The sequence below is a fragment of the Enorma sp. genome (genome assembly GCF_982429025.1).
This window is the reverse complement of sequence record NZ_CEWCAA010000005.1, coordinates 1-57671: the sequence shown is the minus strand read 5'-3', so window position 1 is coordinate 57671 and position 57671 is coordinate 1. Positions and strand designations below refer to the sequence as shown.

At 62.4% G+C, this 57671-nt stretch carries 41 protein-coding genes, 1 tRNA gene and 1 pseudogene; 31 read left to right on the top strand and 12 right to left on the bottom strand.

All coding sequences use genetic code 11. The annotated features are described in order from the left end of the window. The first annotated feature begins 75 nt into the window (after positions 1–75). The 11 genes from AC1VS5_RS01955 (at position 76) to AC1VS5_RS01905 (ending at position 12171) form a co-directional block, all read left to right on the top strand. Positions 76–1302 carry a sortase domain-containing protein gene (locus AC1VS5_RS01955; RefSeq protein WP_481217522.1) on the top strand — a complete coding sequence of 409 codons (1227 nt, stop codon included), beginning with the start codon at positions 76–78 and terminating at the stop codon, positions 1300–1302. A gap of 300 nt (positions 1303–1602) precedes the next feature. After that, entirely contained in the window at positions 1603–2727 is a 1125-nt protein-coding gene (gene purM, locus AC1VS5_RS01950) for a phosphoribosylformylglycinamidine cyclo-ligase (protein ID WP_481217521.1), read from the top strand. Positions 2728–3037: 310 nt separating this feature from the next. Beyond that, positions 3038–3697, top strand: a complete 660-nt coding sequence (purN, locus tag AC1VS5_RS01945; protein WP_239458578.1) for a phosphoribosylglycinamide formyltransferase — start codon at positions 3038–3040, stop codon at positions 3695–3697. 232 nt (positions 3698–3929) lie between these two features. Continuing rightward, the gene (locus tag AC1VS5_RS01940) at positions 3930–5225 is read left to right on the top strand and encodes a peptidylprolyl isomerase (RefSeq protein ID WP_481217520.1); all 1296 of its coding nucleotides are present in this window, start codon (positions 3930–3932) and stop codon (positions 5223–5225) included. A gap of 85 nt (positions 5226–5310) precedes the next feature. Further along, a complete protein-coding gene (locus AC1VS5_RS01935) occupies positions 5311–5754 on the top strand; it encodes a GatB/YqeY domain-containing protein (RefSeq protein WP_019127465.1) in 444 nt (147 codons plus the stop codon). 670 nt (positions 5755–6424) lie between these two features. Next, positions 6425–7156, top strand: coding sequence for an amino acid ABC transporter ATP-binding protein (locus tag AC1VS5_RS01930; RefSeq protein ID WP_481217519.1), 732 nt, complete (start codon positions 6425–6427; stop codon positions 7154–7156). Positions 7157–7269: 113 nt separating this feature from the next. Continuing rightward, on the top strand, positions 7270–8127 hold the full coding sequence (locus AC1VS5_RS01925) for a substrate-binding domain-containing protein (protein WP_204627400.1): 858 nt from the start codon (positions 7270–7272) through the stop codon (positions 8125–8127). A gap of 165 nt (positions 8128–8292) precedes the next feature. After that, the gene (locus AC1VS5_RS01920) at positions 8293–9039 is read left to right on the top strand and encodes an amino acid ABC transporter permease (RefSeq protein ID WP_144687425.1); all 747 of its coding nucleotides are present in this window, start codon (positions 8293–8295) and stop codon (positions 9037–9039) included. A gap of 3 nt (positions 9040–9042) precedes the next feature. Then, positions 9043–9690 carry an amino acid ABC transporter permease gene (locus AC1VS5_RS01915; RefSeq protein ID WP_019127469.1) on the top strand — a complete coding sequence of 216 codons (648 nt, stop codon included), beginning with the start codon at positions 9043–9045 and terminating at the stop codon, positions 9688–9690. 51 nt (positions 9691–9741) lie between these two features. Further along, positions 9742–10491, top strand: a complete 750-nt coding sequence (locus AC1VS5_RS01910; protein WP_022349595.1) for a cytidylate kinase-like family protein — start codon at positions 9742–9744, stop codon at positions 10489–10491. A gap of 336 nt (positions 10492–10827) precedes the next feature. Then, positions 10828–12171, top strand: a complete 1344-nt coding sequence (locus tag AC1VS5_RS01905) for a lipase family protein (RefSeq protein ID WP_481217518.1) — start codon at positions 10828–10830, stop codon at positions 12169–12171. Between the two features lie 108 nt (positions 12172–12279). On the opposite strand, the gene gltA is transcribed toward AC1VS5_RS01905, so the two are convergent. From gltA to pth, 3 genes are all read right to left on the bottom strand, one after another. Continuing rightward, positions 12280–13689, bottom strand: coding sequence for an NADPH-dependent glutamate synthase (gene gltA, locus AC1VS5_RS01900; RefSeq protein ID WP_287747371.1), 1410 nt, complete (start codon positions 13687–13689; stop codon positions 12280–12282). Continuing rightward, a complete protein-coding gene (locus tag AC1VS5_RS01895) occupies positions 13677–14513 on the bottom strand; it encodes a sulfide/dihydroorotate dehydrogenase-like FAD/NAD-binding protein (RefSeq protein WP_019127473.1) in 837 nt (278 codons plus the stop codon). The genes gltA and AC1VS5_RS01895 overlap by 13 nt, the downstream gene beginning before the upstream one ends. A 217-nt stretch (positions 14514–14730) precedes the next feature. Then, positions 14731–15360, bottom strand: coding sequence for an aminoacyl-tRNA hydrolase (gene pth, locus AC1VS5_RS01890; RefSeq protein ID WP_481217517.1), 630 nt, complete (start codon positions 15358–15360; stop codon positions 14731–14733). Positions 15361–15757: 397 nt separating this feature from the next. Between pth and AC1VS5_RS01885 the strand changes: the two genes are divergently transcribed. Further along, positions 15758–16738, top strand: a complete 981-nt coding sequence (locus tag AC1VS5_RS01885; protein WP_481217516.1) for a hypothetical protein — start codon at positions 15758–15760, stop codon at positions 16736–16738. Positions 16739–17045: 307 nt separating this feature from the next. On the opposite strand, the gene AC1VS5_RS01880 is transcribed toward AC1VS5_RS01885, so the two are convergent. Continuing rightward, on the bottom strand, positions 17046–18029 hold the full coding sequence (locus tag AC1VS5_RS01880) for a ribose-phosphate diphosphokinase (RefSeq protein ID WP_019127476.1): 984 nt from the start codon (positions 18027–18029) through the stop codon (positions 17046–17048). Between the two features lie 54 nt (positions 18030–18083). Further along, on the bottom strand, positions 18084–19475 hold the full coding sequence (gene glmU, locus AC1VS5_RS01875) for a bifunctional UDP-N-acetylglucosamine diphosphorylase/glucosamine-1-phosphate N-acetyltransferase GlmU (protein ID WP_481217515.1): 1392 nt from the start codon (positions 19473–19475) through the stop codon (positions 18084–18086). Positions 19476–20018: 543 nt separating this feature from the next. On the opposite strand from glmU, the gene AC1VS5_RS01870 reads away from it, so the two are divergent. Together AC1VS5_RS01870 and AC1VS5_RS01865 are read left to right on the top strand one after the other, a co-directional pair. After that, positions 20019–22022 (top strand): monovalent cation:proton antiporter family protein, encoded by a 2004-nt coding sequence (locus AC1VS5_RS01870; RefSeq protein WP_481217514.1) that lies wholly within the window; start codon positions 20019–20021, stop codon positions 22020–22022. Between the two features lie 434 nt (positions 22023–22456). Next, entirely contained in the window at positions 22457–24295 is a 1839-nt protein-coding gene (locus tag AC1VS5_RS01865; protein WP_481217513.1) for a carbon starvation CstA family protein, read from the top strand. Between the two features lie 150 nt (positions 24296–24445). On the opposite strand, the gene AC1VS5_RS01860 is transcribed toward AC1VS5_RS01865, so the two are convergent. Together AC1VS5_RS01860 and AC1VS5_RS01855 are read right to left on the bottom strand one after the other, a co-directional pair. After that, positions 24446–25804, bottom strand: coding sequence for a DUF2252 domain-containing protein (locus tag AC1VS5_RS01860; protein ID WP_481217512.1), 1359 nt, complete (start codon positions 25802–25804; stop codon positions 24446–24448). After that, entirely contained in the window at positions 25801–27075 is a 1275-nt protein-coding gene (locus AC1VS5_RS01855) for an SLC13 family permease (protein ID WP_481217511.1), read from the bottom strand. Before AC1VS5_RS01855 ends, AC1VS5_RS01860 begins: the two co-directional genes overlap by 4 nt. Positions 27076–27262: 187 nt before the next feature. Between AC1VS5_RS01855 and AC1VS5_RS01850 the strand changes: the two genes are divergently transcribed. From AC1VS5_RS01850 to AC1VS5_RS01815, 8 genes and pseudogenes are all read left to right on the top strand, one after another. Then, positions 27263–28402 (top strand): BspA family leucine-rich repeat surface protein, encoded by a 1140-nt coding sequence (locus tag AC1VS5_RS01850; RefSeq protein ID WP_481217510.1) that lies wholly within the window; start codon positions 27263–27265, stop codon positions 28400–28402. A 248-nt stretch (positions 28403–28650) separates the two neighbouring features. After that, complete coding sequence (locus AC1VS5_RS01845) at positions 28651–30351, top strand: DUF3825 domain-containing protein (RefSeq protein ID WP_481217509.1); 1701 nt, start codon at positions 28651–28653, stop codon at positions 30349–30351. Between the two features lie 36 nt (positions 30352–30387). Beyond that, positions 30388–32955, top strand: a complete 2568-nt coding sequence (locus tag AC1VS5_RS01840; protein ID WP_481217508.1) for a BspA family leucine-rich repeat surface protein — start codon at positions 30388–30390, stop codon at positions 32953–32955. 76 nt (positions 32956–33031) lie between these two features. Then, positions 33032–34138, top strand: coding sequence for an FHA domain-containing protein (locus tag AC1VS5_RS01835; protein ID WP_481217507.1), 1107 nt, complete (start codon positions 33032–33034; stop codon positions 34136–34138). An 84-nt stretch (positions 34139–34222) separates the two neighbouring features. Further along, positions 34223–35158, top strand: a complete 936-nt coding sequence (locus AC1VS5_RS01830) for a PP2C family protein-serine/threonine phosphatase (protein ID WP_481217506.1) — start codon at positions 34223–34225, stop codon at positions 35156–35158. A gap of 114 nt (positions 35159–35272) precedes the next feature. Continuing rightward, a complete protein-coding gene (locus AC1VS5_RS01825) occupies positions 35273–36349 on the top strand; it encodes an FHA domain-containing protein (RefSeq protein WP_481217505.1) in 1077 nt (358 codons plus the stop codon). A 78-nt stretch (positions 36350–36427) separates the two neighbouring features. Then, complete coding sequence (locus AC1VS5_RS01820) at positions 36428–36853, top strand: hypothetical protein (protein ID WP_481217504.1); 426 nt, start codon at positions 36428–36430, stop codon at positions 36851–36853. A gap of 3 nt (positions 36854–36856) precedes the next feature. Then, positions 36857–37462, top strand: a pseudogene (locus AC1VS5_RS01815) (BspA family leucine-rich repeat surface protein); the annotation flags it as partial. 122 nt (positions 37463–37584) lie between these two features. On the opposite strand, the gene AC1VS5_RS01810 reads toward AC1VS5_RS01815, so the two are convergent. Continuing rightward, positions 37585–37661, bottom strand: a tRNA-Met gene (locus AC1VS5_RS01810). An 815-nt stretch (positions 37662–38476) separates the two neighbouring features. On the opposite strand from AC1VS5_RS01810, the gene glmS reads away from it, so the two are divergent. Further along, positions 38477–40363, top strand: a complete 1887-nt coding sequence (gene glmS / locus AC1VS5_RS01805; protein WP_481217503.1) for a glutamine--fructose-6-phosphate transaminase (isomerizing) — start codon at positions 38477–38479, stop codon at positions 40361–40363. A gap of 116 nt (positions 40364–40479) precedes the next feature. Here the strand turns inward: glmS and AC1VS5_RS01800 are convergent, their stop codons facing one another. Then, a complete protein-coding gene (locus AC1VS5_RS01800) occupies positions 40480–41364 on the bottom strand; it encodes a LysR family transcriptional regulator (protein WP_481217502.1) in 885 nt (294 codons plus the stop codon). Between the two features lie 117 nt (positions 41365–41481). Between AC1VS5_RS01800 and AC1VS5_RS01795 the strand changes: the two genes are divergently transcribed. The 6 genes from AC1VS5_RS01795 (at position 41482) to AC1VS5_RS01770 (ending at position 49297) form a co-directional block, all read left to right on the top strand. Beyond that, positions 41482–42537, top strand: a complete 1056-nt coding sequence (locus tag AC1VS5_RS01795; protein ID WP_481217501.1) for a YeiH family protein — start codon at positions 41482–41484, stop codon at positions 42535–42537. A gap of 238 nt (positions 42538–42775) precedes the next feature. Beyond that, a complete protein-coding gene (locus tag AC1VS5_RS01790) occupies positions 42776–43825 on the top strand; it encodes a helix-turn-helix transcriptional regulator (protein ID WP_481217500.1) in 1050 nt (349 codons plus the stop codon). 198 nt (positions 43826–44023) lie between these two features. Further along, positions 44024–44329, top strand: coding sequence for a hypothetical protein (locus AC1VS5_RS01785; protein WP_019127511.1), 306 nt, complete (start codon positions 44024–44026; stop codon positions 44327–44329). A gap of 600 nt (positions 44330–44929) precedes the next feature. Then, a complete protein-coding gene (locus AC1VS5_RS01780; protein WP_481217499.1) occupies positions 44930–45439 on the top strand; it encodes a MarR family winged helix-turn-helix transcriptional regulator in 510 nt (169 codons plus the stop codon). A 103-nt stretch (positions 45440–45542) separates the two neighbouring features. Next, entirely contained in the window at positions 45543–47435 is a 1893-nt protein-coding gene (locus AC1VS5_RS01775; protein ID WP_481217498.1) for an ABC transporter ATP-binding protein, read from the top strand. A gap of 2 nt (positions 47436–47437) precedes the next feature. Continuing rightward, positions 47438–49297 carry an ABC transporter ATP-binding protein gene (locus tag AC1VS5_RS01770; RefSeq protein WP_481217497.1) on the top strand — a complete coding sequence of 620 codons (1860 nt, stop codon included), beginning with the start codon at positions 47438–47440 and terminating at the stop codon, positions 49295–49297. Between the two features lie 387 nt (positions 49298–49684). Here AC1VS5_RS01770 and AC1VS5_RS01765 read toward each other — a convergent pair whose 3' ends face one another. The 3 genes from AC1VS5_RS01765 to AC1VS5_RS01755 form a co-directional block, all read right to left on the bottom strand. Next, on the bottom strand, positions 49685–50581 hold the full coding sequence (locus AC1VS5_RS01765) for an alpha/beta hydrolase (RefSeq protein WP_022348839.1): 897 nt from the start codon (positions 50579–50581) through the stop codon (positions 49685–49687). A gap of 29 nt (positions 50582–50610) precedes the next feature. Further along, complete coding sequence (locus AC1VS5_RS01760; protein WP_019127516.1) at positions 50611–51447, bottom strand: alpha/beta hydrolase; 837 nt, start codon at positions 51445–51447, stop codon at positions 50611–50613. 232 nt (positions 51448–51679) lie between these two features. Further along, complete coding sequence (locus tag AC1VS5_RS01755; RefSeq protein WP_481217496.1) at positions 51680–52891, bottom strand: hypothetical protein; 1212 nt, start codon at positions 52889–52891, stop codon at positions 51680–51682. Positions 52892–53254: 363 nt separating this feature from the next. On the opposite strand from AC1VS5_RS01755, the gene clpB reads away from it, so the two are divergent. Further along, entirely contained in the window at positions 53255–55879 is a 2625-nt protein-coding gene (gene clpB / locus AC1VS5_RS01750) for an ATP-dependent chaperone ClpB (protein WP_481217495.1), read from the top strand. Between the two features lie 763 nt (positions 55880–56642). Continuing rightward, positions 56643–57431 carry a hypothetical protein gene (locus tag AC1VS5_RS01745; RefSeq protein ID WP_481217494.1) on the top strand — a complete coding sequence of 263 codons (789 nt, stop codon included), beginning with the start codon at positions 56643–56645 and terminating at the stop codon, positions 57429–57431. Positions 57432–57671: the final 240 nt, after the last annotated feature.

Here is a 57671-nt window from a genome sequence, read left to right as displayed (position 1 = left end):
GCGGCGCCTCGATGCTGGTGGCTGGGCTGTATGCGAACGCCGGGGCGCGGGCCTCGGCTTTACGAGGGAGATCCCATGGCGTCATACGAGGGAAAGCGTTTTCGCGGTGACGGCGAGAGGCCGTCGTCCATGGGAGGGGCTGCCGGCGGCACCCGGCCGGGAAGCCATTTTTCGGGTGCATCTTCGAGGGGCGACGGTGCGGGCTGCGCGGGTGCGTCCGCCCGCCATGCCGCGCAGCCCGGTTCAGCCTCCCACGCTGCGGATCCGTCCGGTGCTTCGCGCCCCGCTGTTCAGCCCCCTGCGCGCATTCAGACTTCACGCTCCCAGCGAACAAATCGCGCTCATGCTTCGTACCAGCCGGAGGGCGCGCCGCAGAGCTATGCCTCCTCTGCCGCTCCGCGTGGGCGAGCTGCTTCCCGCGGTGCAGCGTCCGCCTATGCTCGGGGTGGTTCCTCGGGTGGCCGTCGCGGGCCGGGCAGCGGGCACGAATCGGGGCGTGACGATCGCGGGAGAACGGGCGGCGGGCGCAGCAAGCGCAACATCGTCTCGTACATGCTCATCGGCATCGGCGTTGTGTTGTTGCTCGTTGCCGCCGGCATCTTCATTTGGGCGCAGTTGGGCTATCGTCAGGCCGCCGAGACCTACTCGAACCTCACCCAGTACGTCACGGTAGACTCCGAGGGCGACGGCATTCCCGTTGTGGACTGGGACGCGCTCAAGGCGCAGAACGAAGACATTGTCGCGTGGATCTACGTGCCCGGTACCGATATCAGCTATCCCGTGGTGCAGGGCGAGACCAACGATGAATACCTGCGCACGCTGCCCGATGGCACGTGGAACAACAACGGCAGCATCATGCTCGATTGCGACCAGACGGCGCCCGGCATGGTAGACCAGCAGACCACGGTTTACGGCCACCATATGAACGACGGCTCCATGTTCCAGCCCATCGAGCAAACGCTCGACCAGGCAAGTTTCGATGCCATGGACACCGTGTATTACCTCACGCCCGACGCCACCTACAAGCTCACGCCGCTGTTCACCGCGCGCGTGGAGGAAAGCTATGTGGAGGCGCGGCAGGCCAATTTCGGAGACACGGCCGCGCTGCAGCAGTACCTGATGGACCTCCGCTCCTATGCCCAGGCGGAGGCGTCCGACGTTGACGAGCGCCTTTCCCAGACCGAACAGGTGCTGTCGCTCGTTACCTGCAGCGGCATGGCTCCCGCAGATCACCGTGCGGTCATGGTGTGCACCATCGCTGAGGAAACACCGGCTGCTGGCGCCTCGTCAACTGCAGAATAGGCGGTTTTCTTGTGCGCGAGCCCGCTCGAAAGGCCCGTCAACGGCCCCCGGGGCAATGTCGTTGCAAGTTTTGGGCACTTGAATGCGGGACCACGAAGTAGACCCCGTTCGGCCACCTCTGTAACCTGCGGTTTTCTTGCGCTTGATGCGCGGTCTACTCGGGCTCTCTCAGATGAAGTGCCCAAAACTTGAAAGAAGGCAACCACGTGGCTTGCGTGCATCCTCACGACTCCTGCGAGCTCCCGCATCGAGCTGGTATGATGGCAGGAAGAAACGTTCCTCCACGGAAAGGATTCGCGTATGAGCGAGACAGCTAGGCACATCACGTATGAAGATGCCGGCGTAGATACTGCCGAAGGGGGCCGTGCCGTCGACGCCATCAAGCAGATGGTTGCCGAGACGTCTCGCCCTGAGGTCATCGGCGGCATCGGCGGGTTTGGTGGCTTGTTCTCCGCTGCGGCCCTCAAAGACATGGAGGATCCCATCCTCATCAGCGGCACCGACGGCGTGGGCACCAAGCTCGTGTTGGCGCAGGTGCTCGATCGCCACGAGACCGTGGGCCAGGATCTTGTTGCCATGTGCGTGAACGACATCCTTGCGAGCGGCGCCGAGCCCCTCTTCTTCTTGGACTATGTTGCCATCGGTCATATCGAGGCCGAGCACATGGCCAAGGTCGTAAAGGGCGTGGCCGATGGCTGCAAGCTTGCGGGCTGTGCGCTCGTGGGCGGCGAGATGGCCGAGCACCCAGGCGTTATGCGCCCGGACGATTACGATATGGCGGGCTTCACGGTGGGCGTGGTCGATCGGCCCAAGATGCTCGATCCCGCCAACGTTCGCCCCGGCGATGTGATCATCGGGTTGCCCAGCTCTGGCATCCATTCCAACGGCTATTCGCTCGTGCGCCGCGTGATTGGCGTTGATAGCCTGGTGCCGGGAACGCCCGAGGCCGAGACCAAGCGCGCCGAACTCGAACAGCCTGTGCCCGAGCTTGGTGGAGAGAACCTGGCCGACGCCCTGCTCGCTCCCACGCGCATCTACGTCAAGCCCGTTCTCGGGCTTCTGCGTTCCGAGGCGGGCGCTCGCGTCCACGCAATTGCGCACATCACGGGCGGTGGCATCACCGAAAACCTCAATCGCGCGCTCGCGCCGGATGTGGACGCCGTGGTAGAGCGCACCGTGTCGCCGACGGGCTTCTCGATGGGCTGGGATGTGCCGCCCGTCATCTCCTATATCTCCCGCGCCGCGGGCCTCACGCCCAACGAGGCGTGCAAGACGTTCAACATGGGCGCCGGCCTTATGGTCATCTGCCCGGCCGATGCCGAGGACGCAATCGTAGCCGAGCTTGAGGCTCAGGGCGAGCGTCCGTTCCGCGTGGGCACGTGCGTTGCCGGCTCCGGCAAGGTGGTGTACAGCGATGAGCGATAACGAGAATCGCTCCACCTGCCAGGAGGCTACGGCTTTCGCAGGTGCGGACGAGGCATATCGCGCCGCTGTCGAGGAGGCCGGGCTCCCGCCCGAGGCACTCCCGAGCGATTCGTTCTTCGCGCCCTCCGTTGAGCGCGAGGTCGATCGCGCCCGCGCCGAGGCGGTTTCCGCTGCCCGCTCTGCTGCTGTGGGTTCCTCCGAGCCATCGGAAACGCTTGCGGCAAGCCCTGTCTACCAGGCCGCGTTTGCCGAGGCGCGCCGACGCATCGAGCAGCTTGAGGCGGCTTTCGACGTGGAGGCCGGAAACGCGCTGCAGGCTCGTCGTGCCGCCGCGCGTGCGGCGGGCGAAGACCTTCCGCCGCTTAAGATTGGCGTGCTCATCTCGGGGTCGGGCACCAACTTGCAGGCGCTTATCGACGAGATTGCCTCCGGCAACCTCAATGCCGAGATCGTGCTCGTGGTCTCGAGCCGGCCGAGTGCGGCGGGGCTCAAGCGTGCCGCGGCGGCAGGAATCCAGACCCTTGCGCTCTCCAAAGAGATATACGCCGATCCCTGGGACGCCGATGAGGTCATCGCCACCGAGCTCAAGCGCGCCGGAGCCGAGTACATCGTCATGGCGGGCTATATGCGCAAGGTGCACGAGCCGCTGCTTATGCTTTGGCCCAACCGCGTGGTGAATCTGCATCCCGCGCTGCTGCCGAGCTTCCAGGGCGCGCACGGCATCCAAGATGCCTACGATCGCGGCGTCAAGGTCACCGGCGTGACGGTGCATTTCGCTAACGCCGTCTACGACCAGGGGCCCATCATCGCGCAGGAGCCCGTGCGCGTCGAAGAGGGCTGGTCGGTCGACGAACTCGAAGCGGCTATCCATGCTGTCGAGCATCGCCTGTATCCGCAGGTTGTCGAGCTTCTCGCCGAGGGACGCGTTCAGGTGCGCGAGGACCTTACCGTTTCCGTCGATCGGTCGTAGCCGATCGCTCTCATACAACCCTTGCTCGCGGTTTGAATCAGCGGGCCCTTTCCGGAATGAGCCGTCTCCCACTCACGGGCTTTTGTCTAAGGGGGGCAGTTCAGAATCGGGGAGGGCCCGTACCTTTAGCATGGTGCTTCGGCTGAGTCTTTCTTGCACCTTGCATGCGGGTGCGAGCAGCGTAGTATCATAGGCCCTAGCAATTTCCGCTTGAACGGCAAGGAATGTCCTCATGTCTATGAACAAAGCCAACACGCCGGGCGCGCAGAAGGCCACGAGTCGCAAGCGCTCGGGCAAGAACGCTCACCCGCGCACCGCGTCCCAGCAGGTCAAACAGCCCACGAAGGCAGATTTCAAGCGTGAGAATCGCAAGAAGATGGGCACGGGCGTCAAGTACGTGCTCGTAGCGATCGGAGTGCTCGCCATGGTGCTGTCGGTCACAAGCGTTGCGTGCTCGGGCATCCTTAACCAGGTGTCCAACGGCAATGGCTACGAGCTTACCGGTGGCGTGGCGGCAACGGTGAACGGCGTCAAGATTACGGAAGACACCGTAACCGAGCAGATCATGAGCACGCGCTCTTCGTTGGGCTACGACAGCGATGAGGACTGGGCCAACTATCTTGCGAGCAGCGGCATGACGCCCGAAAGCTATCGCGAGAGCGTTATCGATAGCATCGCCGACCAGCTGCTCGTGAGCCAGGCCGAGCGCGACAACAACATTACGGTAAGCGACGAGGAGGTCGACGAGGCGTGGCAGGAGGCCGTTGCCAACTACGACTCCGAGGACGCCTTCATCGAGCTCCTGTCGCAGATTGGGTATACCGAGGAGACGTACCGGGAGAGCCTGAGCCAGAACCTCATGACCCAGAAGCTCTACGATGCGGTCGCGCCGGTCGATGACCCCACGGACGACGAGATCATCGCCTACGCGAATGAGAACCTCGACACCTATAACGGCGCCAAGCGCTCGTCCCACATTCTGATCAAGGTCGATTCCGAGGCCGACGACGCCACCAAGGAGGAAGCCAAGCAGAAGGCGCAGGACATCCTCGACCAGATTAACGCGGGCGAGATCTCGTTCGAAGACGCTGCGAAGGAATACTCCGAGGACAGCTCTGCTAGCAACGGCGGCGACGTGGGCTGGGATAAGCTCTCCTCGTTTGTCGAGGCGTACCAGACGGCGCTCGACGGGCTTGAGAAGGGGCAGATCAGCGGCGTGGTGGAATCCGACTACGGGTACCACATCATTCAGTGCACCGATGTCTTTAGCGTAGACGGCGAGGTGACGTCGATCGATCAGATCCCCGAGGACCTGCGCGACACGTTCTCGAGCAGCGTTAAGTCGACCAACCAGCGCACCGCGTACAACGATTGGCTTACGGCCACGCGCGAGGAGGCCGACATCCAGATCAACGATATGCCGGAAAACGTGCCGTATAACGTTGATATGAGCTCGGCGAGCTCGAGTGATGCGAGCACCGACGAGGCTTCTACCGGCGAGGACGCGCAGGGTTCGTCAAGCGAATAGGCCCGGGGTCGGTAGGTTAATACCGTCTAGGCACGACAGGCAAGCAGCGCCCGGGCACAGCCCGCAGGCGAGTGAGGAGATACCGATGACCAACGAAGAGCTGCATAACGAGATGGTTGCCGCGATGAAGGCGAAGGACAAGGTGCGCCTCTCCATCGTGCGCCAGGTGATGGGCGAGGTGAAGAACCTCGAGGTGAACGAGCGTCGCGACGCAACCGAAGAAGACGTTAACACCATGATCAAGCGCCTGATCAAGCAGACGACCGAGACGCTCGAGATGTCGCGCAAGGCTGGGAACAACCAGGAGCGCACCGACACCCTGACCCAGCAGGTTGAGATTTTGGAGAGCCTGCTGCCCGAGCAGCTCTCTGGCGATGCGCTGGTTGAGCTTATCGAGAAGACCATCGCCGAGGTTGGGGCTGCGACGCGCAAGGATATGGGGCGCGTGATGGGTGCGCTCAACAAGGCGACGGGCGGAAACTTCGACAAGGCGGCTGCTGCCAAGGAGGTCGGCGCCCGCCTCGCGTAAGGAATCGGCTCGCACGTGGGTTTCAGCGCGGACGACATGCCTCCGCGCTGTTGAAACGGGTCCGTTGGGGCGGTGCGTCCGCTTCATCGGGCCCGTATTTTGTGGAAAACTGGAACGAACAATGCGAAGACCCCACGGCGCTTGGTTTCCAATGCAAGAAAAGGGTCGAACGGAGGCGTAAATCTACCCGCCCTGTTCTGACGAGCTCCTGTTTTGCATTGCCAGCGAGATTGCCGGTCCTAGATGAGGCGATTTCGCACCGTTAACCTTGCTTCGCTCTGCCCCCCACCTGTACGTGTGCCCCTGGGGCAATGGGCATGCTGCTCCTTGTAGGTTTCACGCTAGCAAGGAGACTTCATGAGCGGCGCCACTGGTGCAGCCTCCCCTTAGGGATGCAGCAGTCCACATCGGGGCGGGTCCAGAGGGCTCGCCCCGTTGCTGTATGTATCAAAGTGACAGAATGAAACCAAATTGGGTATACTTGATTCCATTACTGCAGATGTACGACGTGTTGCTGCTCGGTTTCATGTTTATTGCGAGCTAACGGTATATGGTGAGTGATAGGGCGCGCACCCGTACAATAGGGCGTATTCAAATCGCATAGCTGTGCGTTTTGAGGCTCGGGCTTCGGGCTTGGGCGCGCGTATCGTGAAAGGAAGGGACCTCGTCCATGGCAAATATGATCGAGATCCGCGGTCTCAATAAGTACTTCGGCGATCTTCACGTGCTGAAGGATATCAACCTGACCGTCGAGGCGGGCGAGAAGCTCGTGGTCATCGGACCGTCTGGCTCCGGCAAGTCCACGCTCATCCGCTGCATCGATTGGCTCGAGGAGCCCACCACAGGCGAGGTGCTCATCGACGGGCAGCTCGTGACGAAGAAAAACCATCTTGAGATGGCGCGCAAGTATTCGTCGATGGTGTTCCAGCAGTTCAATCTCTACCCGAACATGACGGTGCTCGGCAACCTCACCCTGGCTCCCATCAAGCTCCAGAAGAAGAGCAAGGAAGAGGCCACGAAGACCGCCATGGCTGCGCTCGAGCGCGTTGGCCTCGCGCAGAAGGCGGGAGAATACCCGCAGAATCTTTCCGGTGGCCAGCAGCAGCGCGTTGCCATCGCGCGCGCCATGTGCACCAAGCAGCCCATCATCTTGTTCGACGAGCCCACATCGGCCCTCGACCCGGAGATGATCCAGGAGGTGCTCGACGTTATGATCGAGCTCGCCCACGAGAACATCACCATGGTCTGCGTTACGCATGAGATGAACTTCGCCAAGCAGGTTGCCGACCGCGTGATCTTCATGGATGACGGCCAGATTCTGGAGGAGGGCACTCCGGAGCACTTCTTCACCAACCCGCAGAACCCGCGTTGCCGGGACTTCCTCAATAAGATCCTGCATTAGCGAATGCGATTATCTCTCGGCTTCGTGATGTCTCGGCGCCGATAGATATACGCCCGGCCGGTGCACGTTATCGCCGGCTTGGCACCCGATTCCGAACGAAAGGGGTATCAATCATGGCTATGACTCGTCGCAACTTCATCAAGGCGTTCGGCGCAGCGGCAACGGTGGCGGGCCTCGGGCTCGCTGGTTGCAGCGGCGGCGACAGCGGCTCGGGCTCCGCTTCGGGCGATGGCGCTTCCAAGCTGCAGACCATCAAGGACCGTGGCGTGCTCAACTGCGGCGTTAAGGCCGACGTTCTTGGCTATGGTTACCTGAACACCGAGACCAACGAGTACGAGGGCCTCGAGATCGACCTGTGCTACCAGATCGCGGCCGCCGTGCTCGAGACCACGTACGAGGAGGCCAAGGAGCAGGGGCTGTGCGAGTTCACCACGGTGACGCCTTCCACCCGCGGCACGCTCATCGACTCCGGCCAGCTCGACATCGTGGCTGCCACCTACACCATCACGCCCGAGCGCGAGGAGGACTGGGACTTCTCCACGCCGTATCGCACCGACTCCGTGGGCATCATGGTCAAGTCGGCCAACGGCTGGACTTCGATGGAAGACCTGGACGGCCAGACCATCGGCGTGTCCACCGGCTCCACCACGCAGCAGCTCGTTGAGCAGATGATCGAGGACAACGGCTTCAACTGCACGCCCAACTTCACCGAGTACCAGTCGTACCCTGAGATCAAGGACGCGCTCGACGCCGGCATGGTCCAGGCCTTCGCTATGGATCGCTCCACCCTCAACACCTATATGGACGACACCGTCGAGCTGCTTCAGCCCGAGATTGAGTTCGGTACGCAGGACTACGGCGTTGCCACCCAGAAGGGCTGCGACCTTTCTAAGGTTGTGGACGACACCGTGAACGAGCTGCTCGAGAGCGGCTGGATTGACGAGGAAATCGAGACCTGGGGCCTCGTCTAACGATTACAGGGTAATGGACGGCGGGCTCTCGGCTTTTGGCCGCGGGCCCGCTCCGTGTCCCAAAAGGAGGCCGGCGCGCGGGCCCATACGATTGCGCCCGCCGCGCCGCACTGGATATGCCGCTACGCGCCGGTCCCCTTTTGGAACATGCGGGAAAGGAACGTCATGCTAGAAAGCCTACTTGATCCCCGGCGCTGGCAGATCACCTTTGATTCGATCGATGCGTTTTGGGACGGGTTCTTTGTTACGCTGCAGGTGGTTGTCTGGGGCCTGATCTTGGCTCTCGCACTCGGCACGATCCTGGGCGTGTTCTCGACCACGCGCTCGCGCGTGCTGCGCGCCATCAGCCGCGTGTATGTCGAGTTCTACCAGAACACGCCGCTGCCGGTGCAGGTCATCTTCATGTACCTCATGGGGCCGCAGCTTCTGCAGATTGCCACGGGCTCGGCCGCGCCGGTGCCCATTCCGTCTGTAGTGCTCGGTTTCGTGGGCGTTGGCCTGTATCACGCCGCGTATGTGGCCGAGGTTATCCGCACCGGCATCGAGGCGGTTCCGCGCGGGCAGATGGAGGCTGCGCTCTCTCAGGGCTTTACGCGCGTGCAGGCGTATATCTACATCATCCTGCCCCAGACGTTCAAGGTGATTCTCCCGCCGCTGTGCAACCAGGCGCTCAACCTGGTGAAGAACAGCTCGGTGCTCGCGCTCGTGGCGGGCGGCGACCTTATGTATCGCTCCAACAGCTTCGTGGGCACCTATGGCTACCTGCAGGGCTATATCCTTGCGTGCGTGATGTACTTCATCATCTGCTTCCCGCTCTCGATGCTCGTGCAGTATCTCGAGAAGCGCTCAAAGCGCGTTCCCAAGGCAAAGAAGCTGCGCGATATCGCGCCCGAGCTCACCAAGGAGGCGTAACCGATGGATGCTTTCAATGCAGCGAACCTCACCTTTATCCTTAACGGTTTCTGGTTGACCATTCGCATTTCGGCGCTGGCGATCGTATTCTCGATCATCTTCGGTACGGTGCTCGCCATGATCAAGCAGTACTGCCGCGGCAAGCTGTCTATCTTCCGTTGGATCGTGACGGCCTATATCGAACTGTTCCGCTGCACGCCCAACCTGCTGTGGATCCTCTTCATCTACTTCACGATGCGTGCCTCCAACTTCGTGGTTTCGGTGGTGGCGTTTACGGTGTTTACCTCGGCAGTCGTGGCTGAGATCGTGCGCGGCGGCTTCAACTCCATCCCCAAGAGCCAGTTCGAGGCTGCGCAGAGCCAGGGTTTTGGCTTCTTCGCCACCATGCGTCTCATCATCTTGCCGCAGACGTTCAAGACCATCATCCCGGCACTCTTCAGCCAGTGCACGACGGTCATCAAGGACTCCTCGTACCTTGCGAGCATCAGCGTCATGGAGCTCATGTTCAACGCGCGCGTGGTCATGGCACAGATTCCCAGCCTCGATCAGAAGCTTCTCATGTACGGGCTGGTCTTTGCCCTATACTTCGTGTTGAACTTTGGCATCTCGCTCATCGTTCGCGCATACCAGCGCCGCGTGGTTGCTGCGTAGGCGTAGGCTAGGAAACAGCACGTTCAGGCCAGCGTATCGAGGGAAGGCATCATGGGCATCATTCCACAGTTGAAGAAGAGGCGCGCCGAGCTCGAGTTGCGCGTGGCCGCGTCCGAGGCGGAGCGCGCGGGGCAGCCGGTCGTTATCACCATCGCCCGCGATTTTGGCGCGGAGGGCCACGAGATCGGCAAGATGCTCTCGGCGGAGCTTGGGATACCGCTCTACGATAACGAGATTCTCGTTCGTTCGAGCATCCGCGCCGGCGAGTCTATGGACCGCATCGCCGCCTACGACGAGCAGCTTGCTGCAGAGAACATGGCGTTCTTGCCGGATCGCGTGGACGCGCGCAACCTCGCCGATAAGCTGTTCGAGAAGATGGCCCAGGTGATCATCGACCTCGGTTCGACCGAGAGCTGCATTATCGAGGGACGCCTGTCCGACTACCTGCTGCGCGCCAACCCCAACCACATCGCGGTGCTCGTGACGGCGCCGCTTGAGGACCGCATTCAGATTGTGAGCAAGAAGCGCGGGCTCAACCATTACAAGGGGGCGCAGCTGGTCAAGAAGCAGCAGCGTGCGCGCGAGCAGTTCTACAAGCGCTATTCCGCTGGCAAGTGGCGCATGGATATGGGCAAGGACCTGGTGGTCAACCGTGCGAAGCTGGGGCGCCAGGGGTGCGTTGACGTGATCGCTGCCGCGTACCGCTCCAAGCTGCGTGAGCTGGGGCTTACCGAGACGGGTCAAGCGCCGCGTACTGTGATTGACGACGATACACTGCATGTGGCAGCGGAAGTGGGATAGCAGGCGGCTGCTGTTGTGACGCGCCGCGCATGACGTGCGCCGGCTCTGATACGCGCCGGGTTTGACGCATGAGCAGGGTTTGGTACACGAGCATGCTTTGACACACACCTGCTGTGGCGTATGAGCGCCGGTGGTTCGGGGTTTCCGGGCCGCCGGCGTTTTTTGCGCCTCATCGCAGGCGCTGTTCGTAGTTCGGCGTCGCGTCTTTAGGCGGGGCGCGTCGGGGCAGGGCACTGAGGCTTCATGCCTGCTGCAACTACCGGTTGAAGCCCTGCGGAGAGGCGGGCGCCATATCGCATATACTCGAACTGTTCATGCTGAATAATAGGGGAATCTATGTCTGCATCCGATAAGCCGCCGTTCCGCAAGCGGCATCCATGGTTCGTGCGTATCGCGGCGGCGATGCTCGTGCTCGCGCTTGGTTTTAGCGCGTACATTGCCGTGGCGGTGTGCAACCGCCTCGAGCAAGAGCGGCTTGGCCTGGCAACCATCGAAGCGCCCGCTGCGGCTACGCCCATCGAGGGGTCGTCAAAGCGCTCGGGAGCGTTTACCGCGGAGATCGAGTTCACGAGTATGGCCGCAACCGAAGGCCAGCGCGTGGCGACCGAGGTCTCCTGGGACGACGACTGGTTCTTCCAGGATCCAACGGCCTACAACCATGAGCTGGCAACCACATGCTCGGTGCTCTCGGCCGTGGCAAACGCGGAATCCTCCTATTACCAAGAGGGGTCGGATGCTCCCGCCTATATGGAGAACGCGCTTGGCGCGCTTGGCTTTGAGGAAATCTCGACCGCATCGTACCAGTACCGCAGCGAGGTCTTTGACGAGGTAATCGATTTCTTCGCAGGCACAGACGATGTGGTGGCGTATTCCGTGGCAACCAAGCACGTAACGAGCAGCACGGGCGAGGAGAAGGTGCTCTACCTCGTTTCCATTCGCGGAAGCTACGGCGCAGAGTGGCTGAGCGATTTCAATATGGGCAATGCGGCCGATTACGACATGGATGCCATCGACCATGAGGGGTTTATGCGCGCAGCCGACGAGATTATCGAGGACCTTTCCACTCGCTTGACCGAGGAGTACAGCGAAAACCCCGATGTGCAGGTGGCGCTGCTTTTCACGGGCCACTCGCGAGGCGCGGCGACGGCGAATCTGGCTGCATCCTACGCAGACGACATGACCTCCGGCCTGCGCCCGCTCACGACGCTCGAGAACATCTACTGCTACACGTTCGCAACGCCCGAGGTAACCCAGTTCGACAATACGGGAGAGGCGCTCTACAACAACATTTTCAATATCATGAACCCGAGCGACCTGGTGCCGCGCCTGCCGCTTGCCTCATGGGGCAATGCACGCTACGGGCGCGATCTGTGGCTTCCAGGGTACGGCGATGCGACCTTTAACGATCGTTATGCCGATATGCAGGCTGCATTCGAGGAAAACGTGGGTGCGGAGTGCCCGTATGTTCCCGAGGACCGTGCGCAGGTAGATGCATTCATCGAGAAGCTGGGTGAGCAGATTCCTACGCAGGACGACCTTGTTTCTGCAGGTGGCATAGCTTCGCTTATACAGGATTTCGCTGTGGGCCTTGACCCTGTTCGGGTGCTGTACGGACATTATCCTGGAGTATATATCGCATGGATGCAGGTGATCGATGCGGACGACCTTCGCAGCTCTTAGGGCGAAACTTGCGGACCGCTGCATCAAACCGAGGGCCGCTGCCGGATGTTCCAGCAGCGGCCCTCGTGCGTCATGCGTAATCAAGCTGCGAGGTTCGCGGGGTGGCGATTACGCTTCCTCGCCGATCAGCTTTTCCTTGATATCGGCAGCGGCCTTCTTGCCGGCGCCCATGGCCAGGATGACGGTTGCGGCGCCGGTTACGATGTCGCCGCCAGCCCAGACACGCGGATTGGAGGTGCGCCCGTTCTCATCGGTCTCGATGAGGCCCCAACGGTTGAGCTCGACGTCGGCGCAAAGCTTTGCGAACGGGTTTGCGCGCGTGCCGATGGCCGTGACCGCGACGTCGCAGGGGATGGCGAATTCGGAGTCCTGGATGGGGATGGGACGACGGCGGCCGCTCGCATCGGGCTCGCCAAGCTCCATGCGCTGAAGCTCGATAGTCGAGACGAAGCCGTCCGGGCCGGGCAGGAAGCGCAACGGGTTGCAGAGCTCGAGAATCTCAACGCCCTCTTCCTTGGCGTGATGGATCTCGGCGCGGCGCGCGGGCATCTCGGCCTCGGTACGGCGGTAGGCGAGGGTGACCTTCTCGGCACCCAGGCGAAGTGCGGTGCGCGCGGCGTCCATGGCCACGTTGCCGCCGCCGAACACGACGACGTTCTTGCCATGACGGATGGGCGTGTCGTACTCGGGGAACTCGTACGCCTTCATGAGGTTCGTGCGCGTGAGGTACTCGTTCGCGCAGTACACGCCGGGCAGGTTCTCACCGTCGACGTGCAGGAAGCGCGGAAGGCCCGCGCCCACGGCCAGGTAGAGCGCGTCGAAGCCGTCCTCGTTGAAGAGCTCGTCGGCATCGAAGAGGCGGCCGGCGACCGAGTTGTACTCAAAGTGGACGCCCAGCTCCTCCAGGCCCTTGATCTCGCGCTTGACGATATCCTTGGGTAGGCGGAACTCCGGGATGCCATAGGTGAGCACGCCGCCACCGGTGAAGAACGCTTCGAACACGGTAACGTCGAAGCCCTCGCGCGCGAGCTCGCCGGCGCAGGCGATGCCAGAGGGGCCAGAGCCCACGATGGCAACCTTTTTGCCGTTGGACGGCTTGCACTCGGGCGCCTCGCCCACCTCGTCGGCCATGTCGCCGAGCATACGCTCGAGCTGGCCGATTGCCACGGGCTCGCCCTTGCGGCCGAGGATGCACTTACCCTCGCACTGGTTCTCCTGCGGGCACACGCGGCCGCAGACGGAGGGGAGCAGGTTATCGGCCTTGATGGTCGCGAGCGCCCCTGCCCAGTCCTCTTCGCGAATCTTCTCGATGAACTGCGGGATATGGACGCCTACCGGGCAGCCGTCCATGCAGAGCGGCTTCTTGCAGTCGAGGCAACGGTTTGCCTCGGCGATGGCATCGGCCTTGGTGTAGCCCGTGTCGACCGGGCGGAAATCATGAGCGCGCTCCTCTGCGGGCTCCTCGTTCGCGGGAGTGCGGGGAGCTCCGATATTGGGGCGGTACTTTACTTCTGGCATGCGCAGTCCTCCTCATGATGCTTGATGGAAGCGGCTTCCTCGGCCTTGTAGCTCGCCTGGCGATGAGCGAGGTCGTCCCAGTCGACGAGGTTCGCATCGAAATCCGGGCCGTCGACGCAGGCGAACTTGGTTTCGCCGCCCACCTCGACGCGGCAGCATCCGCACATGCCGGTGCCGTCGACCATAATCGGGTTCAGGCTCGCGACGATGGGAATCTTGAACTCGCGGCAGGTGAGGGTCGAGAACTTCATCATGGGGACGGGGCCCACGCAGAAGCACGAATCGATGGAGTCGGTCTCGCAGAGGCGACGGAGCGGCAGGGTAACGACGCCCTTCTCGCCCATGGAGCCGTCGTCCGTGGTGATGAAGAGGTTCTCGAGCGGCAGCGACGCGAACTGCTCGAAGAGGATGAGCAGGTCCTTGTTGCGGGCGCCCATGATGACCGAGACCTTCTTGCCCTGTTCGCAGAGGGTGCGCGCGACCGGATAGGCGATGGCGAGGCCCACGCCGCCGCCAACGACGGCTACGCGATCGCCCTCGATCTCGGTCGGGCAGCCGAGCGGTCCGGTGATGTCCTGGATCTCGTCACCTTCGTTGAGCTCAGAGAGGCACTGGGTCGTCTTACCCACGACCATGAAGATGAACTCGATCCAACCCTCCTCCGGGTTCCAGTTGGCAAAGGTGAACGGGACGCGCTCGCCCGTCTCGTTGATGCGCACCATAAGGAACTGACCGGCATGGGCATGCTTGGCCATCCTGGGTGCGTGGACGCGGAACTCGAAGACCTTCTCCGAGAACTGCGTCTTCTTCAGGATCTTGAACATAGAACCCCTCTCTCATACGAGGCAGGGAGGCTGCGGTGCATGCTGCTCGGCCTAGAAGGACGGGCTGCGCGCATACCGGGCTCCTGCCTGCACACACAAAACCGATTATACCCCGCTGCCTGCATTTTCAATGCAGGCGAGCAGCAGGTATCGGATGAGCGGTGCGTGCATGACGCATGCGGTTGAGGGGTTGGCGCGCTGGGCGCAGCGCCGGTATTTAGTGCTTGCCGTTGTTCGCGCCGGCGCCGTTCACGTGGTCCCGGGCATAGATGACGCCTTGTGCGAGTGCGAGCTCGCAGACGTCTGCTGCGCGCATGATGGTGTCATCGAAGGCCTCAGCGTCCTTGCCGCGCAGTTGCTTGAGCACAAAATCGGCCGTGGGCATGCGGCCCGGAGGCTCGCCGATGCCCGTGCGGATGCGGCTGAAGTCGCGGCTACCCAGCTTGTCGATGATCGAGCGCAAGCCGTTGTGCCCGGCGTGGCCACCGCCGACCTTCACACGCACGTCGCCCTCGGGGATGTCGAGCTCGTCGTGGACGACGAGGACCTCCTCCGGCTTGATGCCGTACTCGCGGCAGAGCTTGGAGATGGGGCCGCCGCTCGTGTTCATGAAGCTTTGCGGCTTAACGAGCACGACCTCGCGTACGCCGCCTTCGGCTTCCGTATCGCGCACCTTGGTCGTGGCGACCTCGGCGCCCAGCTGGTTTTTCCAGTACGACACACCGGCGCGGCGAGCTAGCTCGTCTACCGTTTTAAACCCAGCATTGTGCCGGGTGTTAGCGTATTCTTCGCCAGGATTGCCCAGGCCTGCGACCATGCGGATGGGCATTGGTTGTGCTGCCGCCATGCAAGCTCCTTTTCTGTGATGGAGGTCCATCGCGTAAGATCCCCGCACCATTCTCGTTCATTGCGGACAAATTATCGCTGTTTTGGACACGGATCACCTCGATTTAGGACATGTCCGCCGAATGTCCTAAATCGTCCGGATGACGGGACGTAGCTCGAGCGCGCAGCTACGCATTGGGAGCGCCCGTGCGTTTCGCGTATGGATCTGGTTCGCGTTCGTCCTGGTTCCATCAAAATGTACTCGGGGTATATCTTTTGTAGGGATGCGATATGGTGAATGAGCGCGGGTGCCCATGTGATACCGTTCGTACATGGAAGCACTTGTGATCATAGACTTTTCCGCTTTGCGAGGCGTGCGTTCCGCCCGCCGCGCGTACGGCTCTTTGCCATGGGGCGCTGTGGGCCGCGTTGAGCAACGCCATGCGATCGAGGGTTGCGTACCCAACGCGGATATGGTTGATCTTGATGATTTAGCACGCTTGGGCATGTGGGCACCCAATGAAAGCGAGGGGCTCCACGTGCTCGTAGCGAGCGCGGGCGCGCGGCGCGCCCGAGCGCCGATGCTTTGCCATGTGTGTCCCGGCCCGCTGCCGCTTGGTGCGATTATGCGCGTTGCCCCTGGGGTGTATTGTTCTTCTCCGGCGTACACGGCGCTGAGGTGCTCGCGTGGCAGATCCGTTCCTGAGATCCTCGTTCTGTTGCTTGAACTGTTGGGCTCCTATTCGCTGCCGCCAGAGGCCACATTTCCTATCGCGTGGCGCGGGGTCTGGCCCGATGAGGTTGAAGGAAAGTCTGTTGAGCAGATTCACTATCCAAGTGAGCCGGTAGTGACAATAAAAGAGCTTCAGGCAATGGCGCGTTATGCAAAGAGCAGCGAGTACGCCAACTTTAGAACTGCCGTACGTCTTGCAGCGACGGGCTCGAGGTCGCCAGCCGAGTCGATCATGTATGGGATGTTTGCCCCGCCCTTGCGATTCGGAGCTTTCGGGATTTCGTCCCTGAAGGGAGGCATGCTGCTCAATCATCGGATTGACTTCGATACCACTTCGCTTCATATGGCGTCAGGGGTGCCGTATGCTGTGTGCGATGCGTACATTCCTGCTGCCCATATTGATACGGAGTACAACGGAATCGGGCACGAGGAGGAGAACCGTCGGATTCATGACGGGCAGCGCAACAACGGTCTCAAGGGTATGGGTGTTACGGTGCTCGTTATCAATCGAGACCAGATGCGTGACATTGTTGCTTTGGAAGCAATTGCCCGTTCGATTCATAAGGCGGCTGGTGGCCTGCTCCGGTATCGATACTCTGGCGTCCGCCAGCGTCAGACAGCATGGCTCAATGGCTTGCGGGCGGGGAGCGGACTTCCTCCCGCGTAGTTTTTCTTTCAAATGCTGCTTTTTCTGGCAGTTATTTCAACTATGAACGATTGCAGAGGCGATGTGGCGAGCATCGTCAGCAGCTGGGTGGCGGAACCGTCAAATAAGCGACAAAAACCAGGCATTTTGCTAGGTGCGTTGGTGTCAAAAAGCCATGGGCGGCGTCGCAGCGGCTGCCAAATCGTTCATAGTTGAAATAACTGCCAGAAATAATTGGATTTATTGAAAAAAGTTGCTCTGAACACAAAATAGGGGCCGCGGCATATGCCGCGGCCCCTATTTTGCAGGCGTTGCGATTGCGGATATCTTACATCGCGAAGTCGCCGCCGACGAGCTTGGAGACGCTCTCCTCGTCGTACACGGCCGCGATCGCGTTGGCGAACTCGTCTGCCACCGTGATGGTCTTGATCTTGCCGGCAGCCTCGACGGGGATGGAATCCGTGACCACGCACTCGACGATCGGGGCGTCATTCAGGCGCTCGATGGCCGGGCCGGAGAAGATGCCATGGGTGGCGCACACGTAGATATCGCCAGCGCCCATCTTCTTGAGCTCGCGCACGCTTGCGCACAGCGTGCCCGCGGTGTCAATCATGTCGTCATTGATGATGCAGGTCTTGCCCTCGATATCGCCGATGATGCCCATGACCTCAGCGGCGTTGTGGCGCGGACGGCCCTTGTGCGCGATGGCGAGCGAGCAATCGAGCATGTCGGAGAGCTTCTTCGCAGCCTTGGCGCGACCCACGTCCGGAGACACGACAACAAGGTTGTCGGTATCGAAGTGCATGTTGTTGTAGTACTCGCCAAAGAGCGGCAGCGCGGAGAGGTGGTTCACGGGGATGTCGAAGAAGCCCTGGATCTGCCCCTGGTGCAGGTCGAGCGTGATGACACGGTCAACGCCTGCACGCTCGAGCAGGTTGGCAACGAGGCGCGCAGTGATGGGCTCGCGCGGCGCGGCCTTGCGATCCTGGCGCGCGTAGCCGTAGTGGGTGATGCACGCGGTGATAGTGCGGGCCGAGGCGCGCTTCGCGGCGTCGGTGGCAATGAGCAGCTCCATGAGCGCGTCGTTGACGTCGCCCGAGATGGACTGGATGAAGAACACGTCGGCGCCGCGCACCGTCTCATCGAAGCGCGCGTAGATCTCGCCGTTGGCGAACTTCTCGAGTGCCAGGCCCGAGAGCTCGACCCCCAATAGGTCCGCGACCTTTTCTGCTAGCGGCCTGTTCGCTGTGCCCGAGTACAGGCGCAGCGTTTTCTGCATGGCACACGTCTTCGATGGGTCGTTGATGGGCATGTTCCCCTTCTCCTTCTGCTCGACTGATGTAACGTTCGAGGCCAATAGATACCGTTACTGCCGCGCGATCTTGCGCTCGGAGTAGCCGGTTATGATGCGCTGCTCGGTGCGCTCGATAGCAAGTGCACCGTCAGGAACATCCTTGGTAATAGTGCCGCCGGCGCCCGTCACCGCGTTCGACCCGATGTTCACGGGCGCGACCATCATGGTGTCCGATCCGATGAACGTGTTGTCGCCGATGGTGGTCGGGTTCTTGTGGACGCCGTCGTAGTTGCAGGTGATGGAGCCGGCGCCGATGTTTACGCCCGCTCCCATGGTGGTGTCGCCAATGTAAGAGAGGTGGGGGACCTTGGAGCCCTCGCCGATGGTGGATTTCTTGATTTCGACATGCGTGCCCACATGGGCGCGGTCGAGCAGGTGCGTGCCGGGCCGCAGATAGGCGCGCGGCCCCACGGTGACCTCGTTCTCGATGACGACATCGATGCCAACGGTTTCGTTAAGCGAGCAGCCGTTGCCGCAGGTCACATTGGTGAGGCGCGTGTTGGGGCCAACCTCGCAGCCTTCGCCGATGCGGCAGGTGCCGTCCATGAAGGTGAGCGGCCACACTACCGTGTCGCGGCCGATGGTGCAATCCGGCCCGATCCAAGCGAGAGCGGGGTCGATAAAGGTGACGCCCTCCGCCATGAGGGTCTCATTGATGCGATCGCGCGCGATGGCGGTGAGTTCGGCGAGCTGCGCGCGGCTGTTGACGCCGAGGCCGTCTCGATAGTCGTCGCAGCAGAAGGAAGTCACGCGCTGCCCGGCCTCGCGCAGGATGGCGAGCATGTCGGGCAGATAGTACTCGCCCTGGGCGTTGTCGTTGTTGATCTCGTTGATGTGGGCGGCGAGCAGGGCGCCGTCGAAGGCGTAGCAGCCGGCGTTGCATTCCTGGATGGCGGCCTGGCTGGGTGTGCAGTCTTTCTGTTCGATGATCTCGATGAGGGAGCCTGCGTTGTCAAGCACGATGCGGCCGTAGCCGAAGGGATCGGGCGGCAGCATCGAGAGCACGGCGCCCGCGGCTTTTCCGGTGGCGACGGTCTCGGCGAATCGCTGGATGGTTTCGGGCTGGATGAGCGGCAGATCGCCGTTGAGCACCACGACCGGTCCTTCCGAGATGCCGCATGCCGAGAGGGCTACCTTGACGGCATGGCCCGTTCCCAGCCGCTCGGCCTGTTCTACGCATTCGATGGACACCGCGGCGCTCGCATAGGAGGCGTCAACGATGTCGCGCACTTCCTGCGCGTGGCTGCCCACGACCACGATGATGCGCTGGCAGCCAGCGGCAATCGCCGCGTCGGCCACCCATTCGATCATCGGTTTGCCCAGAATCTTGTGGGCGACCTTAGCATGGTTGGATTTCATGCGGGTGCCCTCGCCCGCAGCAAGAATGATGGCAGTTGCTTCCATGAACTCCCCCGAATTGCGCGTACCGTACAATGCCGAAGCGCTCGGCTTGAGGCGGTTCACGCGGCTGCGCGCGGGGCGCTGCACCAAGAATGTGACTCAAATCGAGCAGGATGTCACTTGGATGATACCTTAGCGGGCAAGTATGCGGGGGCAACAAGGAGGGCGAAGCGCCAAACGTCACAGCGAATGCGCAGGCGCGGCGCGGTTGCGGGCGGGGCGAGGGGCGACGGGGTAAGCATGGCGCGGCTGCGGTCCGATTGCGCGGCGAGCGTGGCGCGGCTGCGGTCCGATCGCGCGGCGAGGGGCGACGGGGCGAGCGTTGCGCGGTTGCGGTCCGATTGCGCGGCGAGGTGCTGCGCGGTGGCGAAGCGCTGGGCATGCGGTCCGACCCTACCGGTTGCGGAGGTGCCGCGTGCTCAAAAGGGCGAAGCGCTAGGCACGCAGCCCGACCGGATGGCGCGCTCTGATTTTGGGTAGACCAATAGCACATGCTCGCAGGGCCCGCGCTGCGCGGTCTAATTTCGCTTGAACATTTGGAGAGATATGCACGGGGATACCATTCTGCTTATGACCTTTGTGTTCGCGCTCGTCGCGGCATTTGCCGGCGGCGTCGTGGCGCGTGCGCTTCGCTTGCCGCCCATCGTGGGCTATCTTGTTGGCGGGCTCGTGGTGAGCCCATTTACGCCGGGCTTCATCGGTGATTCGGATGCCATGAACCAGCTGTCCGAAGTCGGCGTCATGTTCATGATGTTCAGCACGGGCCTGCATTTCTCGCTCAAGGACCTCTTCGAGGTCAAAGGCATCGCGGTGCCGGGAGCTATCTTGCAGATAACCGTGGGTACCGTGGCTGGGTATGCGTTGGCGCAGGCGTTCGGATGGACGCCCGAGGCAGGAATCATGCTCGGCCTTTCGGTGAGCATCGCGTCGACGGTGGTCCTCATCAAGAACCTGACGGACGCGGGCCTGTACCAGAGCCATGGCGGCCGTGTGGCGACGGGGTGGCTCATCGTGGAGGACCTGGCGACGGTCGTGATTTTGGTGGTGCTGCCGGTGGTCTTCGGCCCGGGCGAGACCTCGGGCGCCGAGCTGGCGGCGGGCCTTGCCGAAGCGCTGCTTAAAACGGTGGCGTTCGTGCTGCTTATGCTCGTGGCGGGATCGCGCGTGCTGCCATGGGTGCTCGGTAAGATCGCGCGCTTCTGCCCCAGCGAGCTCTTCCAGTTGGCCGTGGTGGTGATCGCGCTCGGCACGGCCATGGCGGCTTCGCTGCTGTTCGATCTCTCGGTAGCGCTCGGGGCCTTCCTGGCCGGCGTGGTGGTGAGCGGGTCCAAGCTCTCGCATCGCGTGGCTGCCGAGGCCATCCCCTTCAAAGACCTCTTCTCCATCATCTTCTTCGCTTCGGTGGGCATGATGGTCAACCCGGTGACCCTCGCTTCGCATGTGGGAGAGCTTATTGCGCTCGTGGCGCTCATCATGGTGGGCAAATGGCTCATCAACATGGTGCTCGGCGTAGTGCTTTCGGCTGGATTGCATGGCACGCTCACGGTGGCGGCGGGGCTCGCGCAGATTGGCGAGTTCTCGTTCATCATCGGACAGACCGGTATGGGGCTGGGGATTCTCACCGCCGAGCAGTACACGCTCATTTTGGGCGGCGCCGTGGTGTCGATCGCGCTCAATTCGTTCGCGTTCAAGCTTATCGACCCCATCGAGGCGTGGATGCGCAAGCATGCGCGGCTCGCTGCCCTGTACGAGCGCCATGTGCGCCAGTTTGAGGAGCCGTCGAGCGACGTGCGCGATCACGTGGTCGTGGTGGGGTATGGGCACGCGGGCAGGTGCGTGACCGAGGTGCTCAAAAATCTCGACATCCCATGTTTGGTCGTAGAACGTGAGCTGGAAACGGCGGAGGAGGCAGAGGCGGATGGCCTGTGCGTGCTGGTGGGAGATGCGGCCAATTCCGAGATTTTGGCCCATGCCCACCTGGATGCAGCGCGCGTGCTCGTGATCGCGGGCGGCGGAGACGCGGCGGCCGAGGCGATTGCCTACGAAGCGCGCCTGTTCGCGCCCGGCCTGCACATCGTGACGCGTGCCGAGGACGAAGACGGCCTGAAGGCGCTTGCGGCCGCTGGCGCCAACGAGGTCGTGAGGCCGGAGCTCGAGGGCGGTATCGAGCTTATGCGCCATACGCTCATCGATTTGGGCTACACGCCCCGCCAAATTCAGGATTACGCGAACGAGCTGCGTGCAAGCGGTTACGAGGCCCTGGGCGACAACGCCCAGGGTGCGCGGCGGCGCGCGTTCGAGCGCCTAGTGGCGTCGCTTTCCGAGGTGGAGCTCGAGTGGGTGTTGGTGGGCGAAGCAAGTACGGCCGCCGGGAGCACCCTTGCCGACCTCGATCTGCGCGCAAAGACGGGCGTCAACGCGGTGGCGCTCCGCCGCGGAGGCGAGGTGACGCTGTTCCTCGATGCGCGGACCGAGCTGCACAAGGGCGATAAGGTTGGTCTCGTTGGCACCGTGGAGCAGGTGGAGGCCGCAGCGAAGCTGTTCGCGTAGCGGCGGGACGTGCCCGCCAAGCGAATTCGCCCTCGCTGCCGGGCTTGCCGCCGCCAGAGCCCCTCCTCCGTGCTTGACAAGACGTCAGCCTGCAACAGTTCTGTAACATTCCTTGACTCCACTCAACTAAAGCGACACAATCTAGTTCGCCGAAAGGGCGGCGAGAGCGGCACGGGGCCGCGCTCGATAGAACGAAAGGTTGCTCTGCGATGCATGCTTACCTACTAATTTCGGGTGAGATTATTAGCTAGCGCGGGTTTGGTATATCGCCAGCCCGCGCTCATCGCGGGCGGCTGTAAGGCGAGGGCCGTCGTATATCGAGGCCCTCGCTTTTTTGTATCTGCCCGTGCTCGCGCGATGCGCCCAGGCCGGTGAGCCGGCAGGTGCGCATGTAGATCGCATCATCTTCGGGGCTCCGAGGGAAGGAACGTGTCATGAACGGAATGGTCGTCGTTGTGGTGGCCGCGGTGGTGCTTGCCGCCGGCTACCTCGTATATGGTCGATGGCTGGCAAAGACCTGGGGGATCGACCGCGAGGCTCTTACCCCTGCCAAACGCATGGAGGACGGCAAGAATTTCTCGCCCGCCTCGTGCTTCACGGCGTTTTCGCACCAGTTCAGCTCCATCTGCGGTGCGGGACCGGTCACGGGTACTATCGCGGCGATGATGTTCGGCTGGTTGCCGGTGCTTCTGTGGGTGCTCGTGGGCGGCATCTTCTTCGGCGCCGTGCACGACTTCGGTGCGCTCTATGCCAGCGTGAAGAACAACGGCAAGTCGCTCGCCCAGCTCATCGACAAGTACATCGGTCGCACGGGACGCCGTCTGTTCCTGCTCTTTAGCTGGCTGTTCACCATCATCGTGATCGCGGCCTTCGTGGACATGGTCGCGGGCACCTTCCAGGCCACCTTCGCCGCCGATGGCGCCGTGGACGCGGCCGCCTCCTATGCCGGCGGCACGGCGGGCACCATCTCGATCCTCTTCACATTCGTTGCTATCGCATTCGGCTGGATCAACCGCAAGTTCGGCCTTAGCGGTTGGAAAGAGCTCCTGCTCGCTGTGGTGCTCTTCGTTCTCATGTTCGCCGTGGGCATGCAGTTCCCGGTGTATCTGAGCAAGTTTGGCTGGTTCGCGGTCATCGCAGTGTACCTGCTGTTTGCTGCAGCTATGCCCATCCAGACCCTCAAGCAGCCGCGTGACTATCTCACGAGCATCATGATGATCGTCATGATCGTGTGCGCGGTGCTCGGCATCTTCGTGCTCGGCGCCAATGGCGAGGCCACGATGACCGCCCCGATGGTCGCCGACATCTCGGCGCTCGCCACAAACGGCAGCTATCTGTTCCCGCTGCTGTTCGTGTCGGTCGCATGCGGCGCGCTCTCCGGCTTCCATAGCCTCGTTTCCACCAACACCTCGTCCAAGCAGGTCGAGAAGGAGCAGGATACCGTCGTCGTGGGCTACGGCGCCATGATCGTCGAATCCTTCGTGGGCGTGCTCGCCATCGTGGTGGCCGCCATCATGTACTCCCAGATCAACAACACCGGCGCCGCCGGCGCGCTTCAGGGCACGCCGTTCCAGATCTTCTCGCAGGGTGTGGCGCGCGGCATGATGGCCTTCGGCGTGAACGGGACGCTGGCTACCGTGTTCATGACCATGTGCGTCTCCGCGCTCGCGCTGACCTCGGTTGACGCTGTAGCGCGCATCGGCCGCCTCTCGTTCCAGGAGTTCTTCGCAAAGGGCGACGACGCCGCCGAGGATGTGGCAGCCGAGAACACCGGCCTTGCCAAGGTCTTCTCGAACACCTGGGTCGCCACCGTGCTCACGCTGGCGCTCGGCTTCGCGCTCGCATTTGGCGGCTACAACAACATCTGGCCGCTCTTCGGCGCGTCCAACCAGCTGCTTGGCGGCATGACCATGATCACGCTCGCGGTGTTCTGCAAGTGCACCGGCCGCAAGGGCTTCATGCTCTACGTTCCCGTGGCGTTCTTGCTTGCCTGCACGTTCACCTCGCTTGTGCAGAGCATCATCAGCTGCGCGAACGCGCTCGCTGCCGGCGGCATGGCGGTCATCGCGACTTCCGGCCTGCAGCTCGTGTTCGCAATCCTCATCGTGATTCTGGGCATCTTCGTGGCATACAACTGCTTGAAGGAGCTCTTCACCAAGGAGGCCGGCTCCATCCCCGACGAGGAGCCCGAGTGGTCGCAGATGGGTAAGGCTCGTTACAGCCATGGTGAGCGCCCCGAGGCTCCGGCCGACGGCGCCAAGGCTCAGGCCTAATACCCTCCCAAAATGATAAAACGAACCGGGTTCGTTTTATCATTTCTTCCGACGAGATAAGCCGCGAAGGGTGCAGGTGCCCTTCGCGGCTTGTTGGTTTTGGGTTGAGCCAATTTGAGGTGCCCGATTGCCAAGAAATGGCTTCATTCGCTACGCCCGCGTGCCGTGGCGAGCCATGAAGACCTCGTAGTCGGCCTCGTTCTGGTCGGCGTATGCCTGCGAGAAGTTCCAGAGCGCGTCCTCAAACGCGTCGCCGTCGTCCAGATAGGCCGATATGGCCAATTCGTCGCCGGTGCGGGCGTGTGCGTGCGCAAGCGCGTGGGCGCACAAGCGGGCGACGCTTTCCAAGCTGCCGGCGCCAATGCGCTCAAGGTCGATTGACCCCTTGCCGTTCCAGAGCTGGCGTACATAGTAATCGCGCGCGGTGCCGTCGGGCGCGGTGGCTTTGGTCCACCCGAGCAAGATGTCGCTCGTGGACTGCACGAGCCGCTGGCCTTGCACCACGCGCTCGGCGTGGCTGGCAAAGGGCGCGGGCCGCCAGAAGCGCTCGACTACGGACTCGCTCGCCTCCTTGGCCTGCAGGATAAGCGGGTCGTCGGCGTTCTTGCCGGCGAGCAGCGCGATCCATGCACGCGTGCCCACGCTGCCCACACCCACGACCTTGCGTGCCGCGTCGTGCACATGGTAGTGCTCCAGCAACATGCGCCGGTCGTAGGGGAGGCTTGCGAGATAGGAGTCAAGCAGCTCCTGCAAGGCTGCAAAGAGTTCGTTGCTGTCGGTGTAGCCCTGGAGCGCCTCAAGGTCGCTAAGGGGCACGAGTTCGGGAGGCTGCGAGTTGAAGCGCAGCGCATCGCCGACTCGATGGGCGAGCTTATCGGCGGCGCGCTGGTTATCCTTCTGGCGTGCCTTCTCAACCGCGCGGCGCACGGTGCGCCCGGTCTTGCCATGGAGGTCGCGCTCGAACTCGTCGAGCGCCTGCTCTACGTCAAGGTGCGCATACCACACATCGAGCTCCCCCATCTTGGCGAAGCTGCAGAGCGAGCGGCGGTACTGCTTGGCGCAGGCGCGCACGGCGTCTCGGCGGTCTTTCTTGGCGAAGCCCCGGTCGCGCCCGCAAATCTCGACGCTCGCGGCGAGGCGCTTGATATCCCATTCCCATGGGCCCGGTGCGGTTTCGTCGAAGTCGTTAACATCGAACACGAGATGGCGCGTGGGGCTCGAGAAGACGCCGAAGTTCGCGATGTGCGCGTCGCCGATGCACTGCACTTCGATGCCGCTGACCGGCTGTGTGGAGAGGTCGTGTGCCATGATGATGGCGGATCCGCGGAAGAACGCGAACGGTGAGGCGGCCATGCGCTCGTAGCGGAGCGGCACGAGCTCGGGTACGCGGGTGGCGGATTGTCCATCTATAAGCTCGACGGCGTCTGTTCGGTTGGGCTGGACGCTCCAAACTGCGAAATCTTCGAGTGAAGGGGCGGTTTGCGTACGGGTAGTTCGGCTGTTGCTCATAGCACCTCCAACACGGCGGCAAGCACCGCAAGTACGGCGAGGAACGCGATGTTCCACACGGTGAACAGCATGAAATAGCGGCCCTTCTCGCGTGGGAGCACGAGTGCTACCTGTTTATACGAGATGAGGCTCGCCATGGACGCGATGAGCGTACCCAGGCCGCCGAGGTTCGTGCCCACGATGAGCGCAGCGAAGTTCGACGTGAAGCCGGAGAGCAAGATGGCGGCAGGCACATTCGAGAGCACTTGGCTCGCGATGACGGAGACGGCGAGCTCGTGACCATCGATGAGCTGGGCAAGCGCGGTGCTCACCATCTCGATGCGGCCGACGTTGCCAACGAAGACGAAGAACGCGATGAACGTGAACAGCAGCGCATAATCCACGTGCAGGAGGGCGCGGCGGTCCGCGACGAGCGCCACGACGATGGTTACTGCGACGATCGCCTGGTAGGGGAGGATATGCGCGACAGAAAGCAGGGCGAGCACGAAGAGCGCTGCCCAGGGGAGCACGCGGAGCGGGGAGGGCGCGGGGTCGTCGGCCTCGCTGGCGAGCTGCGGGGTTTCGTTGGCGTCCGTGGCGCTAGCAGCGTTGTCGGCTTCACCGCAAGTTGCCGGGCTGTCCGCACTGCCGTCTTCGCTGCTGCTGGCCGGGTTGCCCGCGTCCACGTTGCGCGCCGCCTTCTCCTTCGCGTGCTCTGGAATTCGGCCAAAGAACGCGATCGCGCCCACGAGCAGCACGAGCGCTGCTGCGGCATAAGGCAGCATGAGCAGCAGGAAGTCGGTGAGAGCCATGTGCGATGTGCTGTAGAGGTAAAGGTTCTGCGGGTTGCCGATGGGCGTGAGCATGCTGCCGAGGTTCGCGGCGATGGTCATCATGACCACGGTGAAGCATGCATGGCGTGGGGAATCGAGCGTGCGCAGCGCCAGCAGGGCGAAGGGGACGAACGTCACGAGGGCGACGTCGTTCGTGATGAGCATGCTCGAGAAGAAGGCGAGGAGCGTGAGTGCGAGCGCGAGGCGTCGGGGTCCGCGTACGGCGCTTAGGAGATGCCGGCAGGCGATGCGGAACACGCCGAGACGCGAGAGCCCGGCCATGATCGTCATGAGGCTGGAGAGCATGCCGATGGTGCGAAGGTCGACGTATTCCGCATAGGCGGCGTCGGGCGGGACGGCGGCGCACGAGATGATCGCCAGCACGATGGCCACGACGAGCACGGGGTCTTTTCGCACGATTTCGCGCACGTTGAGAGCAAAACGCATGAATGCGTCCATGGGAGCCTTTCGTTTCACATGAGATGGAGCTCGCTTAGCGTATGACAAGCGCTTTCCGCTGGCAAGGCTGCGTTTTCGCCGGGGAGCCTGCAGGTGCGCAACAGCGTGATGGCGTGCGGTAAACTTCAGCTAGGCGAAGCATCCTATCGACTGCTCCCATGTTCCGAACGAGGTAGTGAGGTTCCGCATGCGTAGCGATAAAGGTTGGTATCTGGACGACGGGGGAACCCTGGTAGTCGACGGCTTCGTTTCGTTTGCGGACGGGGTTCCCTGGCAGTCGATTGCCGAGCAAATCCGCGCGGTACGCGTGCAGCGCGGTGCGCAGGTGGAACGCTTGGATCGATTGTTCGCGGGTTGCCGCCATCTGACCGCCGTAGACGGTCTGGAAAACTTGACGTGCCCCGATGGCAGCGCGGGAGCCGAGGACGCGAGCGAGATGTTCGCGGGTTGCTCCAAGTTGCGCCGTATCGATCTTTCGGCATTCGATACCTCGCGCGTGCGCAGCGCATGGGGCATGTTCCAAGATTGCCGCGAGCTGCGCGAGGTCGTCCTTCCCGCGCAGGGGTTTCCTGAGCTGCGCGAGGCGGGCGGCATGTTTCGCGGATGCCGTAGCCTGCTCTCGTTCGATTTCGCGGCGCTGGGTGCTCCGAACCTCGAGGACGCGTCCGATTTCTTTCGGATGTGCACCTGGCTCGACGAGGTCTCGTTCGTCGGCGCGCGAACCGGGCGGCTCGTCACGGCGGAGCGGATGTTCTATGGCTGCTGCAACCTGGAGCGCATCACGGGCGTCGATGGCCTGCAGACCGGTCGTATCGAAAACCTTTCCGGCATGTTCCGCTTTTGCGCGCGCCTGTCGCAGCTCGATTGCGCGTTGTGGGACACCGCGAGCGTCCGCGAGGCGAACTTCCTGTTCAGCGGCTGTTCGTCCCTCTCGCAACTCGATGTGTCCATGTGGCGCATGCCTCGCCTGCAGGCGGCGCGCGGCATGTTCTCCAGCACGCCGATCGACCGCGTGGACTTGACGGGCTGGGGCGCCCATGAGCTCACCGACACGAGCTATATGTTCGACAGCTGCGCTTCGCTACGGGAAGTGGTGTTCGGCGCCATGGATCTCTCTGGTGTTCTGCGTGCGCAAAGCATGTTCGACGGTTGCACCGAGCTGGAACGCATCGCGCATGAAGGGCGGGGCATGCAGAACGTCCGAAACGCCGCGCGGCTGTTCTTCGGATGCAAGAGCTTGGAACATGTCCCCGGCGGTTTCGTTGATCTGGCGCTGGCGGAGGACGCCTATCGGGCTCGCGAGGGCTGCTCGGCGCCCTTGCCGTAACGCTGGCGGCTCCATCCGCGCATCCCGCCGGAGTCGCGCGCTTCCCGCCGCAGCGCTCGCGCCCTTCGTGTTGCGCAACAGGGGCGCCGCCCGGCGATATCGTAGCCTTGCCAACCACGACGGGAGGAGCGCCTGCGAGCACCTTGCAACCGCCAATTAACGTCTGAGGAATGCCTCGCCGGCACCGTCCGACGAGCGCTGGATGGCGGTATCATTTTTTATAAGCACTGACATGGGAGGCTGATGCCATGGATACCATCACCGGCGACCTGTTCGAATTCTGCGCTATCACCAATGCTGCCCGTGAGGCGGTCAACAGGACGACGGGGGGAACCGATGCGGAAGACCTTCTCAAGGCGGGCTGGAAACTGGCGTTTGCCGATAAGTCTTACAAGTGCATGCGCGACATCATCCGCTTCCAGGTGTCCGTCCGCGACCAAGCGGGCGAGGAGCAGGTGCTTGTGGTGAAGCTCAAGCAGAACGACCCAAACAAGAAGCCGGCGCGCAAGAATCCCAAGCCGTACTACACCTACGGCGTCGATCGCGAGGACGGTTCCCAACGCCCCTACCAGAGGCTGTGGGATTTTGCCTACGTGTCGGATAGCGCATATAAGCAGCTCATGGACCTCGCTCTGCCCGAGCCGTGGTCGTTTACCGATCGTGACGGCGGCCATGAGATTCTCAGCTGGTATCTCAACGGTACGTTTCTGCATCTGCTGGACGAGGGGAAGATTCGCTACGGACAGGATGCCCAGGGCAGGTTCGCGGTCTTCTGCACGGGTTTGGTCAACCGTAACTTCGAGGACATCTACTGCTTCTGTGAGCCGAACAGCAAGGCTAAAGCCGAATGGATCGTCAAGTCGTTCTGCACTAAGGGCTCGGGCAATGCTGGCAAGCGCCTTGTCCGCGCACTCGGCACCGACATGCCCCAGCGAGCCGTGTACTACCGAACCCTGACCGACGTCGTGTACGACGGCTCCTTCGAGCTCGTGCCGGACTTCGAGCATCTGATGCTGCGCTGGAACCGCGTCGAACCCTCCGCCCTGCGCGTGCTGTTCGCGGGTTCTGCTGAAGCGGCGCCCCTCATCGATGAGGCGGAGCGCGAATCCGATCCCAAGAAACGCCAGGAGCTCCTCGAGCCCTTGAAGGGAATCGTGGACGGCGACGAGCGCCTGCGCCGATCGCTGTGGCGGGCGCTGAGTGACGCGTGCGAGCTTGCGCAGACGCGGGCGCGCTACATGTTCTCCAGCGCCATCCCGTCGTGGAATCCGAAGCGCAGCAAGGGCGGCGAGGTCTTCTTCTGCCTGCCGCTGAGCTTTGTCGATGTCGACCGTGTGGACGCGGTGCTGGTAGCACGTAGGATCGAGGTCCAGCGCGACGGGGCGCCGTATTGCTACTACGAGGGCGAGACAATCTACTCGCTGCAGATGGCGTACGAGCACGCGCGGACTCTCCAACGCGTCGACGGTCTCATGGGGTGGATTGAGTCGGCCTTCCCGTCTGTGGCCGCTGAGGGCTCGATTACCCCGGCAGGCGGTGACTCGGCTTTCTCGAGTACGATCGCACCGTCTATGACGCCGCAGCTGGGCAACGATGATGAGCAAGACGACCCATCCTCGCGCTTGGCTCGCCTGGCGCCCGAGGATCCCGCGATGGGGACGTACGTGGTGCGGCCCGGCGACGTGATCGGCGTGGCACGTCGCAGCAGTGACCCTGCGCCCGATATCGTGCTGCCCTCGATACGTACATTCAAGTACGTGTCACAGCGGCACGGCACGTTCACGTGCGCCGGCGGCACCTGGAGCTATGAGCAGCACGATGTGAACGGCACCAAGGTGCGCCATCTCGACGGGTCTGTTCAAAAGCTGGCCAAAGGTTCCAAGACCGAGCTCGCCTCTGGCGACGAGCTGTCGTTCGCCGAGTCGGCGTGGATGAAGTTCATGGTGTAGCGCAGGTACCTTCGCATGTGAGCAGGGGAGAAGGACATGGGAGAGCATATCCGGTTGGAGTCCGTGTGGTATAACGCGCCGGTCGTCGGAAAGAACGGCTCGTCGTCCATCGATCCGCTGACCGCAAGCCGGATTGACGAGGGCGGCTACGCCACGATCTACCGCGTGCCGATCCAGCCCGGCCTGCCGGTCGGCGGCATCCTCAAGGTGTTCAAGCGCTTTCCGGAGCCGTACCGGGCAGGCGAGCGTCTCCGCCGCAAGGCGAAATGGGGCGCTCTATACGATGAGTACGATATGCTCTGCGCGCTCGACGGACTCGACGGCCACGTGCCGCAGGCCTACGCGTGCGGGTTCCTCGTGATCGACGACGGGGCTGGCGGCGTCACGTACAGCCCTGCCTTCCTTATGGAGGAGGTCGGCAGTCCCGCAGAGCGGCTCGATAAGGTATTGCAGAAACACCGCAGGCCGTTCGGAGCGGGGCAGGTCGCGACGTTCGGCCTGCGCATGCTGGACGTGCTCGACCTTCTTGCCGAGCAAGGGAAGGGGAAGAAGAGGGGGATCGCCCATGCCGACCTGTCGCCTTGGAACGTGTACGTGCGATGCTCCTCGGATGACGGGGTCTTCGATTGGGTCTACCTAATCGACTTCGGCCAGTCTAAGTATGCGGACGAGGACGTAACCCCTTCATTTGCGCCGGGCGTGCACCCGCGTATGGGCATGGTGGAGTACTGCGCCCCGGAGTCAATCCCCAAGTTCGCGCTGCGAGAGAGGGATTCGGAAGCCTGTCGCGAGCACGATGAGCTGTATGACCTGCGCAACGACCCAGAGGTCGATCTTTGGTCGCTCGGCGCCCTGATGTACCAGCTCGCGCTGCGCAAGGCGCCGAGGTATTCGGTGCAGTACGCCAAGCGCGGCGATGTTTCGGGCTTTTGGCGTGGAGAGGTGAAGCTCGATGACGACGATGCGTTTCGTGCACTGATCGAGGAGAAGCGCGATAGCCTGAGCCTCCCAGACTATATGAATGAGGAGCGCGAGTTGCTGCTTGGCCAGGCGATCGCGCTCTGCACCGCCTGGGATCCGCGCGACCGCGATCGCCTCCATATTCGTCGCCTGCTCACGCGGGTGGCGGAGGGTACGGATGACGAGCGTTTCCAGCAGATGACGTACGTGCCCGAAGTCACGCCGACGCTCGAGGATGGGGGCGGCTCCGAGCAGGGTGCCCGTGTCGAGTCGGGCGTCGTACTCGCCGGCGTGTACAAGCTGACCGGCCCCGATGGCACGCCGTTTTCGGACGCAGAGGCCGACCTGCTCCTCTTCGGCGACAGCAAGCAAACTGTAGACATTCGGGAATACCGTTACCGCGGCGTGACGTACGCTGCCGAACACGTGGGGCCGTGCTACGACATGAGCTGCGCTGGGTGGGGCGTGAAGGAGTGGCAAAGCGATTCTCCCTGGCAGAGTATCAAAATCGTCGACTTTTTGACCAAGGTTCGCCCTGCGAGGATGCGCGCGTGGTTTGCGGGGTGCAAAAACCTTACCGAGTTGCTGCACATCGACCGCCTGGACACCTCTGCGGTGACTGACATGCAGTTCATGTTCCACGATTGCTCGTCGCTCGAATACGTGGACGTGTTCGGGTTCGACACCTCGCAGGTCGAGCGCATGAACGCCATGTTCCACGGGTGCGCGGCGCTGCAGGGGATCAACGTGGGTGGCTTCGACACATCGAAGGTCATCTCCATGACCAGCATGTTCAATGGATGCTCGGCGCTCGTCGTGTTGGATGTTGGACGCTTCAAGACGGACAAGGTCCAGTCATTTGACTTCATGTTCAACGACTGCTCCTCGCTGCGACGGCTCGACGTCTCCGGCTTCAGGACGCCGCACGTCGAGTCGTTCAAGTCGATGTTCTGCGGCTGCTCCTCGCTGCGGGAGCTCGACGTCTCGGGCTTCGACACCTCGTCTGCCACGGACATGGGCTGGATGTTCTACGGCTGCGGCGGGCTCGAGGCGCTCGACGTCTCCGGCTTCAGGACTGGTTCCGTCGCCGACTTCCAGGCCATGTTCTGTAACTGCTCGTCGCTCGTCGAGCTCGACGTCTCCGGGTTCGACACCTCCTCGGCGACGAGGCTCAACCACATGTTCTACGGCTGCTCCGCGCTCGCCGCTCTCGACGTCTCTGGTTTCGATACGTCCTCGGTTACCGACATGGGCTACATGTTTGCTCGATGCCCATCGCTCCGGGCACTCGACGTCTCCGGCTTCATAACGTCCCACGTGGAGGCGTTTCTTGGAATGTTCTACAAGTGCACAGAGCTCGCGTTCCTCGACGTTTCCGGGCTTGACACCTCGAACGCAACCGATTTGCGGTACATGTTCGCGGATTGCTTATCGCTTGTGAACCTTAAGGGATGGCCGTTTTCCATTCCTGAGGGCACCGATCTCGCTCTCATGTTCGAAGACTGCCCCTTTTTCGAGGTGGTCGATCGTTCGTATGCCGATACCGCGGTCGATGCCGATTCTTACGCTAATGTGGGGCGCAATGATCCGTGTCCTTGCGGAAGTGGGAAGAAATTCAAGACCTGCCACGGAAGGAACCGTTAACGGCTGAGTCAGATACATTCATTGAGGTTGCGGTCGTCGCTTGCGGTCGCAGGTCGTCTCAGGGAAGGATCGCGCTATGGCCGAAGCACTCAAGACGTTCGTCAAGGCGTTTTGCAGGGAGTTCTCGGGCGTGCCCGAGTGCCAGGTGCTCGCCTCATATGACAACGCTGTTAAATCGAAGTACGACGCGAGCCGCGTCTACCGCTTGTCGCCCCAAGACGAGCTCGCTCGAGCACAGCGGAGCTTTTCAGCGACGTCGAGATACGCGTCGTTTGCGCATCTGGTTCGTGACCGCACGGCTCGCGGCTCGCGGGTAGCTAAGCTGTTGGACGAGAATGCGCGCGACGTCGCGCACGACCTCGAAGCGACGGGTCGAATCTTTTTGGATATCGACTTGTGGAAAGAGCTCAAGGCGAACTTCATCCGGACCGATGCGTTCCGCACGGCGTTCAGCGCGGCGCTCCAGGCCGATGGCCTCGCCTACGATTTGCCAGGCTTTTGGCAGGCCATTGATGACGAGACTGGACGGCTGGACATGGTGCTCGCCGATAACGTTGAGACCATCAAGGACGTGCAGCGCGGAGTGATCGCGGCGTGCGTGTACGCGAGCTTGGCTGGTGCGCGCGACAACCGTCAGGAGATGGGCTTTGCCTTGCGCGAGACGCCGGTGAGTGTCGGGGGGATCGCCCCTGTCGTTACAGATTCTGCGCTGCGGGAGGCCCAGCTGGTGCCCGTCGTGATGGCTGGCCCTGATCCGCTCGACTACTCAATACAGCTCGACGACGGCGCCCGAGCAGTGACGGTCTACCGCTTTTCGGAGACGCAGGGCGCGCGTATCGGTCGCGAGGATCGCGCATGGTGCGCTGACCGCGGGCGCTGCCCAGTCGTCACCCGTGCGGCGTACGCCTCGCGGCATCACTGCGAGATCACGTTCGATTGTGGGCGCTGGACAATTGCCGACGTGGGCACCGACGGGCGGGGCAGCAGGTACGGCACGCTGGTGACGCCGGCCGATCTTGAGGCGTTGCCGGTGCTGCTGCAGGGTGATAGCTGCGAATTGCACCATGGCGATCTTATCTGCATCTTTCCGCGCCGTGTGCTGTCTGGCGACTACTGTGCCGCCAACTTTTCATGGGCATCCCGCATGCGCGACGAGAACTATCGGTTCGAGGTGCTCGGGTAGACGCAGATGCACGGTTGCACAACGTGCGCGATTCGCACAGGGAGAATCGGGTCGTACGATCCGTCGAATCGAAAGGATACGACCATGCATAACCACGAAGACAAGCAACTGGGTGGTGTCGGGTTCGACCTGGGTGCCGGCTCGGGCTCCGAGATGAGCGCCGAGTCCCTTGCCCTGCCCGTTGACGAGCTATCTCATGGTGCGGCTTCCCAGGAAGCTCCGGTCGAACGCCATTCCGTCGAGGTCATCTCAGATATGCGGGATTTCATGCTCGTCGCGGCGTCCTCAAGCGAGCGCGGCGCCCGTTTGGGCAACGAGGACTGCGCTTGGTACGGGGACGACTGCGCTTGCTTGAGCGACGGGATTGGCGGCGCGCCGTTCGGCGACGTCATGTCCAGGTTGTGCTGCGGGGCGTTCGACAAGGCATGGAAATCGGCCCTCGATGCTGTCGGAGATGCGGCGGGTCGCTGGGCGCTCGGCGAGTGGTGCATGTATCAGGCGTTCGTCTCGGTAGATGCATTCGTGAGCAAGGTGTCCTCATGTTTGGGCGAGGGGTCCGGGGCAACCCTGGTCGCCGTGGCTGCGTGCGAGGGGGAGCTCGTGTTCGGCAGGATGGGCGATTCGACCGCCTACGTCCTGTGCGATGACGGTGGGCTTGAGCACGTATTCGGCAACGATCGGGGCCGCATCCGTGCGGGGGGCAATGCGCTTCGCGCCGCGATGGGATACCATGTGCTGCGAAACGGCGGCAACGCCCCCTTGCAGACAGCGAGCATGCCGATGCGGGAGGGTATGAAGATTCTTCTGTGCAGCGATGGCGTGTGGGATCAGCTGCCCACGGCGCGCATAGCAGAGCTGCTCTCCCTCGACGGTGAGCCGTGCACGGCATCGCGCAGCATCGTCCTCGAGGCGGCAGAGGCGGGCGGCGAACGGAGCGACAACGCGACGGCGGTCGTGATCGACGTGCGCCGCAGCGAGATGCCGAGCAGGCAGCAGACACCGTGGATCTCGACGTGGTGACAGCGCTGGTGCGGGGCTGCCAGGAGTTGTTGCGGGACAAGGTTGCGCAACGGGACGATTGGGCGATGGCACACTAGCCTCGACGACCGGCAGCCAACCAGAAAGGACGTCGCCATGAAGTACAGCAACAGCCGCCGCATCAACCGCGCCTATGCCTCCTCCGCCGCCAAGCTCGATGCCGTCGAGCGCAGGTTCGCCCGCTTGTTCGACGCCATCTCGTATGCTCATCCCATCATCAAGCTCCGCCTGTGGATTGCCGGCTTGAGCGGCGATTCGGTGGTCGCGCCCGCGCCGAGCGAGGTCATCGACGCGATTGTGTCCAAGGCGATGGGAGGGCTGGTCGACTGGGGCGGTGGCGTGACGGACATCCAGTGCCCCGACCGCTTCGAGATCCAGGTTCCCGTGTCCGCGTGGCGGATGTACTACGGGCACGGCACCGCGGAGATTTGCACGCGCATCGAGGGCGCGGTCCAGGCCAAGCTTCACCGCAAGCTCGGGTGCGACCTGTCGCCGCGCGTGACCATCTGCCCGACCATGGCGCTGCTCGACGACGAACTCATTGTGCAGTCCTTTTACTTCGATACGCTGGACGAGCAGGCGGATGTGCACGACGAAGCCGCTGGCGATGCGGCCGTGGCTGCCGGGAACGCGGCCGCGGGTGCCAACCCCGAGGGCGTCTTCAGCGGCAAGGCGGTCGTCGAGGACGTGGCAGAAGCGGGCGCCACGCCCGTGATCGGCACCGCGCCCGAACCCGGCACCGCAATCATGGCAGAGCGCGACGTCCTCGAGGCACCGTCCCTCACGCCCTGCCTCATGACGGAAGCGCTCGCTGGTACCTTGGCGTTCGGACGGAAGCGCTATCCGCTCCGTGACGGCATGACGGTCGGTGTCAAGCGCGGTGACGGCTCCGACCAGGCGGACATCATGCTGCCGTATTCCGAGGACTTCTACCTGGTGTCCCGCAGGCACGGGCGCCTTGCTTACGATACGGCGCAGGAGATATGGCGCTTCGAGCAGCTGGGTTCCAACGGCACCACGGTGGTGCGCGACGGGCGGATCGTGGCTACGCTCGAGCGGGGTGACTCCGTGGTGCTGCGCGACGGCGACGGCTTGCTGTTCGCCGGCGCGCGCCAGCAGGTCACCTTCTTACTATCCTCCGAAAGCCGCACGGTCTGCCTTGATGCGGCATAAAGCCCTTCGCGCCGCCTGGGCAGGGCATTCGTTCAGGCGGCGTTCCCGCCGAGCCTGCTTTTCGAGAAAGGGTAACCGATGACGAAGTCCTCTTTGGTATACGCGTCGATCTACGAGACGCAGCCGGCCACCGGCGAGGCGCTTGCCGAGGATTGCACCGCGCTGGTCGTGTTCGGCGCCACGCCGTGGGACTGCGCGCGTTCCAGCTATGCAGAGGGAAACGTGCTGTATCGGCTCAAGCTTCTCTCCGGTCCTTTCAAGGTTCCGGAAACGGGGTATCCGTCCATCGTTGAGCCCGCAAACGATCCCGAGATGCCCGATGCCAACACCGCGCGCTGGGCTCAGCCGTGGAGCGGCGTCGCGCGCGCCTTCGTCACGGCGCCCATTGCCCCGGTCAGCATGCGGGGCTGGTTTGCGGGTTGCCGGGAGCTGCAGAGCATCGAGGGTCTCTCGCTGGTCGATACGTCGCGCGTCACGAACATGGCGAACCTGTTCAGCGCGTGATCGTCGCTGCAGACGCTGGACGTCTCCCATTTCGACACATCACAGGTGACCGACATGAGCAACATGTTCAACGGGTGCGACGAGCTCATCGCAATCGATGTGTCGGGGTTCGACACCGCGCGCGTTCGCGATTTCACGTCGATGTTCGCGAGCTGCTCAAAGTTCACGTGGCTCGATGTTTCGGGATTCGATACCTCGTCTGCCGCTGCCATGGCGAACATGTTCAGCCAGTGCCGCAGGCTCAGGTCGCTCGACCTGTCGCGGTTCGAGACGGTCGGCGTGCGTCGCATGAGCGGGATGTTCTGGGGCTGCGCGGAGCTTGAATGGGTTGACCTGTCGGGCTTCGATACCTCCGCCGTGCGCGACTTCTTCCTCATGTTCGCCGACTGTAAGAGACTGACGAGCCTGGATCTATCCTCGTTCGACTTCTCGTCTGCTAAGAACCTGAATCTGATGTTCCGCGACTGCGCGAACCTGCGGCACCTGGCACTGCCCGAGGCGCCGATCCGTTGGGCGGACACGGTCAAGATGCGGGGCACCCTTGAGGGATGCGTCGCTTTGGACGAGGAATCGCGCGCTGCGGCGGCTCGTATAGGCCTCGAAGCATAGGTGGTGGCGCATAAGTTATCCACGTGGATAATTCGGCCAATAGTCGACCAAATCGCCCGGCAATTTCGGCCATGAAAAACAAAAAAGCTCGGAGGCCGTATGACCTCCGAGCTGTGCGTGCTTGGTCGCGGGGGCAGGATTTGAACCTACGACCTCCGGGTTATGAGCCCGGCGAGCTACCAGACTGCTCCACCCCGCAATGTCTGGTGCACCTCTGGTGCAAGAAAATATATTACGATGTGAGGGCTTTCGTTTCAAGAAGAATCTTAATTGTGTGCGCATTTCCACATTTCAGGGGATTTTGACGTGTGGACAGGCTGGTCTGTGGAGGAGCGACGGGCGGCGTCGCGCGTGAGCCGGCGTCGCTGGGTGCGTTTGCTGCTGCAAATATGGAGTTGTGCCGGACCAAGATTCGTCCAGCGCTGCATATCCGGAGTTACGACATGCCTGGGGCGGGTGCGCCGCCGCCCAACGTTGCAGATGAGGGGTTACGCGCCGTTCGATGTCGCAGATATGGAGTTATCCGCGCCCGGCGCTGCAAATATGGAGTTACCGGCCTCCGCAGGTGCCCTTTATTCCATATCTGCAGCGCTCGTTGCTCTTAACTCCATATCTGCAGCGCTCGTCATCTATAACTCCAAATATGCTGCGGGGGCATGCCCTCGATTCGGCGCGGCGCTGGGTGCGCCCGGACACGCCGCAGAGCCCGCCCCGTCCAGACGAGCGAGCCCAACGCCGCTGCGAGCCAGTTTATTCACCCCTCCCCAGTTTAGGAGATTGTCTGGTATTGATGTTTACATACCACGGGGGCCAATCCGGGCACCACTCGGCTGTTACAATGTGCCATCAGTGGGAAAAGGCTAGTCTTGCGGCGGTGCGCGCCTGGGCGGGCCGATGGCCATAGCTTTGCGGGTGAACGCGCCGCGTGCGTCTGGCCACGACCTGTGGTGCGCCGATTTCTGCGACGGCATCTTCCGCCTCATACGGTAATCATCGTTGCAAAGGAGCGCCCCCATGTGTGGAATCGTTGGCTACACCGGTTTCAGCCAAGCGAAAAACGTACTCATCGATGGCCTTAAACGGCTCGAATATCGCGGCTACGACTCGGCGGGCATCGCCCTCGAGCGGCAGTCTGCCTCCGCCACGGAGCTCGACGTGCATCGTCGCGTTGGGAAGGTGGCCGGGCTCGAGTCCGAGCTCGAGCACGTCGACACCGCGTCGACCTGCGGCATCGGTCATACTCGTTGGGCAACGCACGGCCGTCCGAGCGTTGCGAACGCACACCCGCACACGAGCTGCGACGGTCGGATCGCCGTCGTGCACAACGGTATCATCGAGAACTTCGCAGAGCTGCGCGAGGAACTTGAACGTCGCGGTCATCGCTTCACGAGCGATACCGACACCGAGGTTTTCGCCCATCTTATCGAGGAGGCTTACGAGGGCCGTCCCGCAGACCCGGCAACGGGCGAGCCCGCCCAGCCTGGCTCGCACGACCTTATGGTTGCGGTGCGCGAGGCAACAACGCATGTGGTGGGCGCGTACGGTCTCGCCGCGCTGTGCGCCGACGAGCCCGGCGTCATCGCTGTGGCTCGCAAGGACAGCCCCATCATCATCGGGCGCGGCGAGGACGGCAGCTACGTTGCCTCGGATGTCATCGCGGTCATCGACGCGACGCGCGATGTTGTGGTGCTTGAGGACGGCCAGTTCGCTCGCCTCACGCCGGAAGGAATCACCTACACCGATGCCGAGGGCACGGCGATCGAGCCGGCCATCACGCACATCGACTGGGACATCGACATGGCCGAAAAGGGCGGCTACCCCGATTTCATGCTCAAAGAGATTCACGAGCAGCCTCGCGTGGTGCGCGACACGCTGGTGGGCCGCATGGTCGGCGGAGAGCTGGATATCGACGAGCTCGGCCTTACCTACGAAGAGCTCAACCTTATCGACCGCGTGTACGTGATCGCATGCGGCACGAGCTACCATGCGGGCCTCATCGCTAAAAACCTCATCGAGATGTGGGCGCGAATCCCGTGCGAAGTGGAGGCGGCGAGCGAGTTCCGCTACCGCAACCCCATCATCACGCCCTCGACGCTGGTCGTTGCGGTGAGCCAGTCTGGCGAGACGGCCGACACGCTGGCGGCCATTCGCGATGCACGCATCAAAGGGGCCAAGGTGTTCGGCATCACCAATGTTGTGGGAAGCCCCGTGGCGCGCGAGAGCGACGGCGTCATCTACACCAAGGCCAATAAAGAGATCGCGGTAGCGTCTACCAAGAGCTTCATTGGCCAAGTGGTCTCCCTCACGCTGCTTTCCCTGCTGCTTGCGCAGGTAAAGGGCAAGCTCACGACGGGTCAGGTCCGCATGCTCTTCCGCGAGCTGGGCGACACGGCCGAGCAGATCCAATGGATTTTCGATACGCAGACCGAGGCGGTCCATGAGGCGGCGCTCGCCTGTAAAGACGCCCACTCCGCGCTGTTCGTGGGGCGCGGCATGGGTGCGGCCATCGCGCACGAGGGTGCGCTCAAGCTCAAAGAGATCAGCTACCTGCACGCCGAGGCATATGCGGCAGGGGAGATGAAGCACGGTCCCATCGCGCTTATCGACCCTGGTTTCCCCGTGATCGCGGTAACCACCAAGAGCCCCACCTACGATAAAACCGTGTCGAACCTCAAGGAATGCGAGGCGCGCGGGGCAAAGATCATCGTCGTGGCTACCGAGGGCGACGAGGACATCAAGCAGATTGCCGATCACGTGATCTACATTCCGCCGGTGCGCGATGCGTTTTGCCCCATTACGGCGACGGTGCCGCTCCAGCTCCTGGCGCGCGAGGTTGCCATCATGCGCGACTGCGATGTTGACCAGCCCCGCAACCTTGCCAAGAGCGTGACGGTGGAGTAGGGCGCAATGCAAGCCTGGCGATTGCCTAGCCCCTGATGCAGCATGGCGCTTGCGCGGCCCCTGGATGGACTCATCCGGGGGCCGTTTTGGGCTTCGCACCTAAAACATTTGATACATCAGAGCAAATCGCTGCGCCATTCATCAAGCAGCGCACGGTAGGATTCGGCGTAGGTGCTACCCTGTTGCCAGATAAGCGTGAAATCATGGTACGCGGTGCAATCGGCTGGTGTTAGGTCTACCAGCTCACCGCGGGAAAGCTCCTCGCTCACGGCTACGCGGTAGATGAACGTGATGCCCCGGCCCGCGCGAACGAACTCTTTGATAACGGGGATGCTTGCGACCTCGATAACCGAAGCGAAGTCGCCGAGCTCAAGCCCTTGAGCCGCTAGCATGCGTTCCAAGATTTCGCGCGTTCCCGAGCCTTTTTCGCGCACGATAATCGGATGCACGAGAAGGTCGGAGAGAGCGTGCGCGCTCTGGGCCTTGCGCGGAGAGGCTACTGCGACGTACGGTTCCGTAGAAAGCACGGAGCCGTCGAAGGAGCTGCGGTCGTACGGCCCCTCCACAAGCGCGAGGTCGAGCTCGCCCATTTCGAGCGAGGTGAGCAGATCGCGGGTATTTGCGCTCCTAAGATGCACGGTCTGCTTGGGATGGCGCTGCGCATGCTTGGCGAGCAGACGGGGTGCGACGTAGTCGGCGATGGTGCGGGTGCACCCTAGGCGAAGCGGAACAGCTGTGGCGCTATCGAGCCGACGAAGCTCATCGATGATACGCGCCTCGTCGTTTGCCATAACGGACAGTCTCCGGTAGAGAAGGTCTCCTGCGGGCGTGGAACGAATGGCGCGCCCGCGCGTCTCGAAGAGCCTGCAGCCAGCCCGGGCTTCCAGCTGCTTGATGTGCTGCGAGACCGCGGGCTGCGTGATATGGAGCTCCTCCGCGGCGCGCGTGAAGCTCCGCAGGCGGTAGGCAATGATGAAGGTATGCGCGCGGTAATCGAGCATGGCCGGGTCCTATACATAAAGAATTCTTATATAAGAATAAGTATAACGGTAGAAATAATTATAGACAGATCATCTACCATGGTGGCCGAACGTGCATGCCAGATTGAAGGGGAGCGTATGGATTTGGTCAAGGATGCGAGGCATATTTGGAAGGGCCTTCTGTTTTGCCTGGTTATTGCGGTGCCGGCATGGCTGCTGGGCAAACAGTTCGAGGTGATTGGCGGGCCGGTGTTCGCAATCCTCATAGGTATGGTGCTGGCGCTCGTTGTGCCCGGTTCGTCGGCAGCTCCGCTCGAGGCGGGCGTGAAGTTTACCTCGAAGAAAATTCTCCAATATGCGGTGATCCTTTTGGGCTTTGGCCTTAACCTGGCCCAGATTGCACAGGTTGGCGCCACGTCGCTCCCCATCATCATGAGCACTATTGCCACCTCGCTCATCATTTCCTTCGTGCTTTGCCGAGCACTTCGCATCCCGAGCAAGATCTCGACGCTTGTGGGCGTAGGCTCTTCCATTTGCGGGGGCTCTGCCATCGCAGCTACCGCTCCGGTTATCGACGCGGACGACGAGGAGATTGCGCAGGCCATTAGCGTGATTTTCTTGTTCAACGTGATCGCGGCGCTCGTGTTCCCCACGCTCGGCGGCATGCTCGGCCTTTCGAACGAAGGGTTCGGCCTCTTCGCGGGCACGGCGGTAAACGACACTTCGTCGGTGACGGCCGCCGCGGCGGCATGGGACGGCATGCATCCCGGTGCCAACACGCTCGATTCCGCCACGATCGTCAAGCTTACGCGCACGCTCGCTATCATCCCCATCACGCTGGCGCTTGCGTTTTGGCAGGTGCGGAAGGCCAGGCGCGCTGCCGCCGAGGGCCGTACCGAGGACGCACAGGCTGCGGGCAGCTTCGATCTTAAGAAGATCTTCCCGTTCTTCATCCTGTTCTTTGTGCTGGCAAGCATTATCACCACGGTGTTCGCGCTGCCCGCCGCGGTCACCGCGCCTATCAAAGAGCTGAGCAAGTTCTTTATCGTCATGGCCATGGCGGCGATCGGCTTCAACACGAACATCGTCAAGCTCGTTCGCACCGGCGGCAAACCCATCTTCATGGGGGCCTGCTGCTGGGTGGGCATCGCCGCGGTGAGCTTGGGCATGCAGCATCTTCTTGGTATCTGGTAAGGGCGCGCATAGCCCGGCGAAGACAAACCGTCAGCCTTACAGCGAAATGCTTCCTGACCTGCGCAAAGCAACTGGAAGGCGCCTCGCGGTTGCCTCAAATTTCAAAAAATGCAGCCCTCTGGTTGGTAGAATAGGAGCCAACGCACCCGTACTCTGATGGTGCCGGCAACGTATCAGCCGCTCCGTCGCATCCGGTCGCCCCTGGCCTGCGCGCGGAGCCACAACGAGAGGCACCGCCATGGGTTTCCGCGAAAATCTTCAACACCTCCGCGCTACGCGCAACATGACGCAAGAGCAGCTCGCCATGTTGCTGGGAGTTTCACGCCAAAGTGTGACCAAGTGGGAGGCCGCGAAAAGCTATCCAGAGATGGACAAGCTGCTTAAGATATGCCAGATCTTCGAATGCAGCTTGGATGATCTTGTAACGGGCGATGTGGCCGCTCTCGCGGGCAACGCGAGCTCGGTGAACGGGACGCAGGTGCCCGTTCCCGACGGGCCTCCGCAGGATATCTGCGGCTACGACGAGCACCAGCGCATGATGGCGTTCAAGGTTCCTACGGGCGTCGCCGCGATCCTTGTCATGTGCGGCATCGCGTTTCTCTTTGAGGGGAGCTTCTCCTTCATGGGCGGCGACGCCGACACGCTCATGATCGTGCTCATCTTGCTGGGCGTGCTCGTTGGCTTGGCGTTTACCGTGCCCGCAGGCATGGAGCATGCGGCGTTCATGAAGGCGCATCCCTATATTGAGGATTTCTATACGGAGGACGACCGCGCCTCCGCTCGGCGCGACCTGTCGCGCGCAATCGTCGCCGGGATTGCGGCCATCTTTGTGGGCGTGGCGTGCATCATGGTATTCGGCGAGCATCGCGATACCGAACTTCAGGGTCTCTGCCTGCTCATGTTGTTCGTCGCACTGGGTGTTTGGCTTATCGTGCGGTACGGCATGCTTTTCGGCCGTATGAACATCGCCGAATACAACAAGAGCGCGGCGGAAGAGCTCGAGATGGAAGACATCGTGAACGCTCAGGTAGAAGACGAGATCCGCGATGCCATGATCGCTCATAAGCGGTCCAACAAGAAGCTCGGCGCCATCTGCGGGGCCATCATGATTGCAGCGACGATTATTGGACTTGCCCTGCTCTTCATACCGGTGTTCTCCGCAGCCGATCCTTCAGATTTTGACCCGGTTGGCACGTCCGCCATGTGGTTTTGGGTGGCGTGGCCTGTGGGCGGTATGATTTGCGGAATCGTTGCGGTGCTGATGGAGGGCTTCTCTCGCGAGAAGTAGACGGGCTAGCGCAGCGCGCGTGCCCCCCTGGAGCGAGTTGCCCCAACTTATGGAGATGATGCATAGAGCGCCCGTCCACCCCGTATGCCAGACCGCCCACCAGATTGTATGCATGAGAAACCCTTACGACGGGTTTACTAAAAACAGACGGTTTTATCGGCCTGGCGCCCGGGAGGCGCCCGAAGCAAGGAGGATATCATGGGGCTCAAAGCTGAGGAGGCGCTCGACTTCGACTTCGAAGGGTTCCTTGGATACCTGCGCTCGAAGACCCGCGTATTCATGGATGTTGATGGTGACCAGTACTACATCACCCACACCGACGGATACTGGCGCGTGCAGGATTGTTCCAAGTTGAACGATAAGGGCCGTTTTACCGATTGCTCCGAGCTCGTGGCTACCATGCCGGAGATTATCGAGCTCCCGTGGCGTGATGGGAAAAGCATCCACGATCTGTTCCCGGGCGCAACGTTCTATGAGTCGATTCAAGAAGGTTGGGAGAAATAGTAGCTGGTAATGCTGACTATTCGGCTCGCGGCATCGCAGGAAGGCAGGCCGCAGAGCCACCCCGCTACGAGCCGCCGACGCATACCCCGAGCGTCGGCGGCTCTTTTGGTTTGAGGGTTGGACATGGTGCAAATTTGGCTAAAGATTGCCAACCTGGGGAGTTATTAAATCTCTTAGACGCGTATCGTTGACTTTAATCCGAAATCGGACTAAAATTCCGTGCATTGTGAACCCTTGGGCTTCGCGTTGGGTGGTCGATCGCGTGGGCCGCAGGCTTGCGGGCGCACGTCTGCTTGGAGTGGGCCAGCGTGTCTGCCTGCGGCTTGCGGGCCGGCGTTGTGTGCACGCGTGGCGCGGAGCCGGCGTACCTGCCCAACTGCTTTCGGGCATGAGGCCGCTCCCGATCTGCGGCGGGCCCCTGGGAAGCTGCCGAGCTGCGGCTTCCGGGCCGGCGCGGCGCCCTCGCGTGGAGCGGAGCCAGCATGCCCGCCTGCGGCTTTCGTGCTCGCGAGCGCATACCCGCGTGCGGAACGGAGCAGGCCCAGCCCGACGCCCGAAGGCTCGTAGACGTATGGAAAACAGCGAGAGGAGGCTTGTGCCATGGGAGATAGCCAGCATGTTAGCGAGCGGAGTTTTGCCGCGAGCTTGTCCGGCGTGGAGACGACCCCGCTTGCGCTCGACCTGCTCTACAACGAAGTCGACAAGCTCTATCACGCATATGCGCGCGGTTGCGGGCTCTCGGATTGCGCCTATTGGATGCTCTACGATATCGAGCGCGCTGGCGGCGAGCTGCCACTTGCCCGGCTCACAGAATCGTGGTCGTATAGCAAGCAGACCATCAATTCGGCCCTTAAGGTGCTGCAAGAGCGCGGCCTCATAGCGCTGACGTTCATGGAAGGCAGCCGCAAGAGTAAACTGGCGGCCTTCACCGAAGAGGGGCGCGCGTTTTCTGCCGAGCGCATCGTTCCTGCCATTCGCGCGGAGGAGCGTGCGTTCTCGTCGCTGACCGAGCAGGAGCGTTCCTTGTTGGTGCAGTTGGTGCGTCGCTATATCGATGCGCTTGAGCAGCAGATCTTGGCGTGCACCCCAGACGCCTGCGTTCCCACCTAGCGTCATGCGTTCCTAGGGCGCGCAGGCGCCATGACGCGGATGCATTTCAAGCGTCCGTTCCTTACTTGACCTCATGCTATTCCAAGGAAAAGGAGCCTTGTGTATGCGCACGTTGCTGCGTTTCCTCAAACCATATCGTCTACAAGTAGCGGGGGTGCTTGGAGCGCTCGCCCTTAACCTGCTGGGCGTGCTGCTGGTGCCCACGATCCTTGCCAACATGATCAACATCGGCGTCTCCTCGAGAGATTTCGATTACCTGGTTCAGCAAGGGCTTGTCATGCTCGTCGCGGCGCTTATCTCGGGCGGCGGAGCATTTGCAAACAACTACCTCTGCGCCGACCTTGCCACCAAGGTTGGCCGCGACATTCGCACCGCGGTCTACGACGCGTCGCTCGCGTTCTCGGGCGGCGACTTCGAGCAGTTTGGCACGGGCTCGATGATCACGCGCACGCTTGGCGACGTGAACGTCATTCAAACCGCGCTCAGCATGAGCATCCAGATGATTCTTCCCGTGCCGTTTGCGGCGGTAATCGGCGTGGTGCTGGCATGCAGCATCGACATGCAGATGGGCCTGTTGCTTGCCGGGTTCATCGCGGTCGTCGCGGTGATCGCTGTCGTGAGCGTGAAAAAGGCCGCCCGCATCTTCCAGCGCCTCCAGCGCTTCATCGACCGCATGAACGTGCGCCTGCGCGAAAGCATCACGGGCGTGCGCGTGATTCGCGCCTTTGGCAAGGAGTCGGCTGAGCGGGAAAGCCTCGACGATGCCTTCGGCACCTATGCGAGCAGTGCCATCAAGGTCAACTGGATTTTTGCCACGCTCGATTGCTCGGCGTTCTTCGTGATGAATCTGGCTGAGGTCTCGATTTTGTGGCTCGGCGGCAATCGCGTGGGCGCGCATGCTATGCAGATCGCTTCGATTTCTGCGTGCATCGAGTATGCGATGCTCATCCTGTTCTTCATCATGATGGCGCAGATTTGCATGCTCACCTTGCCGCGCGCTCTCGTGTGCCTGGAGCGTTGCCGCGAGGTTATCGAATGCGAACCGTCCATCAAGGACGCCGCGCCGCTGGAGGCCGCCGCGCATGACGGGGCTGGCGTGCCGGAGCGCTCCCTCGCTTCGTTCGAGGCACACGAGGCGGGCGCAGGAGCCGAGGCCTTGCCAAGCGGCCATGCCCGCACCGACAGGCCGGACGTGGTGGCGCATTTCGGTAACGTGTCGTTCCGTTTTGCCGATGCGAGCGAAGATACGCTACATCACCTCAACTTCTACCTGAGGCGCGGCACGACGACGGCGATCATCGGACAGACGGGCTCGGGCAAGTCGACCATTGCCAAGCTCATGCTGCGCTTCCATGACGTGACGGATGGCGAGCTGACCGTGTGCGGCAGCGACGTGCGCACCATCACCCAACAGGAGCTCCGCGACCACATCTCGTATGTGCCGCAGAAAGCTTGGCTCTTCAGCGGCACCATCGCGGACAACCTGCGCGACGGCAAGGCGGATGCTTCGGATGAAGAGCTGTGGCATGCGCTCGACGTGGCGCAGTCCGGCTTCGTGCGCGAGCTGCCCGACGGCCTCCAGAGCCGCGTGGCCCAGGGAGGAACCAATTTCTCGGGCGGTCAGCGCCAGCGCCTCTCCATCGCTCGTGCGCTCGTGCGCCCGGCCGACCTCTACATCTTCGACGATTCGTTCAGCGCGCTGGACTTCAAGACAGACGCGGCGCTGCGTCACGCGCTCCAGACGGAGGTTGCCGACGCCGCGGTGCTCATTATCGCGCAGCGCATCAACACGATTCTTACCGCCGACCAGATCATCGTGCTCAAAGACGGCTGCATCCAGGGCTTGGGCACGCACGAGGAGCTTATGCGCAGCTGTACGGCCTATCAGGAGATTGCGCGCTCGCAGCTGCGCGAGGAGGAGCTCGCAGAGCTGACGGGAGAGGGCCGCGAGCAGGTGCCCGCCGCAGATGGTGCAGCGATGAAGGGAGGTGAGTAGCCATGGTAGAGGAGAAGAACCTGACCAACAGCCAGGCGGCGCAGGGGAACGCGCCCGAGCCCACACGAGATGAGGAGCAAGAGCTTGAGGCGCCGCGCGATGCCTTTGGCGTGGTGCGCCGGCTTTGGAAGACGTCGCGCCGCGAGCACTGGCGCTTCGCCGTGGTGCTCGTCTGCGTTCTTTGCTACACCGTGGCGCAGATCGCCGCCCCCGCATACAGCGCGCATGTCATCGACTTGCTTTGGACCGAGATCCAGGCCAGCTTCGCCGAGGGCCGCGGCTTCACGATCGGCTGGGACACCGGCGGCCGCGAGATCCTTGTTTACCTGGGTATCTGGACGGCAGCCTGGGGGTTCTACACCATTCAGAGCTTCACCATGGCGAGCTTTGCGGAGCGCCTTAACCTCACGCTACGCCAAGAGCTCGCCCAGAAGCTCAACGTGCTGCCCCTCAAGTTCTACGACGCCAACAAGCCCGGCGACATCATGAGCCGCGCGACGAACGATCTTGACAAGGTTTCCGAGGTCATGCAGCGCGGGCTGCTCTCGATGATGGTCTCGGTTGGCTCGGTTATCGGCGCGATCATCATGATGCTGCGCTACAACTGGATTCTCACGGCGATCTTCGCAGTATTCGCAGCCGCCTCCATCCTCATGACGCGTGCCGTATCCAAGCGCACGCTGGTGCTTGCTTCCGAGCAGCAGCGCGCGGTTGGTCTGCTTACCGGCCACGTTGAAGAGGCGTACTCCGGGCGCATCGTCATCAAGGCGTTCAATCGCGAGCAGGCCAGTTCGGCGCGCATCCACGAGGCGGCGCAGGAACTCGCCAACGCCATGCGCAAGACGGATTTCATGACCAACGTGGTGGCGCCCATGGTGCGGTTCTTGGTGCGGCTCTCGCAGGTCATCCTAGCGCTCGTTGGTTGCGGCTTCCTCATGCGCGGCCAGCTCACCATCGGTCGCTTGCAGGCGTTCTTCCAGTACGTCAACACGGCGGCCGAGCCGCTCACCCAGTTCTCGCTCACGATGAACCAGCTGCAGAGCGCGCTGGCGGCGGTGGAGCGCGTCTACGATATTCTCGATGAGGAGGAGATTGAGCCCGACCCGAAGGTGCCTGCCGCCGTTCCGCAGCCCGTGCGGGGCCGTATCGCCTTCGAGCACGTTCGCTTTGGCTATAACCCAGAGCAGCCGCTCATGCACGACGTAAGCTTCGTAGCGGAGCCGGGCCAGAAGGTGGCCATCGTGGGTGCCACCGGCGCTGGAAAGACGACGCTCATCAACCTGCTTATGCGCTTCTACGAGATCGACGGCGGCCGCATCACGCTCGATGGGGTGGACACGCATGCTATGACGCGCGCCGACCTGCGCCGAAACTTCGGCATGGTGCTGCAGGATGCGTGGCTGCGCGAGGGCACGATTGCCGAGAACATCGCGTATGGCTGCCCCGGCGCCTCGCGCGAGGAGATTATCCAGGCGGCAAAGACCGCGCAGGTTGACTTCTTCGTGCGCACGATGCCGCATGGCTACGACACGCGGCTCGCTAACGACGCCGAGAGCATCAGCCAGGGCCAGCGCCAGCTGCTCACGATCGCGCGCGTACTGCTTGCCAATCCGGCGATTCTCATCTTGGATGAGGCGACCTCGAGTGTGGACACCCGCACGGAAAAAGCCATCGTGCAAGCCATGGAGGCGCTCACGCAGGGGCGCACGAGCTTCGTGATCGCGCACCGGCTTTCCACCATCGTGGATTCGGACCTCATCCTGGTGATGGATCACGGAACCATCATCGAGCAGGGCACGCACGAAGAGCTGCTCGCCGCCGGCGGCGCGTACGCGGAGCTCTACAACGCCCAGTTCGCGTAGGTTTTTCGACCCGGCCGGCCCGCCGTAGCACCCAACTTCGCCCCTCAAGCCTTCGGGCATGGCCCTAAGGCCTATGTCCTTGGCTTTCGGCGCGATCTTGGGCACTACAGCGGGCCGCTGCCGTGATAGCTAGGTGCATTCTCCTCTTTCGCGCGAATCTGGGGCACCTGGGGAGGCCGTTGCCGTGATAGCTGGGCGTGCTCCCTCCTCTTTCAGGGCAATCTGGGGCACTCTGGAAAGGCCGTTGCCGTGGTGGACGGCGGGCCGTTGCCGTGATAGGCGGCAATCTTCGGGCGGTATTTACGCAGTTAGACAGCGGATTTTCCCTGCAAGTGCAAAAAACCGCCCGAAGAAGGGCGCCCTCAGCGGGACGCTGCCGCCCCGTCGTTACAGATTGCTCGGATCTTCCCCGGTCATGGGGATGGGCTTGCCGGGCGCGCGCAGGCTCGTTAAGGCGGTGTAATCGCCGCCGGCGGTGGTGGGGCGCATCTCGCCCGGGGCGAACCAATCGAGCGCGCAGTCGATCCATGCGTTCCAGAACGGCCACTCGTGCCCGCCGATGCCCGGCTCCCAGTACGTCACGTCGAAGCCGGTGTCGCGCAGAAGTTTGACCACCTCGCGGTTGTTCTCGCACAGGTTGTCATGCAGGCCGCACGCCACGTAGAAGTTGGGTTTGGGCAGCTCGGGCTCACTTTCGAACCGCTCGGCCAGCGCCACGTAATCCTTTTCCGTGCCAATGACCGTGTCAAGGTCGCCGAAGAACCGCTCGTAGTACTTGCGCTTGCGCGGCGAGTGCGAGTCGACGGCGTCGAGGATGCGGTCGCGCATGAAAGCGCCCGAAAGCATGATGATGCTGCCGAAGCGGTCGGGTCGAAGCATGCCGTTAATGAGCGCCGTATACGCGCCGATGGAGATGCCGGCCAGCGCCGTGTCCTCGCGCTTGGCGGAGAGGGGGAAGAGCTGCCGCGTAATGGTGATGAGCTCTTCGCTGATGAACTTGCCGTGCCACTCGTTGATTTCGGGCTTATTGAGGTAGAGGCCGTCTTCGCCGGAAGGCATGATGAGCGCCACATCGCGAGCCTCGGCCGTCTCGACCACATGCGTCTTGTCGATCCAGTCGACGTCTTGGCCGAAGAGCCCGTGAAGCAGATAGACGGTCCGATACGGGCCGCGGCGCTTCTTGGCGCGCTTGTCGCCGTCCATCTTGTCGACGGGGATCACGGCGGTAAGCACAACGTTGCGCTTGAGGTACTCGGAGTAGAAATCGACGCGGAGCAGTGCCATCTCAATCTCCCTTCGTGCGGGCGTCGAGCCTAACGAGGCAGCCAGTCGAGCGCCTGGGGCAGCGCGGTGTTCCAGAAGGTCCAGTCGTGGCCGCCGGGCATCTCGCGCTGCTCAACTTCGATGCCGGTGCCTCGCAGGCGCTCGGCAAGCGCGCGATTGGGTTCGGCGAGCGGGTCATTCGACCCCCACGCCATGAAGACGCGCGGCCTGGGGCGGTCGCAATAGACCACGTCGGCGGCCAGACGGCGTGGGTCCTTGTCGCTATCGATGACCTGGGTTAGGTCGCCAAAGGTGGATTCCAGGAAGTTGCGGCTCAGGAAGAAGACGTCGTCGTTGATGAGGCGGTCGAAGTCTCCCAAGATCATGGCGGAGGAAAGAGCGATGATGCCGCCGAAGTTCTCGGCATACTTGAAGCCGTTCCGGAGCGCACCGTACGCCCCCATGGAGATGCCGCCGATGAACGTGTCCTCGCGGCGCCGCGAGATGGGGAACATGCGGCGGGCGGCTTCGACGAGCTCGAGCCCCACATAGCGACCGTAGTAGTTATGGGTTTCGGGATGGTCTAGGTAGAACGCGTTGTAGCCGGACGGCATGATGACCGCGAGGCCGCGTTCCTCGGCGAATGTGCGGATGCGCGTTTCGGACATGAAGTCCGTATGGTTGCCGGAGATGCCATGAAGCAGAAAGAGCGCTTTGAACGGCGGCTTCTCTGCGGGCATGGGCGTGCGGTCCCACGATGCGGGGTCTTGACGGCGCATATAGTCGAACCCCATGGCGTCGCCGGGGCAATCGGTGGGGAGAATAACGTCAAGCGTGGTGGTGCGCATGAGCGAGGTGGAGTAGAAATCTACGCTAAGGCGAGCCATGCAGCCTCCTCTTACGTGCTGGCTGCCCCGGTTTGCGGGGCGTGCTGACAACAAACTCGATATCGTCAGTATACTGCGCTCGGCCGCTTGCTTTTCGCGGATGGGCCATTTGGACAAACGTTCCGGCCAGCGGCTGGGCGCCTTCGACCGGCGCGGGGGTCGGGGCCCTTGGCCGGCGCTGCGGCCGCTGCCCTCGATCGGCGCGGGGGCCGGCGCGCTTTACCCGGCTTGTTCAGCCCCGCATGATATCCATGGTTTTGTCGATACTTTCGATGAGCAGGTCTGCTGGCGACAGGTCTTTTCTCATAACGGACGTGTCGATAAAGGGGCGACGCATGCAGAAGTCGATGGCCTGCCGGGCATGGGGCGAATCGAGAACCCTGGCGTATCCGCTGCTCATGAGGCAATCGGCGACATCGCCGGCAAGGTCATGGCGGCCCATGGCGAGAAGCGTTGCCAGAAGGCGCGTTGCCTCGTTGGGCGAAAGGCGGCCTGGAAGCGCGATGGTCCCACGGCTGAGGCACTCCGCCCAGCGAACGTTGGCGTGTCCTTGGGCGAGCACGCGAGCGCCTTCGGGCGTGAGCCGGGTTCCAAGGTCTACCAGCATCGCGCGCCCCAACATGACGGCGATCATCATGGCGCACGCCACAGCCGAGCCCGCTGTTCCAGGCTCGAGGAGTGCGAGCGCCGGTCCGAACAGGCACCAGAGGCAGGTGAACACCGTGATGGGCCAGCTAAAGACGATACGGTAGAGCGCCCCCGGCCGCCGCGTAAGCCCAAGCGCGACGAGGTCGTCTGCCATCAGAACGAGAAATGATCCAAGGGGGCGGTAGGCGTCGGAAGCGCGGCTATAGAGCTCTTCGAGGTTCGCGCGAGAGGCCTGGGGAGGCATGACGAGCCTGAGCGCGTCGGCGTCGTATTGCTGCTCGCTACCGGAGCGCGCCCGCGCGCGGTTGTCGGAGGCACTCGCGCCGCGCGCCTCCTGGCTTGGGCGCGTGAGCCAAAGGTGGGCGCCGAAGGCGTGAACGCGCTCGTCGCGCACGGCTTTTCGGCGTCGGCGGCGCCTGTGATTCTCGGCGACGACGGGTCCCTCTTCGCCGTCTTCCAACAAGGTCGATTCCGCATCCGCCGCTCCGCGGGGCGCCTTGTCCTCGAATCTGACCTCTCCGCGCCCAATCATGGCCACGACGGCACCGAGCGCCGTTTCGTAGGCGTTGCTCTCATTGCCCCTGCTTGTCTCGTCGTGGCATCGCAGCGCGCCAAGGAGCACGGGGTGCAGGTTGGGGGCGGTTGGCGTCGCATCGATGTCGGCTGGAAGCGGGACGGCGCGTGCTCGGGAGCGCCGGTCGGAAATGACGCAGAGGAGCAGGTAGGCCACGGGAACGCCCCACGCGATGGCAAGGCCGATAAGCATGGCGGCAAGTTGGGCGATTGAAGGGGTCATGGGCTGGGCTTCCTATTTAGCTTCTCAGATATCCCCCAGTGTAGGCCACGCTTCGCAGCAAGCTGGGCCTTTGGCGAAGTCCTTACCAAGCGCTTACGGCGTGCGGCGGAGGAGCGTTATATGCGCGCGCCAATAACAGAAAATCTTATATATAGAGACTTAGATTTATGAATAGAGAAGCTTAAGAGCGGAAACAATAGCCACGATAGAACAGACGCCGCTCCGTAGGGCGGCATGGTTCGCCGGCCAACAACAAGGTCGGGACGACGACGGGGCTGGATGGCTTGCCAGCCCGCTCCGAAGCCGACGCAACCCCGGCCCTGCGCCAAACCTGGCGAACCGCATGCAAGAGAGGTGATTCGCATGAGAATCGACAAGCTGGCAATGACATCGAGGGAGGCGCTCCAGGCGGCCATTGGCATCGCGGGCGACGCCGAGGCTGGCGCCGTCGAGCCCATCCATCTGCTTTCGGCGCTGCTCACGAGCGGCGAGCGCAACATCTCGGTCATCATCGAGCGCATCGGTGCCGATCCGGCGCAGCTCAGCCGCGCGACGCAGGAAGCCATCGACCGCGCCCCCAAGGTAACGGGCGATGGTGCCCAGGTCGGGCTTTCGCGCGACCTCGTGCGCGTGCTCGAGCGCGCTGAGAAGCACGCGGGCAAGATGGGCGATAGTTTCGTGGTAACCGAGCACCTGCTCATGGCCCTTGCCGAGGACAAGGGCGATGCAGGCCGTGTGCTCAACGACGCCGGCGTGACGCGCGAGCGCATCGAGGAGGTCTACCAGGAGCTTCGAGGCGACGATCGCGTTACCTCTGCTGAAGATAAGACGCAGTTCGAGGCGCTTGAGCAATATGGCCGCAACGTGTGCGACCTGGCGCGCGCCGGCAAGCTCGACCCGGTGATCGGTCGCAGCGAAGAGATCCGCCGCACCATCCAGGTGCTCAGTCGCCGCACCAAGAACAACCCCGTGCTCATCGGCGAGCCCGGCGTGGGCAAGACCGCCATCGTGGAGGGTATCGCTCAGCGCATCGTGGCCGGCGACGTGCCGAGCACCCTGCGCGACAAGGACCTCATCGAGCTCGACATGAGCGCGCTCGTGGCTGGTGCCAAGTATCGTGGCGAGTTCGAAGACCGCTTGAAGGCCGTGCTCAAGGAAGTCGAAAAATCCGAGGGCCGCGTAATCCTCTTCATCGACGAGCTTCACACCATCGTGGGCGCGGGTGCCACCGAGGGCTCCATGGACGCGGGCAACATCCTGAAGCCCGCGCTCGCCCGCGGCGACCTGCATGCCATCGGCGCGACGACGCTCGATGAGTATCGCAAGTACATCGAGAAGGATGCGGCGCTCGCCCGCCGCTTCCAGACCGTGTTCGTGGGCGAGCCGAGCGTGGAGGACACCATTTCCATCCTGCGCGGGCTCAAGGAGAAGTACGAGATCTTCCACGGCGTGCATATCGCGGATAACGCGCTTGTGGCGGCGGCGGACCTCTCGGACCGCTATATCGCCGACCGCTTCCTGCCCGACAAGGCTATCGACCTGGTAGACGAGGCGGCGAGCCGCCTTCGCATGGAGCTTGACTCCATGCCCGCCGAAATCGATGCGACGGAGCGCCAGCTCACCCAGATGCAGATCGAGGAACAAGCGCTCATGAAAGAGGCCGACGATGCCTCGAAGGAGCGCCTGCAGTCGCTTCGCCAGGAGATGGCCGAGGTCCAGGAAAAGCTCAACGTGCAGAAAGCGGGCTGGCTCAACCAAAAGAACGCCATCGACCGCGTCCAGGAGCTTAAGGGCAAGCTGGACGAGGCCCGCGGCGAGGAAGAGCGCGCTACGCGCGATGGCGACTTGGCGCGTGCGAGCGAGCTGCGCTATGCGGTGATTCCTGGCTTGGAGCACGACATGCAGGCTGCCGAAGCCGAGCTCGATGAGCAGAAGGAGCGCGGGGGTGGCCTTAACGAGCAGGTGACTTCCGACGAGATCGCCGAGGTGGTGAGCGCGTGGACCGGCGTGCCTGTGTCGAAGATGATGCAGGGCGAGCTCGAGAAGCTCTCCCATCTCGAGGAAGAGCTGCATAAGCGCGTGATCGGGCAGGATGAGGCCGTGCGGGCCGTGTCTGCCGCCGTGCGCCGCAGCCGCGCGGGCCTGTCCGACCCCGATCAACCCATCGGTAGCTTCTTCTTCCTCGGACCCACCGGCGTGGGCAAGACCGAGCTCGCCAAGGCGCTAGCCGAGTGCCTGTTCGACGACGAGCGCGCGCTTGTGCGCATCGATATGTCCGAGTACATGGAGAAGTTCTCGGTCCAGCGCCTCATCGGTGCCCCTCCGGGATACGTTGGATACGACGAGGGCGGCCAGCTTACCGAGGCCGTGCGTCGCCGCCCGTACAGCGTGATTCTGCTCGACGAGATGGAGAAGGCACACCCCGACGTGTTCAACGTGCTTCTGCAGGTGCTCGATGATGGCCGCCTGACCGACGGCCAAGGTCGCCAGGTGAGCTTTAAGAACACGATCATCATCATGACGTCCAACGTGGGCTCACAGGCAATCGCGGAACACGCGGGCACCGATGACGAGGCGCTCAAGCGCGAGGTCGATGAGGCCATGCGCGCTACCTTCCGCCCGGAGTTCCTCAACCGTATCGATGACATTGTGGTCTTCCATCCGCTGGGAATGGAGCAGATCGAGCAGATTGTCGACATCCAGCTGGCCCATGTGCGCGAGCGCCTGGCGAAGCAACGTATGGCTCTTGCGGTTACGCCGGCGGCGAAGCAGATGCTCGCGATGGGTGGTCTCGACCCGGTGTACGGTGCTCGCCCGCTCAAGCGCCTCATCCAAAACGAGGTGGTCGACTGCATCGCGCGTGCAATCATCGATGGCGTGGTGCACGAGGGCGATCAGGTGACCGTCGACGTGGACGCGGACAATTCGTTCTGCGTGGTTTCCGGCGAAGCTGGTCCTGCGGCAACCTATGAGGTGCCGGCGGAGTAAGGCCAGCGCTGGCGCATGCTGGGCTGTGCGAGGCGGTGAGCGCGGTGCGCTTGGGTATCGCGTGCCGCCCCCGCCGTCGCCAGCCTGGCCTCGTCTTTGTTCAAAGTGCGCCGTCTATGCCATTGGGTACAGAAAACGGTGTTTGTTGTATCCGTGTCGCGTTGCATTGCGCGGCACGGATACTTTTCTGGCTAAAAATGTCGATTTATGGCGATGGCTCGGTGCTCTCACGACGGTTTCGACGCCGCCTGCATTGGAGGCGCGTGCGAAGCGCTAGAAAAACCTGCGGATATGGTGGGTTACACGGATCAGCGCAGATTGTTTGTTGGCATTTGAGGAAAAGGCGCGGGCGGTGAGAGCAGAAAATCGACATTTTTAGCCAGAAACATGCGTCGCAGATAGCGATGGCCATGCGCGGGGGTTCGTCGTGGAGTGCATGATTCGTGCGAGAGCCCGACCGCGTTTGTGATAGCGTTGTTGCATGGAGTGCATCGTTGTTTCACATACTTCTGCCGTCCGCGGTGCGAGAGCTGAGCGCTGCTCATATGCTGCGGTTGCCTGGCATCCCTTAGATAAAAGGGAGCAGCGCCGGGTCCTTGCCTCTTGCGCTCCAAACAAGATTGCTATCGATTTTGAAGAGCTGGCCCGCAAGGGTTTCTGGCAGGGGGCCGAGGGCGAAGAGCTTCATATTTTGATGAGCGATCCATCTCATGTAAGCAGGAAGAGCGGGTTGCGCTGCCACGTGATTTCAAGGCCCTTGCCTGTGGGCGCCATCATGCGTGTTGGCGCTGGTCTCTATTGTTGTTCTCCCGCGTTCGCCACGCTTCTGTATTCCGAGGAGCGGTCGCTGCCTGAGGTCTACGCGCTTGTTATGGAGCTGCTGGGAATCTATTCGCTGCCTGCCGAAGCTACGCTGCCCATTGCATGGGGTGGCGTGTGGCCAGATTTTACCGATCGGCATAACGTGGAGCAGGAGCATTGTCGCTGCGAACCGGCAGTGACCATGCGCGAGCTGCGCGCCGTCGCTGCATGGGCAACCGGTAGGCGATACGCCACGTTTCGTCGTGCGGTTGAATATGCGCTCTCGGGTTCGGCCTCTCCTATGGAGACCGTTATGGCTGGCATGTTCTCTATTCCCATGCGTTGGGGCGGCTTCAATTTGCGGGCGCTTCCTCAGGGAGGAATACTTCTCAACCATCGAATCGACTTCTCTCCCCGGGCGGTTCGGATGGCATCGGGGATTCCGTACGCCGTGTGCGACTTGTACATTCCCGCCGCCGGGTCCGATCTTGAGTACAACGGCGGCTACCACGAGCAGGAATCGGTGCGCGTACGAGATGGCCAACGCAATAACGGCCTCAAGGGAATGGGGGTCAAGGTCCTCGTGATTAATCGCGACCAGATGATAGATATCGTTGCGCTTGAAGCTATTGCACAGTCGATCTATGACGACGCTAACCAACGTTTTCGCTATCAAGTGGCGGGGTATCGCGCGCGACAACTGGCGCTGCTCAACGGGTTGCGCGCCGGTATCGGTTTGCCGCCCGTGTGACGCGCTGGAATTCCGGTGCGTCGTGCCCGGGGCTCCATTTGCACGCTTCCTGCCCCTGTCTGCACTGACGAGTATCGGTTTGTATCTTGCGGTGCTCGATTTTGGCTAAAATTGTCGATTTCTGGCGATGGAAGATGGAAACTTGGACAGGATGGGAGTGACTCTCTCGCCATCTGCGTGATGATGGGACAGCTAACAGGCAGAATGCGAGCCTCCGACCCGACAAGAGGGGGCTAATGA

What these genes read in the sequence shown, in the direction of transcription:
- AC1VS5_RS01955 (WP_481217522.1), top strand. Translation starts at nt 76, where the DNA reads ATGGCGTCATACGAGGGAAAGCGTTTTCGCGGTGACGGCGAGAGGCCG.
- purM (WP_481217521.1), top strand. Translation starts at nt 1,603, where the DNA reads ATGAGCGAGACAGCTAGGCACATCACGTATGAAGATGCCGGCGTAGAT.
- AC1VS5_RS01940 (WP_481217520.1), top strand. Translation starts at nt 3,930, where the DNA reads ATGTCTATGAACAAAGCCAACACGCCGGGCGCGCAGAAGGCCACGAGT.
- AC1VS5_RS01935 (WP_019127465.1), top strand. Translation starts at nt 5,311, where the DNA reads ATGACCAACGAAGAGCTGCATAACGAGATGGTTGCCGCGATGAAGGCG.
- AC1VS5_RS01930 (WP_481217519.1), top strand. Translation starts at nt 6,425, where the DNA reads ATGGCAAATATGATCGAGATCCGCGGTCTCAATAAGTACTTCGGCGAT.
- AC1VS5_RS01925 (WP_204627400.1), top strand. Translation starts at nt 7,270, where the DNA reads ATGGCTATGACTCGTCGCAACTTCATCAAGGCGTTCGGCGCAGCGGCA.
- AC1VS5_RS01920 (WP_144687425.1), top strand. Translation starts at nt 8,293, where the DNA reads ATGCTAGAAAGCCTACTTGATCCCCGGCGCTGGCAGATCACCTTTGAT.
- AC1VS5_RS01915 (WP_019127469.1), top strand. Translation starts at nt 9,043, where the DNA reads ATGGATGCTTTCAATGCAGCGAACCTCACCTTTATCCTTAACGGTTTC.
- AC1VS5_RS01910 (WP_022349595.1), top strand. Translation starts at nt 9,742, where the DNA reads ATGGGCATCATTCCACAGTTGAAGAAGAGGCGCGCCGAGCTCGAGTTG.
- AC1VS5_RS01905 (WP_481217518.1), top strand. Translation starts at nt 10,828, where the DNA reads ATGTCTGCATCCGATAAGCCGCCGTTCCGCAAGCGGCATCCATGGTTC.
- gltA (WP_287747371.1), bottom strand. Translation starts at nt 13,689, where the DNA reads ATGCCAGAAGTAAAGTACCGCCCCAATATCGGAGCTCCCCGCACTCCC.
- AC1VS5_RS01895 (WP_019127473.1), bottom strand. Translation starts at nt 14,513, where the DNA reads ATGTTCAAGATCCTGAAGAAGACGCAGTTCTCGGAGAAGGTCTTCGAG.
- pth (WP_481217517.1), bottom strand. Translation starts at nt 15,360, where the DNA reads ATGGCGGCAGCACAACCAATGCCCATCCGCATGGTCGCAGGCCTGGGC.
- AC1VS5_RS01880 (WP_019127476.1), bottom strand. Translation starts at nt 18,029, where the DNA reads ATGCCCATCAACGACCCATCGAAGACGTGTGCCATGCAGAAAACGCTG.
- glmU (WP_481217515.1), bottom strand. Translation starts at nt 19,475, where the DNA reads ATGGAAGCAACTGCCATCATTCTTGCTGCGGGCGAGGGCACCCGCATG.
- AC1VS5_RS01870 (WP_481217514.1), top strand. Translation starts at nt 20,019, where the DNA reads ATGCACGGGGATACCATTCTGCTTATGACCTTTGTGTTCGCGCTCGTC.
- AC1VS5_RS01865 (WP_481217513.1), top strand. Translation starts at nt 22,457, where the DNA reads ATGAACGGAATGGTCGTCGTTGTGGTGGCCGCGGTGGTGCTTGCCGCC.
- AC1VS5_RS01860 (WP_481217512.1), bottom strand. Translation starts at nt 25,804, where the DNA reads ATGAGCAACAGCCGAACTACCCGTACGCAAACCGCCCCTTCACTCGAA.
- AC1VS5_RS01855 (WP_481217511.1), bottom strand. Translation starts at nt 27,075, where the DNA reads ATGGACGCATTCATGCGTTTTGCTCTCAACGTGCGCGAAATCGTGCGA.
- AC1VS5_RS01850 (WP_481217510.1), top strand. Translation starts at nt 27,263, where the DNA reads ATGCGTAGCGATAAAGGTTGGTATCTGGACGACGGGGGAACCCTGGTA.
- AC1VS5_RS01845 (WP_481217509.1), top strand. Translation starts at nt 28,651, where the DNA reads ATGGATACCATCACCGGCGACCTGTTCGAATTCTGCGCTATCACCAAT.
- AC1VS5_RS01840 (WP_481217508.1), top strand. Translation starts at nt 30,388, where the DNA reads ATGGGAGAGCATATCCGGTTGGAGTCCGTGTGGTATAACGCGCCGGTC.
- AC1VS5_RS01835 (WP_481217507.1), top strand. Translation starts at nt 33,032, where the DNA reads ATGGCCGAAGCACTCAAGACGTTCGTCAAGGCGTTTTGCAGGGAGTTC.
- AC1VS5_RS01830 (WP_481217506.1), top strand. Translation starts at nt 34,223, where the DNA reads ATGCATAACCACGAAGACAAGCAACTGGGTGGTGTCGGGTTCGACCTG.
- AC1VS5_RS01825 (WP_481217505.1), top strand. Translation starts at nt 35,273, where the DNA reads ATGAAGTACAGCAACAGCCGCCGCATCAACCGCGCCTATGCCTCCTCC.
- AC1VS5_RS01820 (WP_481217504.1), top strand. Translation starts at nt 36,428, where the DNA reads ATGACGAAGTCCTCTTTGGTATACGCGTCGATCTACGAGACGCAGCCG.
- glmS (WP_481217503.1), top strand. Translation starts at nt 38,477, where the DNA reads ATGTGTGGAATCGTTGGCTACACCGGTTTCAGCCAAGCGAAAAACGTA.
- AC1VS5_RS01800 (WP_481217502.1), bottom strand. Translation starts at nt 41,364, where the DNA reads ATGCTCGATTACCGCGCGCATACCTTCATCATTGCCTACCGCCTGCGG.
- AC1VS5_RS01795 (WP_481217501.1), top strand. Translation starts at nt 41,482, where the DNA reads ATGGATTTGGTCAAGGATGCGAGGCATATTTGGAAGGGCCTTCTGTTT.
- AC1VS5_RS01790 (WP_481217500.1), top strand. Translation starts at nt 42,776, where the DNA reads ATGGGTTTCCGCGAAAATCTTCAACACCTCCGCGCTACGCGCAACATG.
- AC1VS5_RS01785 (WP_019127511.1), top strand. Translation starts at nt 44,024, where the DNA reads ATGGGGCTCAAAGCTGAGGAGGCGCTCGACTTCGACTTCGAAGGGTTC.
- AC1VS5_RS01780 (WP_481217499.1), top strand. Translation starts at nt 44,930, where the DNA reads ATGGGAGATAGCCAGCATGTTAGCGAGCGGAGTTTTGCCGCGAGCTTG.
- AC1VS5_RS01775 (WP_481217498.1), top strand. Translation starts at nt 45,543, where the DNA reads ATGCGCACGTTGCTGCGTTTCCTCAAACCATATCGTCTACAAGTAGCG.
- AC1VS5_RS01770 (WP_481217497.1), top strand. Translation starts at nt 47,438, where the DNA reads ATGGTAGAGGAGAAGAACCTGACCAACAGCCAGGCGGCGCAGGGGAAC.
- AC1VS5_RS01765 (WP_022348839.1), bottom strand. Translation starts at nt 50,581, where the DNA reads ATGGCACTGCTCCGCGTCGATTTCTACTCCGAGTACCTCAAGCGCAAC.
- AC1VS5_RS01760 (WP_019127516.1), bottom strand. Translation starts at nt 51,447, where the DNA reads ATGGCTCGCCTTAGCGTAGATTTCTACTCCACCTCGCTCATGCGCACC.
- AC1VS5_RS01755 (WP_481217496.1), bottom strand. Translation starts at nt 52,891, where the DNA reads ATGACCCCTTCAATCGCCCAACTTGCCGCCATGCTTATCGGCCTTGCC.
- clpB (WP_481217495.1), top strand. Translation starts at nt 53,255, where the DNA reads ATGAGAATCGACAAGCTGGCAATGACATCGAGGGAGGCGCTCCAGGCG.